Annotated in this window: 46 protein-coding genes and 1 riboswitch (1 of these 47 only partly in view); of the genes, 30 read left to right on the top strand and 16 right to left on the bottom strand. The window is 71.6% G+C overall.

Annotated features, from left to right (window positions below; all coding sequences use genetic code 11):
• Positions 1-21: 21 nt before the first annotated feature.
• The gene (locus AC07GB_RS22420; protein WP_478848062.1) at positions 22-585 is read right to left on the bottom strand and encodes a TetR/AcrR family transcriptional regulator; all 564 of its coding nucleotides are present in this window, start codon (positions 583-585) and stop codon (positions 22-24) included.
• A gap of 457 nt (positions 586-1,042) precedes the next feature.
• On the opposite strand from AC07GB_RS22420, the gene abc-f reads away from it, so the two are divergent.
• From abc-f to AC07GB_RS22435, 3 genes are read left to right on the top strand one after another with little or no spacing between them, the layout of a single operon-like run.
• Positions 1,043-2,653, top strand: coding sequence for a ribosomal protection-like ABC-F family protein (gene abc-f, locus AC07GB_RS22425; protein WP_478848064.1), 1,611 nt, complete (start codon positions 1,043-1,045; stop codon positions 2,651-2,653).
• Positions 2,654-2,687: 34 nt separating this feature from the next.
• Entirely contained in the window at positions 2,688-3,347 is a 660-nt protein-coding gene (locus tag AC07GB_RS22430) for a histidine phosphatase family protein (RefSeq protein WP_478848067.1), read from the top strand.
• A gap of 12 nt (positions 3,348-3,359) precedes the next feature.
• The gene (locus AC07GB_RS22435; protein ID WP_478848069.1) at positions 3,360-4,265 is read left to right on the top strand and encodes an ADP-ribosylglycohydrolase family protein; all 906 of its coding nucleotides are present in this window, start codon (positions 3,360-3,362) and stop codon (positions 4,263-4,265) included.
• Between the two features lie 229 nt (positions 4,266-4,494).
• Here the strand turns inward: AC07GB_RS22435 and AC07GB_RS22440 are convergent, their stop codons facing one another.
• Positions 4,495-6,051 carry an MFS transporter gene (locus AC07GB_RS22440; RefSeq protein ID WP_478848071.1) on the bottom strand — a complete coding sequence of 519 codons (1,557 nt, stop codon included), beginning with the start codon at positions 6,049-6,051 and terminating at the stop codon, positions 4,495-4,497.
• A 126-nt stretch (positions 6,052-6,177) separates the two neighbouring features.
• On the opposite strand from AC07GB_RS22440, the gene AC07GB_RS22445 reads away from it, so the two are divergent.
• The 3 genes from AC07GB_RS22445 to AC07GB_RS22455 all read left to right on the top strand — a co-directional run bounded on the left by AC07GB_RS22445 (position 6,178) and on the right by AC07GB_RS22455 (position 8,512).
• Complete coding sequence (locus AC07GB_RS22445; RefSeq protein WP_478848073.1) at positions 6,178-6,792, top strand: TetR/AcrR family transcriptional regulator; 615 nt, start codon at positions 6,178-6,180, stop codon at positions 6,790-6,792.
• 275 nt (positions 6,793-7,067) lie between these two features.
• Complete coding sequence (locus AC07GB_RS22450; RefSeq protein ID WP_478848075.1) at positions 7,068-7,769, top strand: ribonuclease HII; 702 nt, start codon at positions 7,068-7,070, stop codon at positions 7,767-7,769.
• Between the two features lie 77 nt (positions 7,770-7,846).
• On the top strand, positions 7,847-8,512 hold the full coding sequence (locus tag AC07GB_RS22455; protein ID WP_478848077.1) for a hypothetical protein: 666 nt from the start codon (positions 7,847-7,849) through the stop codon (positions 8,510-8,512).
• Between the two features lie 273 nt (positions 8,513-8,785).
• On the opposite strand, the gene AC07GB_RS22460 is transcribed toward AC07GB_RS22455, so the two are convergent.
• Entirely contained in the window at positions 8,786-9,466 is a 681-nt protein-coding gene (locus tag AC07GB_RS22460) for a hypothetical protein (RefSeq protein ID WP_478848079.1), read from the bottom strand.
• Positions 9,467-9,684: 218 nt separating this feature from the next.
• Positions 9,685-11,874, bottom strand: a complete 2,190-nt coding sequence (locus AC07GB_RS22465) for a RecQ family ATP-dependent DNA helicase (RefSeq protein WP_478848081.1) — start codon at positions 11,872-11,874, stop codon at positions 9,685-9,687.
• Between the two features lie 133 nt (positions 11,875-12,007).
• Here AC07GB_RS22465 and AC07GB_RS22470 point away from each other — a divergent pair, with 133 nt between their 5' ends.
• From AC07GB_RS22470 to AC07GB_RS22500, 7 genes are all read left to right on the top strand, one after another.
• Positions 12,008-13,837, top strand: a complete 1,830-nt coding sequence (locus AC07GB_RS22470; RefSeq protein WP_478848083.1) for a DUF4192 domain-containing protein — start codon at positions 12,008-12,010, stop codon at positions 13,835-13,837.
• Positions 13,838-14,203: 366 nt separating this feature from the next.
• Positions 14,204-16,162: a glycogen debranching N-terminal domain-containing protein gene (locus tag AC07GB_RS22475; protein ID WP_478848213.1), complete on the top strand. Its 1,959-nt coding sequence runs from the start codon at positions 14,204-14,206 to the stop codon at positions 16,160-16,162.
• A 119-nt stretch (positions 16,163-16,281) separates the two neighbouring features.
• Entirely contained in the window at positions 16,282-17,043 is a 762-nt protein-coding gene (locus AC07GB_RS22480; protein WP_138962209.1) for an NUDIX hydrolase, read from the top strand.
• Between the two features lie 204 nt (positions 17,044-17,247).
• Complete coding sequence (locus tag AC07GB_RS22485; RefSeq protein WP_478848085.1) at positions 17,248-19,242, top strand: ABC transporter ATP-binding protein; 1,995 nt, start codon at positions 17,248-17,250, stop codon at positions 19,240-19,242.
• A gap of 242 nt (positions 19,243-19,484) precedes the next feature.
• Positions 19,485-20,372: a FadR/GntR family transcriptional regulator gene (locus tag AC07GB_RS22490; protein WP_478848087.1), complete on the top strand. Its 888-nt coding sequence runs from the start codon at positions 19,485-19,487 to the stop codon at positions 20,370-20,372.
• Positions 20,373-20,926: 554 nt separating this feature from the next.
• Positions 20,927-22,474: an RNA polymerase sigma factor gene (locus AC07GB_RS22495; RefSeq protein ID WP_478848089.1), complete on the top strand. Its 1,548-nt coding sequence runs from the start codon at positions 20,927-20,929 to the stop codon at positions 22,472-22,474.
• Between the two features lie 199 nt (positions 22,475-22,673).
• Entirely contained in the window at positions 22,674-23,504 is an 831-nt protein-coding gene (locus AC07GB_RS22500; RefSeq protein WP_478848091.1) for a S1 family peptidase, read from the top strand.
• A 346-nt stretch (positions 23,505-23,850) separates the two neighbouring features.
• Here the strand turns inward: AC07GB_RS22500 and AC07GB_RS22505 are convergent, their stop codons facing one another.
• A complete protein-coding gene (locus AC07GB_RS22505; protein ID WP_144321333.1) occupies positions 23,851-24,081 on the bottom strand; it encodes a DUF7455 domain-containing protein in 231 nt (76 codons plus the stop codon).
• Between the two features lie 452 nt (positions 24,082-24,533).
• Here AC07GB_RS22505 and AC07GB_RS22510 point away from each other — a divergent pair, with 452 nt between their 5' ends.
• From AC07GB_RS22510 to AC07GB_RS22535, 6 genes are all read left to right on the top strand, one after another.
• Positions 24,534-26,657, top strand: coding sequence for a DNA gyrase/topoisomerase IV subunit B (locus tag AC07GB_RS22510; protein ID WP_478848093.1), 2,124 nt, complete (start codon positions 24,534-24,536; stop codon positions 26,655-26,657).
• Between the two features lie 347 nt (positions 26,658-27,004).
• Positions 27,005-27,493 (top strand): DUF1453 domain-containing protein, encoded by a 489-nt coding sequence (locus AC07GB_RS22515; RefSeq protein ID WP_478848095.1) that lies wholly within the window; start codon positions 27,005-27,007, stop codon positions 27,491-27,493.
• A gap of 32 nt (positions 27,494-27,525) precedes the next feature.
• The gene (locus tag AC07GB_RS22520; RefSeq protein ID WP_478848097.1) at positions 27,526-28,674 is read left to right on the top strand and encodes a sensor histidine kinase; all 1,149 of its coding nucleotides are present in this window, start codon (positions 27,526-27,528) and stop codon (positions 28,672-28,674) included.
• A 191-nt stretch (positions 28,675-28,865) separates the two neighbouring features.
• On the top strand, positions 28,866-29,522 hold the full coding sequence (locus tag AC07GB_RS22525) for a response regulator transcription factor (protein WP_478848099.1): 657 nt from the start codon (positions 28,866-28,868) through the stop codon (positions 29,520-29,522).
• 112 nt (positions 29,523-29,634) lie between these two features.
• A complete protein-coding gene (locus AC07GB_RS22530; RefSeq protein WP_478848101.1) occupies positions 29,635-30,132 on the top strand; it encodes a DUF485 domain-containing protein in 498 nt (165 codons plus the stop codon).
• Entirely contained in the window at positions 30,129-31,718 is a 1,590-nt protein-coding gene (locus tag AC07GB_RS22535; protein ID WP_478848103.1) for a solute symporter family protein, read from the top strand. Before AC07GB_RS22530 ends, AC07GB_RS22535 begins: the two co-directional genes overlap by 4 nt.
• Positions 31,719-31,752: 34 nt before the next feature.
• On the opposite strand, the gene AC07GB_RS22540 is transcribed toward AC07GB_RS22535, so the two are convergent.
• The 4 genes from AC07GB_RS22540 to AC07GB_RS22555 all read right to left on the bottom strand — a co-directional run bounded on the left by AC07GB_RS22540 (position 31,753) and on the right by AC07GB_RS22555 (position 36,654).
• Entirely contained in the window at positions 31,753-32,430 is a 678-nt protein-coding gene (locus tag AC07GB_RS22540; RefSeq protein ID WP_478848105.1) for a response regulator, read from the bottom strand.
• Positions 32,427-34,151, bottom strand: coding sequence for a sensor histidine kinase (locus AC07GB_RS22545; RefSeq protein ID WP_478848107.1), 1,725 nt, complete (start codon positions 34,149-34,151; stop codon positions 32,427-32,429). The genes AC07GB_RS22540 and AC07GB_RS22545 overlap by 4 nt, the downstream gene beginning before the upstream one ends.
• 148 nt (positions 34,152-34,299) lie before the next feature.
• Positions 34,300-35,340 (bottom strand): sucrase ferredoxin, encoded by a 1,041-nt coding sequence (locus tag AC07GB_RS22550; protein WP_478848109.1) that lies wholly within the window; start codon positions 35,338-35,340, stop codon positions 34,300-34,302.
• 33 nt (positions 35,341-35,373) lie between these two features.
• Positions 35,374-36,654, bottom strand: coding sequence for a citrate synthase (locus AC07GB_RS22555; RefSeq protein WP_478848111.1), 1,281 nt, complete (start codon positions 36,652-36,654; stop codon positions 35,374-35,376).
• Positions 36,655-36,774: 120 nt separating this feature from the next.
• On the opposite strand from AC07GB_RS22555, the gene AC07GB_RS22560 reads away from it, so the two are divergent.
• Positions 36,775-37,950, top strand: a complete 1,176-nt coding sequence (locus AC07GB_RS22560; RefSeq protein WP_478848113.1) for a citrate synthase/methylcitrate synthase — start codon at positions 36,775-36,777, stop codon at positions 37,948-37,950.
• A gap of 311 nt (positions 37,951-38,261) precedes the next feature.
• On the opposite strand, the gene AC07GB_RS22565 is transcribed toward AC07GB_RS22560, so the two are convergent.
• The 4 genes from AC07GB_RS22565 to AC07GB_RS22580 all read right to left on the bottom strand — a co-directional run bounded on the left by AC07GB_RS22565 (position 38,262) and on the right by AC07GB_RS22580 (position 40,298).
• Entirely contained in the window at positions 38,262-38,960 is a 699-nt protein-coding gene (locus AC07GB_RS22565; RefSeq protein ID WP_478848115.1) for a DUF6082 family protein, read from the bottom strand.
• Between the two features lie 94 nt (positions 38,961-39,054).
• Positions 39,055-39,297 (bottom strand): hypothetical protein, encoded by a 243-nt coding sequence (locus AC07GB_RS22570; RefSeq protein ID WP_478848117.1) that lies wholly within the window; start codon positions 39,295-39,297, stop codon positions 39,055-39,057.
• Between the two features lie 145 nt (positions 39,298-39,442).
• On the bottom strand, positions 39,443-39,679 hold the full coding sequence (locus AC07GB_RS22575; protein WP_478848119.1) for a hypothetical protein: 237 nt from the start codon (positions 39,677-39,679) through the stop codon (positions 39,443-39,445).
• Between the two features lie 97 nt (positions 39,680-39,776).
• Positions 39,777-40,298: a DUF6082 family protein gene (locus tag AC07GB_RS22580; protein WP_478848121.1), complete on the bottom strand. Its 522-nt coding sequence runs from the start codon at positions 40,296-40,298 to the stop codon at positions 39,777-39,779.
• Positions 40,299-40,668: 370 nt separating this feature from the next.
• On the opposite strand from AC07GB_RS22580, the gene AC07GB_RS22585 reads away from it, so the two are divergent.
• Positions 40,669-42,030 carry a CobW family GTP-binding protein gene (locus AC07GB_RS22585; protein WP_478848123.1) on the top strand — a complete coding sequence of 454 codons (1,362 nt, stop codon included), beginning with the start codon at positions 40,669-40,671 and terminating at the stop codon, positions 42,028-42,030.
• Here the strand turns inward: AC07GB_RS22585 and AC07GB_RS22590 are convergent, their stop codons facing one another.
• Positions 42,031-44,484: a DNA gyrase/topoisomerase IV subunit A gene (locus AC07GB_RS22590; protein WP_478848125.1), complete on the bottom strand. Its 2,454-nt coding sequence runs from the start codon at positions 44,482-44,484 to the stop codon at positions 42,031-42,033.
• Positions 44,485-44,949: 465 nt separating this feature from the next.
• Here AC07GB_RS22590 and AC07GB_RS22595 point away from each other — a divergent pair, with 465 nt between their 5' ends.
• The 4 genes from AC07GB_RS22595 to AC07GB_RS22610 all read left to right on the top strand — a co-directional run bounded on the left by AC07GB_RS22595 (position 44,950) and on the right by AC07GB_RS22610 (position 49,982).
• Complete coding sequence (locus AC07GB_RS22595) at positions 44,950-46,347, top strand: M16 family metallopeptidase (protein ID WP_478848214.1); 1,398 nt, start codon at positions 44,950-44,952, stop codon at positions 46,345-46,347.
• A 23-nt stretch (positions 46,348-46,370) separates the two neighbouring features.
• Entirely contained in the window at positions 46,371-47,753 is a 1,383-nt protein-coding gene (locus tag AC07GB_RS22600; RefSeq protein WP_478848216.1) for a M16 family metallopeptidase, read from the top strand.
• Positions 47,754-47,993: 240 nt separating this feature from the next.
• Positions 47,994-48,155: riboswitch (cyclic di-AMP (ydaO/yuaA leader) on the top strand.
• Positions 48,156-48,167: 12 nt separating this feature from the next.
• A complete protein-coding gene (locus AC07GB_RS22605) occupies positions 48,168-49,013 on the top strand; it encodes a M23 family metallopeptidase (RefSeq protein ID WP_478848127.1) in 846 nt (281 codons plus the stop codon).
• A 294-nt stretch (positions 49,014-49,307) separates the two neighbouring features.
• The gene (locus AC07GB_RS22610; RefSeq protein WP_478848129.1) at positions 49,308-49,982 is read left to right on the top strand and encodes a GntR family transcriptional regulator; all 675 of its coding nucleotides are present in this window, start codon (positions 49,308-49,310) and stop codon (positions 49,980-49,982) included.
• Between the two features lie 298 nt (positions 49,983-50,280).
• On the opposite strand, the gene AC07GB_RS22615 is transcribed toward AC07GB_RS22610, so the two are convergent.
• Complete coding sequence (locus AC07GB_RS22615) at positions 50,281-50,562, bottom strand: HPr family phosphocarrier protein (RefSeq protein ID WP_138962230.1); 282 nt, start codon at positions 50,560-50,562, stop codon at positions 50,281-50,283.
• Between the two features lie 179 nt (positions 50,563-50,741).
• Between AC07GB_RS22615 and AC07GB_RS22620 the strand changes: the two genes are divergently transcribed.
• The 4 genes from AC07GB_RS22620 (at position 50,742) to AC07GB_RS22635 (ending at position 56,259) form a co-directional block, all read left to right on the top strand.
• A complete protein-coding gene (locus AC07GB_RS22620; RefSeq protein WP_478848131.1) occupies positions 50,742-53,612 on the top strand; it encodes a bifunctional acetate--CoA ligase family protein/GNAT family N-acetyltransferase in 2,871 nt (956 codons plus the stop codon).
• A gap of 71 nt (positions 53,613-53,683) precedes the next feature.
• Positions 53,684-54,289 carry a DUF5998 family protein gene (locus AC07GB_RS22625; RefSeq protein WP_478848133.1) on the top strand — a complete coding sequence of 202 codons (606 nt, stop codon included), beginning with the start codon at positions 53,684-53,686 and terminating at the stop codon, positions 54,287-54,289.
• Positions 54,289-55,488, top strand: a complete 1,200-nt coding sequence (locus tag AC07GB_RS22630; RefSeq protein ID WP_478848135.1) for an alkaline phosphatase family protein — start codon at positions 54,289-54,291, stop codon at positions 55,486-55,488. The genes AC07GB_RS22625 and AC07GB_RS22630 overlap by 1 nt, the downstream gene beginning before the upstream one ends.
• Positions 55,489-55,551: 63 nt before the next feature.
• The gene (locus AC07GB_RS22635; RefSeq protein WP_478848137.1) at positions 55,552-56,259 is read left to right on the top strand and encodes a thymidine kinase; all 708 of its coding nucleotides are present in this window, start codon (positions 55,552-55,554) and stop codon (positions 56,257-56,259) included.
• A gap of 19 nt (positions 56,260-56,278) precedes the next feature.
• On the opposite strand, the gene AC07GB_RS22640 is transcribed toward AC07GB_RS22635, so the two are convergent.
• The gene (locus AC07GB_RS22640) at positions 56,279-57,106 is read right to left on the bottom strand and encodes a VOC family protein (RefSeq protein WP_478848139.1); all 828 of its coding nucleotides are present in this window, start codon (positions 57,104-57,106) and stop codon (positions 56,279-56,281) included.
• A gap of 450 nt (positions 57,107-57,556) precedes the next feature.
• On the opposite strand from AC07GB_RS22640, the gene AC07GB_RS22645 reads away from it, so the two are divergent.
• Positions 57,557-57,671: the beginning of a sulfurtransferase gene (locus AC07GB_RS22645; protein ID WP_478848141.1), read on the top strand. The gene runs 716 nt beyond the window's last position; only the first 115 of its 831 coding nucleotides appear in the window; the start codon lies at positions 57,557-57,559; its stop codon lies beyond the right edge, outside the window.

Below are 57,671 nucleotides of genomic sequence, written 5' to 3' on the forward strand. Positions count from 1 at the left end.
CGCGCGTGTGGCGGCCATGCGTCAGCGGTTTTGCGCGGTGCTGGGCCGCTCGAAAGCTCCCGCGCGCGTGGCGGCCAGGGCGACGGCCGCCGACTGATCGGCCAGGGCGGCGTCGATGGGCTCCCGGGTGACGAAGAGCCGCAGCATGAGTGGCGCCGACACGGCCCGGACGAGCGCCGCGGCATCGGTATCCGCAGACGCCTCACCTCGCGCCACCGCACGCGCGACCACGGCCTCGCAGCGCGTGAACCGTTCGGCGTAGAAGGCGCGCAGGGCATCGGCCGCGCGCGGGGACTGGAACGCGGCGGCGATGAACGCGGTCGGCGCGGCGGCCTTCGCCGGGTCGTCGAACGCGTCCACGACCTCGTGCGCGAGCGCGCGCAGGTCACCCTCCAGCGTGCCGGTGTCCGGCGGCGTCCAGGCGTCCTCGCCCGCCATGTCCAGGGCGTCGGCCACGAGCCCCTCCAGGCCGCCCCAGCGCCGGTAGAGCGTCGTCTTGTGGACGCCGGAGTGCTCGGCCACGTACTCGATGGTGAGGCCGGGATAGCCATGGTCGCCCAGGCCGCTCAGCACCGCGTCGCGCACGGCCGCGCGGGTACGGGCGGTGCGTCCGCCGGGGCGGCTGGTGCCTGGGGCGGGGCGCGGGTTCGCGGGGGGTGCGGGCGCGGTGACGTCCGGGCCGACGGCGTCTGTGCCGGTCCCCCCCGGCTGGGGAGCAGGGGCGTCTGCCGGGGTCCGGCCCGCGTGCCGTCCTGCGCGTGGCGGGCGCGCGGCGCCTCGGCTTTCCTGCCCGGTGGCTGAGTCGGCTCGACCGACCTCGCCGGACCGCCCGGACTTGTTCGTGCGGTCGGCCTCGCGGCCCTGAACTGCGGGAACGCCCTCGTCCGTCATCGCTCTCCCCCTACTCGGCTCCACGGATGCACATCCAATCACTACTCCTGTTGCATTAGCGAGTCGGCCGTGCCACACTCATCGTAATGCGACAAGGGTTGCGTTTGCTTGTCGGCGGGTGGATGCAAGGTGTGCGAAAGCGGGGGTGCTTATGCCTACTCAGATCTCGATGCGTGGCGTGACCAAGGCCAGGGGTGACCGGCTGCTGTTCGACGATGTCTCCTTCACCGTGCGCCCCGGGGAGCGCGTGGGGGTCGTCGGGGAGAACGGCGCGGGCAAGTCCACCCTCCTGCACCTCCTCGCGGGGCGCACGCGTCCCGACGACGGCGAGGTGGTGACAGTCGCCGAGGGAGGCGCCGGGCTTCTGACGCAGACGCCCCAGCTGCCCGCCGACCACAGCGTCGCCGACGCGATCGACGCCGCTCTGGCCGACCTGCGCTCCGTGGAGCGGCGCCTGCGCGACCTCGAAGCGGACCTCGCAGCGGCATCCGACACGGCCCTCGAGGAGTACGGCGACCTGCTCACCACCTTCGAACTGCGCGGTGGCTATGAGGCCGACGCACGTGTCGACAAGGCGATGCACGGGCTCGGGCTCGCCCACATCGACCGCGACCGTCCTCTGAGCAGCCTCTCCGGTGGTGAGCAGGCGAGGCTCGGCCTGGCCTGCTTGATCGCGGCGGCCCCCGAGGTGATGTTCCTGGACGAGCCCACCAACCACCTCGACGAAGGCGCCCTTGACTGGTTGGAGACAGCCCTGCTCGCGCACCGAGGCACGGTCGTCGCGGTCTCGCACGACCGCACGTTCCTGGAGCGCGTCGCCACCGCGATCCTCGAAGTGGACGAGGCCCGCCACGCCGTCGTGCGCTATGGGGACGGCTATCGAGGCCTGCTCGCCGAGCGCGCGGCCGCCCGGCAGCGCTGGGAGCAGGCGTACGCCGAGTGGTGCGAGGAAGCACGGCGCCTCGAAGAGTTCACGGCGACCACGGCACACGCCGTGGGCGGCGGCCGCGCCATGAAGGACAACAACAAAATGGCGTACGACCGGGCCGGAGGCCGGGTACAAGCATCTGTCGCGGGCCGCGTCCGCAACGCCCAGGAGCGGCTCCGGCGTCTGCGCGAGCACCCCGTGCCCAAGCCGCCGGAGCCCTTGCGGTTCACCGCGCGTCCCACGGCCGGAGCGGTCGAAGGGCCTCTGGTGACGCTGCGGGACGTGCGCGTCGGAAACCGCCTCCACGTGCCGCAGCTCACGATCCCCGCAGGCGAGCGCCTGCTCATCCACGGGGGCAACGGCGCGGGGAAATCCACGCTCCTGCGCACCATGGCAGGCGTACTCGAACCGGACGAGGGCACGGTCGTCCGCCGAGGCCGCGTCGGCTACCTCGCGCAGGAGATCCCGGTACGCCGCCCCGCCGAGCGCGTGCTCGAGACGTTCGGCAGAGGCCTGCCGCTCACCGAGGAGGAGCAAGCCGAACTGCTGCTCTCCTACGGCCTGTTCCGGTCCCGCGACCTCCACGTCCCTGTGGGATCGCTCTCCGCCGGACAGCGCCGCAGGCTCGCCCTCGCGCGGCTGCTCGCCCGCCCCGCCGACCTCCTCCTGCTCGACGAACCGGCCAACCATCTGGCCCTCACCCTGGTCGAAGAGCTGGAGCAGGCCCTCGACCAGTGGACCGGCGCCCTCGTGGTCGTCTCGCACGACCGCCTCCTCCGACGTCGTTTCACCGGCCGAATACGCCGGATGGAGTCCGGCCGGCTACCCGGCTGACCCATGCCAGGGGCGACCGATCTAGGGTCGACCCATGGCAAGACCGCGGCGCATCGTCCTCGTCCGGCACGGCGAGTCGGCAGGAAACGCCGACGACACCGTGTACGAGCGCGAGCCTGACCACGCGCTCGCCCTGACCGACACGGGGTGGAGCCAGGCGGAGGAGACCGGGAAGGGACTACGGGAGCTCTTCGGCCAGGAGCGGGTCAGCGTGTACGTCTCGCCGTACCGCCGCACCCACGAGACCTTCCGGGCCTTCCACCTCGAGCCACAGCAGGTGCGCGTACGGGAGGAGCCCCGGCTCCGGGAGCAGGACTGGGGAAACTGGCAGGACCGCGACGACGTCCGGCTGCAGAAGGCCTACCGCGACGCCTACGGCCACTTCTTCTACCGCTTCGCCCAAGGAGAGTCGGGAGCCGATGTCTACGACCGGGTCGGATCCTTCCTGGAGAGCCTCTACCGCAGCTTCGAAGCCCCCGACCATCCGCCGAACGTCCTGCTCGTCACCCACGGGCTGACCATGCGCCTGTTCTGCATGCGCTGGTTCCACTGGACGGTGGCCGACTTCGAATCGCTGTCCAACCCGGGCAACGGCGAGACACGGATGCTGCTGCTCGGAGGGAACGGCAAGTACACACTCGACCGACCGTTCGAGCGCTGGCGTGAGCCGGAGCCGTACGGCATCACCGGATAGAGTGACAAGGCGATGACCGCTGACCTCTCTCCCGACCGGCGCCTTGACCGCGCTCTGGCGAGTCTGCGCGGCCTGGCCGTGGGGGACGCGCTGGGCTCCCAGTTCTTCACGCCCGCGCACTACCCCCTGCTCAAGCGGCGCCAGCTGCCGGACGGCCCCTGGCTCTGGACCGACGACACCGAGATGGCGTGCTCCGTGCTGGCCGTCCTCGCCACGCACGGCCGCATCGACCAGGACGCGCTGGCCCGCTCCTTCGCCGAGCACCAGGACGTCGACCGGGGGTACGGCCCGGCCGTCAACCGCCTCCTCGACCAGGTCCGGAGCGGCGGGGACTGGCGTGAGCTGGCCTCCGCCCTGTTCAAGGGACAGGGCTCCTGGGGCAACGGCGCGTCCATGCGGATCGCGCCGCTCGGTGCCTGGTACGCCACCGACCCGGAGCAGGCCACGCACCAGGCGGAGATCTCGGCCTACACGACCCACCAGCACCGGGAGGCCGTCGTCGGGGCCATGGCGGTCGCCGCCGCGGCAGCGCTGGCGGCCGCTCCGGAGGGGCCGCCGACCTCCAAGGCGCTCCTCGACGGCGTCATCGCCCTGGTGCCCCGCAGCGCCGTCGGCGCAGGCCTTCGACGAGCCCGGGACATGCTCGACTACGACGACGCCGGGACGGTCGCCGCCGTCCTCGGCTGCGGGCGCCGGACGACCGCTCATGACACGGTGCCCTTCGCCCTGTGGTCGGCGGCCCGTGCGCTGGACGACTACGAGCGGGCGTTCTGGGCCACCGTGGCCGTGGGCGGCGACATGGACACCACCTGTGCCATCGTCGGTGGAGTCGTGGCAGCCGCCGGTGGGCAGCCGCCGGCGCTGTGGCTTGAGCGGACAGAGGCGCTGCCCGAGTGGGTGCCGACCAAGGCCGAGTGACCGAGGCCGCGCGCGAGGCCGGGGTGGGATGGTGGCCAGGCCTGGAAGGTTCCCTGGCCAGGGCCGTGGGGCGCCGTGTGGCCATCCGTGCGGCTGAGCCGGGTGCAGGGCCCGGCGCGTGACTGCTCCGCCAGTGGAACAGGTGGTTCCTGCGTTGGGCCCGGCCGACCCGGGTCGGCCCGGGCCGTCCGCCTGGCCGTAGCGGAGGGCCCGGTACTTGCGGATGGCTTCAGCCCTCGGAGGGGCCCGCCGCGCTCGCCGTACCCGCGAGCGCGTCCAGGTCGCTCTTGCGTACCCGGATGACCACCAAGGCGGTCACGAGCGCGAGCACGGCCATGGCGACGGCCGGAAGGAAGGCCGTCGAGATGCCCTTGGACAGCACCTCGTGGCCCCACGGCGCCGGAAGCTCGCCGGACTTGGCGAAGGCGGCCTTCTGCTCCGGTGAGGCCTTCGCGAGGAAGTCCGGGATCTGCTCCTTGGCCTCGTCCCTGCTCGCCGTACCGAAGACCGTGGTCAGGATGGAGAGGCCGAGCGAACCGCCCACCTGCTGGGTCGCGTTGAGCAGGCCCGACGCGGCACCCGCCTCGTGCACGGCGACTCCGGAGACCGCTGTCAGCGTCAGTGTCACGAAGTTCAGCCCCATGCCGAAGCCGAACAGCAGCATCGGGCCGAGCACCCCACTGAGGTACGAACTGTCCGGGGTGATGAACGTCTGCCAGCCGAGCCCCAGCGCGACGATCGACGAGCCGGTCACCATGAAGGGCTTGGGTCCGAGCACCGGCAGCAACCGCTGCGAGAGCCCCGCGCCGATCACGATCGCGACCGTGACGGGCAAGAAGGCCAGGCCCGCCTCGATGGGTGTGTAGTCCAGGACGTTCTGGACGAAGAGCACGATGAAAAAGAACATGCCGAACATCGCCGCGGCCAGACTCAGCATGATCACGTAGGTGCCCGACCGGTTGCGGTCGGCGAACATCCTGAGCGGAGTGATCGGTTCCTTGGCGCGGCTCTCGATGAGGACGAACGCGAGGAGCAGAACGACCGCTGCCCCGAACGAGCCGAGCGTGAGGCCGTCGCGCCAGCCGTCCTCGGAGGCCCTGATGAAGCCGTAGACCAAGGAGGCCATGCCGGCGGTGGAGGTCAGGGCGCCGACGAAGTCGAAGCGGCCCGGGTGGCGCTCGGACTCGCTGATGTAGAGGGGGGTCAGGAAGGCGATCAGAACGCCGATGGGGACGTTCACGAACAGCACCCAGCGCCAGTCGAGCCACTCGGTGAGCATGCCGCCCGCCAGCAGTCCGATGGCGCCGCCACCCGCGGAGACGGCGGCGAAGACACCGAACGCGCGGTTCCGCGCCGGGCCTTCGGGGAACGTCGTCGTGATCAGCGCGAGGGAGGTGGGCGACGCGATCGCGCCACCGACGCCTTGCAGGGCGCGTGCCGCAAGGAGCTGCCACGGCTCCTGGGCGAATCCGCCGAGGAGCGAGGCGAGCGTGAACAGCAGGATGCCTGCCATGAAGACCCTGCGGCGACCGAGGATGTCACCGGCGCGACCGCCGAGCAGCAGTAGGCCGCCGAACGTGAGGGTGTACGCACTGACGACCCAGGTGAGGTCCGTCGTCGAGAACTCCAGCGCGTCCTGGATGTGCGGAAGCGCGATGTTCACAATCGTCGCGTCCAGGACCACCATGAGTTGGCAGGCGGCGATGATGGTGAGGGCGACGCCGGGATGCCCCTCCCGGCGGGCGGCCCCGGGCTTTTGATCTTGCCTTAACTGAGAGGTTGTCACGATGAGACCCCCGCAAGTGGGTTAGTGAACGCATCCGTTCACTGCCGCGACCCACGGTAGTGAACCCCGGAGAGTGAACGCAACCGTTCACTGGGGACTGCCTCGAATCTCAATGGAGAGTTGTAGATGCCTACTTCGCGTTGGAAGACCGCTTCCGCTCAGGTGGTCTCCTCGCGCCGCCGGGGGCCTGTGCTGGAGCGCGCGATTCTCGATTCCGCGCTGGAGCAGCTCAGTACGGTCGGCTGGAACGGCCTCACGATGGAAGGCGTGGCCGCGGGCGCCCAGACGGGCAAGGCCGCGGTGTACCGCCGCTGGCCGTCCAAGGAGGACCTCGTCATCCACGCCCTGCAAGCCGGACTGCCCAAGCTCGACGAGGTGCCGGACTGCGGCAGCGTTCGGGAAGACCTGTTGCAGCTGTGCCGCCAGATGCGCGCGACCATGACCTCACGCCCCGGTTACGCCTTGCTTGCGGTCCTTCACGAGTGTGACACGGCAACCGCAGAGCGCTTCCATGGCGTGATCGTCGAGGGTGTGATCGAGCCAAGTGTGGAACTCATCCGGCAGGTCATGCGGCGTGGAATCGAGCGCGGAGAGGTCCGTTCCGGAGCGACGGACAAGAGTGTCTGCGATGTGGTTCCGGCGATGATGATGTACCGATCAAAGGTGTGCGGGAGCGAATGGCCCGATGAGGAATTCACGGAGCTCATCGACCAGGTCATGATCCCGTTGCTCCGCCCGTAGGGCTCCCCGTGAGCGGCGCCAGCGCCCCGCGCCGCGGCAGCGGCGAAGCGCGCCGAGGCCGCAGCGAAGCGCGCCGGGGTCGTTCCGTAAGGCGCGAAGAATGCGGAATGCGACCGCCCGGAAAGGGCGGCCGTACGGCACCTCGCACGGTGGGACGCCGGCACCCCCGCACGGTATGACGCGAGTGCTCGCGCACGGTGTGGCGCGAACCGGCCGGAGGTACGGCAGACCGGGGTGTCGCGAGTGGTCATCGGCGGCGTACGCTGTCAGGCGCCATGCCGTACGAAGCACCCACCCACACCGTCGAGCGCTCCCTGCGCGCCACCACCGGAGCGAAGATCGTCGCCGGTGTCGACGAGGTCGGACGCGGAGCGTGGGCGGGCCCGGTCACCGTCTGTGCGGCGGTCACGGGACTGCGCAGGCCACCCGCGGGGCTCACCGACTCCAAGTTGATCAGCCCCAAGCGGCGGGCCGAACTCGCTCAGGAACTGACGGGCTGGGTCACCGCACACGCTCTGGGGCATTCCTCGCCCGAGGAGATCGACGACCTGGGCATGACGGCAGCGCTGCGGCTCGCCGCGGTCCGCGCCCTCGAAGCCCTGCCGGTCCGACCGGACGCGGTCATTCTCGACGGGAAGCACGACTACCTCGGGACTCCGTGGCGGGTCCGTACGGTCATCAAGGGCGACCAGTCCTGCGTGGCCGTCGCGGCGGCGTCGGTGATCGCCAAGGTTCAGCGCGACAAAATGATGGCCGAACTGGGCATCGAACATGCAGACTTCGGTTTTGCGGCCAACGCCGGGTATCCGTCGCCGGTCCACAAGGCCGCGCTGGCGGAACGGGGACCCACCCCGTACCACCGGCTTTCGTGGGCGTATCTTGATGCGCTGCCCCAGTGGCGGCACCTCAAGAAAGCCCGCAGCTGGGCGGAGGGAAACGTTCCGGAAATCCAGGGCCAGCTCGGCTTTGACTTCTGATGTTTTCCGCAGTTCCGGTCGCACTCATGTGCCACCCGCCGACGCGTGTCGCATCGGCGTTTGATAGACAACAACGCATGCCTCTCATTCCCGAGGAGCCTCAGATTCACGAGAGTGCCCAGGGTCCCCGCGCCGCTTCGGCCAACAGCCGCACCGCGCCGACCCCCCGCCCCGTACCCGGTCCGCGTCCCGCGGCTCCGTCGCGTCCCGGCCGCCCCGGCCCCGCGCGGCCGATGCCGCCCGCGCAGCGCGCGACGCGCGAGCCGGCCGTCAAGCCAGGGCCGCAGGCCCCGGCCGTCAAGCCGGAGCCCGTCGCTCCGGCTGTCCCCGAAGCCTCGGCCGACGGCGCCGCGGCTCCGCAGATCCAGCTGATCCCGGCCTCCGCCGACGGCGCCCTCGACGCCGCCGAGGAAGCCGTCGACCTGCTGCTGGACTCGGGTCGCGCCCCCGGTGAGGTCCTGGTGGTCACCACCGGCGAGCCCCACCCGTGGGCCGCGCACGAGCTGTCCTTCGGCGAGGACGCCTACTGGGCCCAGCACGACGCGGGTGACGACGTCTTCTACGCCGATGCCGCCGCCCTGTCCCGCGCTGCGGCCCGCCCCGCGGTCGTCGTCGCGCTGAACGGCGGCAGCGAGGAGAGCGCGGTCGCGGCCCTGCCCGTGGCGCTCAGCCGGACCGGCGCCCTGCTGATCGTCTGTGGTGACCCGCAGCGCATCAACGCCATGCTGGGCGCGAGCGCCTGACGCTCCCGCCCGGCACGCGAGCCGGTGCGCGCGCCGCGGCCCGGGGCCGCCCCAGTCAGGGGCGCCGGGCCGCGCTCGCCCGTGCCCTCCTGGCGGTGTACTGACGCGTACCGACCTCAGGGCCGCGCGACATGGCACTGGAGGCAGGGCATGGTGCGCCAGGACATGGTGTGCGGCTGACTTGCCCAGGGCAGGGCATCGTCGTGCCGCCACGCGCCCGCAGGGCCTATCGCCCTGTGCGTCCCGGGCCCGCCGCGCTGCGCGTCCCCGCGTCTATCGAGCTGCCACGCGCCGTGACATCTCGGACGCCGCTCCTCCGGTCCGCAGCTGACGCGGATCGCCGGCCGCGGTGCCGCCAGCTCCGGCGGCATCCGGGGTACCGGGGGCACCGGCGAGATTCTCAGGCGGCGACTCGGCGCTCGGCCTACGCCCGCCGCGGCCCTCGCCGAGGACCTGCCAACCCTCCCGGGTCAGCGTGATGTACGCCCCGCACCGCAGGCCGTGCAGCGTACAGGCGTCCCGCAGCCCCCACATCCACGCGCCGTCCTCCTGCGTCCAACGCCCCTCTCCGTCACGGCAGTAGAGCAGCACGGCGGTGCGCACCGGGGTGCGGCGGCGCAAGTCGTGGGGGATGACTCGGCGCAACTGGGCGAGCAGCGCGTTACGGAACACCCACCCGTCCACCGCGCTCGCCCGGCGAGCGAACGAGGCGGAAGCTCTGACCCGCTCCTCCGGATCGAGCACGGCCACGATCGCGGTGGCCGGGGTGGGCCGGTGCCGGGCGTGCAGTCCGCTCACGACCTCGCGCGGATTCCGGAGCAGGGGGATCTCGGCGGCTGACCACTCTGACGGCTCGAGCAGCCGGGTCGGTTGCTGACCGGCGTCGATCATCGCGGCAGTGGCCGGGGCGTCCGATGCCGACGCCGCATCGGACGGAGCGAATCCGAAGGTCACGGTCCTCCCTTCGGCTACGCGCCCCTAAGGAGGGCGGGGTCGGACTGGGGGAGCGCACCGCGACACAGCCCTACCGGACCACAGGGAGTCACGCGGGAGCGGTACCAATTCTTCCCGTCGCACTGGCTTGCGGCAACGAGCAATTGAAGCCGCCTGACCAGTATCCGCTAATACGTCTTGCATATCCCTGCCCAGCGCCCCGCACGGTAATGCGGACGTCACCCCTGCACAGCCAGGACCAGCGGCAACACCCCCTTCGCCCCTGCCCGTCGGAGCATCCGCGCGGACACCGCGAGCGTCCAGCCCGTCTCTGTCGCGTCGTCCACGAGGAGGACGGGGCCGTCCGCCTCCTGGAGCGCCGCGGCCAGTGCGGGCGGTACGACCAGGGAGCCGTCCAGGGCGCGTAGTCGCTGGGCGCTGTTGCTCCTCGGCACGCGTACCTCCGCGGCCTCGTCGGCGTACTCCAGCGAACCGATCAGCGGAAGGCGGCCGACCTCCGCGATCCGTGCCCCGAGCGATTGGATCAGTCGCGGTTTCGAGCGGGAGGGCATCGTCACCACGCCCACCGGCCGGGCCCCGGCGTCGGGGGCGCCCGACGCCCAGCCGCCCGGGCCCTTGGCCCAGTCGGCCAGGACGTCCACCACGGCCTTGGCGACGTCGTCCGGCACCGGACCGTCCTGGGCCTGCGGGGCGAGCATCGGCCGGAGGCGGTTGCCCCAGCCGATGTCCGACAGACGTCCCAGGGCTCGGCCCGGAGAGGCCTGTTCACCAGCGGGGATGCGGCCCTTGAGGGTCATGCCCACGGCCGCGAGCCCGGTGGGCCACATCTTGCGGGGCTCGACCTCCACGCCGGGCCGGGCCAGCTCGCCGCGTGCCGAATCCAGGGCCGTGGAAGAGACGGCTTCGTCGAAGCGGCCCCCCGCGCAGTTGTCACAGCGGCCGCACGGCGCGGCCTCCTCGTCGTCCAGCTGGCGGCGCAGGAACTCCATGCGACAGGACGTCGTCGTGGCGTACTCGCGCATGGCCTGCTGCTCGGCCTGCCGCTGCTTCGCGACCCAGGCGTAGCGCTCGGTGTCGTACGTCCAAGGCGTACCCGTGGCGATCCAGCCGCCCTGCACCCGTCGGACCGCGCCGTCGACGTCGAGGACCTTGAGCATCGTCTCCAAGCGTGATCTGCGCAGCTCGACCAGCGGCTCCAAGGCGGGCAGCGACAGTGGGCGGTCGGCTTGCGCGAGGACATCCAGGGTGCGGCGCACCTGCTCCTCGGGCGGGAAGGCCAGGGAAGCGAAGTAGTTCCAGATCGCCGTGTCCTCCTGGCCGGGCAGGAGGAGCACCTCAGCGTGGTCGACACCGCGTCCCGCGCGCCCCGCCTGCTGGTAGTAGGCGATTGGCGAGGAGGGGGAGCCGAGATGGATGACGAAGCCCAGGTCGGGCTTGTCGAAGCCCATCCCGAGCGCGGAGGTGGCGACCAGGGCCTTCACGCGGTTGGCGAGGAGGTCCTCCTCCGCCTGCTGCCGCTCCGCGTTCTCCGTCTTGCCGGTGTACGAGGTGACGACGTGGCCGCGCTGACGGAGGTAGGCGGTGACCTCCTCGGCGGCGGCGACCGTGAGGGTATAGATGATCCCGGAGCCCGGCAGGTCGTCGAGGTGGTCCGCGAGCCAGGCCAGACGGTGCGCCGCGTTCGGCAGTTGGAGCACGCCGAGGCTCAGGCTCTCCCGGTCGAGCGGTCCTCTCAGGACGAGGGCGTCGGAGCCGCCGCCGGTGCCGAGCTGGTCGGCGACGTCCGCGGTCACGCGCGCGTTGGCCGTCGCTGTCGTGGCCAGGACCGGGACGCCGGGCGGGAGGTCGGCCAGCATGGTGCGCAGCCGGCGGTAGTCGGGTCGGAAGTCGTGGCCCCAGTCGGAGATGCAGTGGGCCTCGTCGACGACCAGCAGGCCGGTCGCCGCGGCGAGCTTGGGCAGGACCTGGTCGCGGAACTCCGGGTTGTTGAGCCGCTCCGGGCTCACGAGCAGCACGTCGACATCGCCCGCGGCGACCTCGGCCTGGATGGTCTCCCACTCCTCGGTGTTCGACGAGTTGATCGTGCGGGCGCGGATGCCTGCCCGTGCCGCCGACTCGACCTGGTTCCGCATGAGCGCGAGCAGGGGAGAGACGATCACGGTCGGACCGCTGCCGCGCTCCCGCAGCAGCGCGGTCGCGACGAAGTACACCGCCGACTTGCCCCAGCCGGTGCGCTGCACGACGAGCGCGCGGCGCTTGTCCGCGACCAGTGCCTCGATGGCTCTCCACTGGTCCTCGCGCAGACGCGGGCCGTCCGAGGGCCGTGTCCCGTCGGACGCGGGGGAGGGGCCGCCGACGAGGCGGGCGAGGACGGCGTCGGCTGCCGTGCGCAGGTCTTCGTTGCTCATGCCCCCATGCAACCCGATGGGTCCGACATCCGGCGAACGAGGCCGCCAGACTGTGGATAACTCTTGGCGTGGCCCTGCTCAGGGTTATCCACAGGCATAACCGGAGGAATGTATTCCGGTGCAGAGTCGGCACATGACGAATCACAGCGAACCAGCCGACCCGATCGACGGATCAACCGACGCGATCGACGGACCAACGGACGCGATCGACGGATCAACGGACGCGATCGACGAGTCGGCCGACCTGATCGACGAGACCGTCGTCACCCTCCGCACCCCCGCCGAACTGGCCGACGCCTTGCCGTACTTGCTCGGCTTCCAGCCCGAGAACAGTGTCGTCCTCGTCGCCCTGCACGGACCGCGAGGCCGCTTCGGCGGACGGGTGCGCCTCGGGATCCCGGAACGCCCCGAGGACTGGCCGCCCGTCGCCGAGCAACTGGCCCAGTGCCTCGTGAGCGGATGCGAGCGGCGCGAGGCCAAGCCGGACGGAGTCGTCGCCTTCCTCTGCCAGGAGCCGGAAGCGTTCGCGGGGGACGCTTCCGGCCACCAGGTCATGGAGCGCCTCAGGCCGCTGGCCCAGGCACTCCGGACGGAGTGCGGCGACCTCGACGTCCCCGTCCTCGAAGTCGTGTGCATCTCGGACGGCCGCTTCTGGACGTACTGCTGCCCGGACCAGCGCTGCTGTCCTGCCGAAGGCACCCCCTTGCTCCCGGCGGGCACCTCGGTGATGGCTGCCGCCACCGTGTACGCGGGCTTCCAGATCGGTCCCGCGCAGGGCCGCATCCGGGCTCGGCTCGCCCCCTGGCGGACCGCCGCCGCGAGCGATCAGGCACGCGTGTTGCATGACACGGCCTGCGCATTCGTCCCCAGGCTCCTCGACGAGGGCGGCCACGCCGAAGTCGCCGCCGAAACCCTCGATCTGGCCCGCCGCGTCATGGGGCGACTGGCCGCCGCGCCTCCCATCGCCGACACGCTCGAAGCCGATGTCTACGACGACGAGCTGATCGGCCACGGCGAGGCCGCCACATTGATCCTCGGCCTCCAGGACCGCACGACCCGCGATCGCGCGGCCGAATGGATGGAGGGAGACGAAGCCGCCCCGGCCCTCAGGCTCTGGCGCGCCCTGGCCCGGCGCTGCGTCCGGGAGTACCGAGAACACGCCGCCGCGCCCCTGACCCTCGCAGGCTGGGTGGCCTGGTCCCTCGGCGACCTCGCTGAGGGACAGGAAGCGCTCACCATGGCCTTGACCGCCGACCCGCACTACGCCTTCGCCCTGCTCCTCCACCCGGCGTGCAGCGCGGACGACGACCCCGAGCCGATCCGCCGCATTCTGCGCGGCGAGCGCTCGCAGCGGGACGCGGCGGCACAGGGCCGGAGCCCGGCCCGGCCCGGCGTTCGGGAGCACGCCGGAGCAGCCGCGACGGTTGGCGGAGCCGAGAGTGCTGAGCCCAACGGATCCGGGAGGGCTGAGGTGAACGCAGTCAGGAACCCTGAGGCACACCAGGCAACGGACGCCGTGGCCGAAGGAGACAAGAGCGCTGGAGCGGATGCCCCCGAGCCGACGAGCAATCACGAGGAGATCGGCAACGTAGTGAACATCGGAAGTGTCGAGAAGACCGGTAAGACCGAGAAGGGCGAGAAGAGCGAGAAGGGCGAGAAGAGCAAGAGCGGGAAGAACAAGAAGGCCGAGAAGGCTGACAGGACCGATGGACAGGAGACCCCCGGGACGCCAGAAGCCACGTCGTCCGGCAGCTCACCGGATCTCCCGGATCTCCCAGACGGCCCGGACAGCCCGGACACCCTCGATCCAGCAGGGGCCGGCCTGGGCGTGAGGGCGACTCCCCGCGGGCGCCGGCGCCCACCCCGCACTGCCGGGTCAGGCCCCCGGCCCGTCGGCGGCGCGGGGACTGGGCCGAGGAACCGGCGGGACACGATCCGACGAGGCGCAAGGCACGACCGGTGATCACATCGACGGCCGGGCCTCGCCGGAAGCGCTCGGTCCTGGCGCGTGCGGTGCGGGTCGCCAGGGGAGCGCACCGCCGGATGGGCGGCTTCCTGGAACACATGCGTGACTTGGGGCGGCCCCGTGCCGTTCACCTGAGTGGCGGTATTCGCGTCCTGGTCGTGACGCTGTTCCGTGACCGAGTCTCCGTAGCGCAGAGAACGCAGAAGTGGCTACCCCATGTCCGTTCCCGCCTCGTCTCCTGTCTCCCCCCGGCCCGAGAGAAGCGACAGCCCCGAGCCGCACGCCTTCCGGGCGCCCGCTCCGGCTCCCAGGCGCCCACCCAGTGGCCACGCGGCCGGACCCGGGCCACGACGCCTGGCCGCGCTGCCGCCCGTGCACGACGCGCTGGTCTGTGTCGCTCTCCCCGCCCTCGCCGTCTCCACGGACCAGGGCCAGCTGAACGGGCGGGGACTGGAAGGGTTCTACCGCGCCGGCCGTCGTATGCTGTCCCGCTGCCAGGTACGCGTGGCCGGGCGCGAGCCGATCGCGGTGCAGGCGCGGATGCTCTCGGCGGACAGCGCCCGCTTCGTGGCGGCCCTCCTCCCGTCGGCGGACGGAGGGCCGGACCCGGACGTCGTAGTGGAGCGGACCCGACACGCCGATGGCACCGAGCGGATCACGCTGCACAGCTCGGCCAGCCGCCCCCTGAGGCTGCCGGTCGAGGTGTCGCTGGGCACGGACCTGGCGGAGCTCGGCGCGGTCGCGTCCGGCCGGGCCGGGCCCGAACTGCCCGCCAGCGTCCACGACTCAGGCATGCGCTGGTCCTCCGGAGAGGGCCACTGCGTGGTCACGGCCGTCCCGGCACCCAAGGACTCGCTGGCCTCCGCGGGGCTGCTGCGCTGGGAGGTGCACCTGCCACCGGGAGGCAGCCAGAGCGTGGAGCTGCGCGTACGGCCGCACGGTGCGGGCCCTATGAGGCCGGTTGGGCACGGAGTGACCAGCCCACTGTCCTCGGCCCATGCGACAGGGGACGACCCCACGGTCCAGCGCCTGCTGGACACGTCGGTGGCGGACCTCAGAGCCCTGCTGCTGCGCGACCCGGCCCACCCCGCGGACCTCTACGTGGCCGCCGGAGCCCCGTGGCGGTGCGGCCTCGCGCCCGCCGAGGCCCTCACGGCCGCGAGGATGGTGCTGCCGCTCGGCACCCGGCTCGCGGAGAGTACGCTGCGTGCGCTCGCCCGCGACCAGCTCACCCGCTCGGGGCCGTGCGCGGGCATGATCCCGGGGCCGATGCGAGATACCGGCCCTTACTTGCCACCCGGGTGCACGGGGGTGGAGGCCACCCTGCTGTTCCCTGCCCTTCTCGCCGAGGCGTGGCGGTGGGGGATGCCGGAGGCCGACGTGACGGAGCTGCTGCTCCCCGCGGAGCGCTGCCTGCGCTGGCTCCTCGAAGGCGCCGCGGACGGGGAATTCGTGCGGGACACCCACCCGGGCTCCCCGTCCTCCTCCTCCGGGCCGGTGCGCTGCGAGATCCAAGCGCACGCGCACCGGGCGGCGCTGCTGGGAGCGGACCTGCTCGACGCACTCAGGGGCACGGGGGGCGCGGAGCTGCGGCAGTGGGCGGAGCGGTTGCGGAACCGGTTCCGGGGAGCGTTCTGGGTGGAGGACCGGACGGGCGGCAGGCCTGCTGTGGCCCTCGACGCCAGTGGCAGGCCCGTGCCGCATCTCACCGGCGGCGCGGCCCACCTCCTGGACACGGGACTCCTCGGATCCGGCGAGGTCGCCCCCGGCCTGCTCGACAAGGTACAGACCGAGCAGGTCGCGCGACTGCTGGGCGGGCCTGCCATGGACTCGGGCTGGGGCCTGCGCAGCCTGGGCTCGAAGGAGCCGGCGTACAACCCCTTCGGGCACCGTGGAGGAGCGGTCCGGGTCCACGAGACGGCCACAGCTGTCATGGGCCTGGCGGCGGCCGGCTACGAGAAGGAAGCCGGTGCGCTGCTGCGAGGAGTGCTGGACGCCGCTGCCGCCTTCGGCTTCCGGCTGCCGGAGATGTACGGCGGCGAGCAGCGGATGGCCGGGAGCGTGCCGCTTCCCCACCCCGCGGCCTGCCGCCCGGCAGCCGTCAGTGCCGCGGCCGGGGTGCAGCTCCTGACCGTGCTGGCCGGGATCCGCCCGGACGCTCCGGCGGGCACGGTGACACTCCGGCCGGTCCGCAGCGCGCCCTTGGGAGAGCTGGGCCTGACGGCGCTGCGCGTGTCGGGCGCCCCCTTCTCCGTGCGGGTCAGCAGGCTCGGCCTCGCCCTGGTGGAGGAGGCAGCCGACGGGCTGCAGTTGGGGGTGTGAGATTGCTGAGTGACGGGGTCATGGATGCGGCGGCCCGGGCGGGAGGCTCTCAGGGAGCGGGGCCGGAAGCAGATGGCGTAGGAGGTGTTTATCGTCAGGCAGACGACTATGATCGCGGCATGTCGCCCTACGACCCGTCGGCCTTCCCGCCCTTCGCTGTCACCGTCGATCTGGTCGTGCTGACCGTGCGCCGCCACGCCCTGTGCGCCCTGGCCGTGCGCCGTGGTGAGCCGCCGTTCCAGGGGCGTTGGGCGCTGCCGGGGGGCTTCGTGCGGGCGGACGAGGACCTCTCGGGTGCCGCGGCGCGCGAGCTGGTGGAGGAGACAGGGCTCTGCGCCCACGACCCGGACAGTCCGGTTCAGGCCAATGGTGCGCACCTCGAGCAGTTGGCTACGTACGGCGACCCGAAACGTGATCCGCGGATGCGTGTGGTCAGCGTCGCTCACCTCGCGCTCGCGCCCGACCTGCCGGCGCCCCGGCCCGGCGGTGACGCGCACAGCGCGCGCTGGGCCCCGGTCGAAGCCCTCCTCCACCAGGGCGGGTACGGCAGGGAGGGGGAGCAGGCCGCGCCCCTGGCTTTCGACCATGCGCAGATCCTGTCGGATGGGGTGGAGCGCGCCCGTTCGAAGATCGAATACTCCTCGTTGGCCACGGCTTTCTGTCCACCGGAGTTCACGGTCGGCGAACTGCGACGCGTGTACGAAGCGGTGTGGGGCGTCGCCCTCGATCCACGCAACTTCCACCGGAAGGTGACGGGCACGCCTGGATTCCTCGTGCCCACAGGGGGGACGACGACGCGCCAGGGCGGCCGCCCGGCCCAGCTCTTCCGGGCGGGAGGCGCAACGCTCCTCAACCCCCCGATGTTGAGGCCCGACGTCTGATTTGGCCCGGCCTCGACAGCTGCCCGCTGTCCGGCTCGGTGCGTCGCTGCTCACGGCAGGGCCGGGTGACACCCGCAGGCCATGCCCTGAGCGAAAAGCCGGAAATGTCGCGTTATCTTGCTGCGGTACCCAAGGGGTTCGTCCGTCCCCGACCCGACGGACTCGCCCCGGCCGCGAGCGGTCGCACATCCTGCGAGAGAAGCGATGATCCAGGCCATCGGACTGACCAGCACCCCCCGCAAGGACCTCCCGCCCGCCGTCGACGACGTCTCCTTCCAAGCGAGCACAGGCAGCGTCACCGCGCTTCTGAGCCCCTCGGGCGGAGGTAAGACAACAACTCTCAGGCTGATGCTCGAACTTCAACAGGGGCGCGGCATCACCTACTTCAGAGGGCGACCCCTCCACCGCGTCCCGCACCCCTCGCGTGAGGTGGGCGTCCTGCTCGGTGATGTGCCCGGTCATCCGGCACGCACGGTGAGAGGCCACCTGCGCATGCTGTGTGCCGCGGTGGGCGCGCCTGCCACACGCGCCGACGACGTACTCGAAGTGGTGGGGCTCGTGAGCCTGCGCGAGCAGCGCCTCGGCACGCTCTCCCGCGGGATGGACCGCCGCCTCGGACTGGCCTGCGCGCTCCTCGCGGATCCGCACGCGCTCGTACTGGACGAGCCCACTGACAGCCTTTCCGTCCGAGAGAGCGACTGGCTGCACGGCATCCTGCGGGCGCACGCCACGCGGGGCGGCACCGTCCTGTTCACCACGGGCGATGCCAAGGAGGCCGCCCGGACTGCCGACCGGGTCGTCACGCTGGATGCGGGGAGGCTCGCCGCCGATCAGGATGCGGCGGAGTTCGCCCGCACGCGGCTCAGGCCACGGGTCGCCGTGCGCAGCCCGCATGCTGCGCGTCTCGCCGCCTTGCTGGCCAAGGAGGCTCGTTCGCTGCGCCGGTCCGTCGAGGTGGTGCAGGAGGACGGCAGCCGCTTGTCGGTGTACGGGAGCACGTGTGGGGAGGTGGGGGAGACCGCGTTCCGCCACGGCATCCTCGTGCATCAACTCGCTGATGAAGTCGGGGAGGCGGGGCCCTCGTCCATCGGCACGCGGGGGCGGGCGCCGGTGGAGCAGGGGCGCGGGTCGGCGCGCGAGGCTGACGCGGGCGCGCAAGGAGGCTTTGCGGCGCGGGAGGAATCCGCGTGCTCCGCCCCCGTCTCCGGCGAGCCGCGAGAGTCGCTCAGGGAAGCCGCCTCCACGCCCTCCTATGGCAGGGCGTCCGCGTACGGCATGGCACCCGCGTGCGACAACGCGACCGAGCGCCCGCCCGCCGTCGGCGGCGCTACCCCGGCGACAGGCACAGACGCCACCACCGCCCCGAGTACGGGGAACCCACCACAGTCCCAGCTGTCTCCCTTGCCCCCTCCCATCGCCATCCGTGCCGCACCGAGCCCCCTTCGGCCGTTGCACTACGAGGTGCGCCGCGCTGCCGGTGTCGGCACCGGATATCTCACGGTGTCCGCGGTCATCGCCTTGTCCGCGGTCCTGTGCCTGTTCCTTGCGCGGACCGGGCACACGCCGCAGCCGTACCTGCTCGCCGCCTGGCCCGGCGAACTTCCCCTGCCGCCCGCCGCCCTGGGGGCCGGGCTGCTCGGCGCGCTCGCCTTCGGTGAGGAGTTCCGCCATCCCGCCCTCGCCGCGGATCGCGGTACGGTGCCCCGGCGCCTGGGGCTCCTCGGTGCGAAGCTCGCTGTCGCCGCCGCCACCGCGCTGCTGCTGGCCGGGCTCACTGTGGGGTGCGACGCCGTGCTGCTCCACCTGGTATACGGAGGCGAGCTCACAGAAGTTCCCCCGGACTGGCTTTCGGCGACCGTCAGTTGGATTTCCTTGATGATCGGCTGTGCGTGGGCCGGCGTGCTGGCCGCCGGAGTCTTCCGGTCCACCACCGCCGGGCTCGCCGCGGTGCTCGCCGTGCCGATCGTCGTCGTACCACTCGTACAGAAGGCGTTGGACGGGCCGTCCGTTCGATCGGCCGCTGGATTTCCGGGTCGGCTGCGTGAGCTGATGCTGGTGGAGTGGCCGTTCGGCGCCGAGCGGTACGTCGTGGCAGGGCTGCGGGTAGTGGCTCAACCCGTAGGCAGCGCACTGGCGTTGTCGCTCGTCGCGCTGCTCGGGGCGTACCTGCTGACGGCGGTGCGCGGGCAGGCGCGCTGACGGCCCACGTCGCCCTCGAGGCGCACACCAGGCGACCTGGCTACCGAGGGCTTTCCGGAGCCCGTGAACGGGCTTCTGGCGGGCGTCTGCCGCGTTTCGGGCCCGCGTTGCGCGCAAGTCTTCGCGGGGCAGCGACTTCTTTCCGATAAGGCGTCAATTGCAGCGAGGTAAGCGATCACCCTTTCGTGTGCTTTTCACCAAAGACCTCAAGGGACTTGGGGGCCAGGCCGACAACTGAATCCGTGAGTACCCTTGCGCACACCATGATGACCACCGCCCGCTCCGCAGACACCGGCCTCGCCGGCCCGGGCGAACTCGACCGCTACCCCTACGCCGAGGCCCACGGCGCCGACCGCGTGGTCGCGCCCGCCTGGGAGAGCGCCGACCAGGACCTGGCCCGTGTGGGCCGCCGGGCAGCCGGAAACCGCGGCCGCGGACTGCACGGCCAACTGGTCCAGCAACTGGGCCAGATGATCGTCTCCGGAGACCTGGGCGCCGACCGGCCCCTCGTCCCGGAGGAGATCGGTCAGCGGTTCGAGGTCTCCCGCACCGTCGTCCGCGAATCCCTGCGCGTCCTGGAGGCCAAGGGCCTCGTCAGCGCCCGCCCCAACGTCGGCACGCGCGTGCGCCCGGTCAGCGACTGGAACCTGCTCGACCCGGACATCATCGAGTGGCGGGCGTTCGGCCCGCAGCGCGACGACCAGCGCCGCGAGCTCAGCGAACTCCGCTGGACGATCGAGCCCCTCGCGGCCCGGCTCGCCGCCGGGCACGGCCGGGAAGAGATCCAGCAGCGCCTCGCCGACATGGTCGAGATCATGCGGCACGCGCTCGGTCAGGGCGACTCGATCACCTTCGCCCGCGCCGACGCCGAGTTCCACTCGCTGCTCATCCAGGTCGCGGGCAACCGCATGCTGGAGCACCTGTCCGGCATCGTCTCGGCGGCCCTCCAGGTCTCCGGCGGCCCCGTCACCGGCTGTGACCGCCCCACCGAGGCCTCGCTGGCCCACCACGCCCGGATCGTCGACGCCCTCGCCTCGGGCGACGGAGCCGCCGCCGAGGCTGCCATGCGCCAGCTCCTGACCGTCCACCCGGAGGTGGAGCGGGTCGTACCCGCTCCCCGGGAGCACTGACCGCGCGCCCGCCACGGCACCGCCGTCGTGCGCGCCGCGCAGCATCGTTTCGCTGCTTGCCCTTCCGTTGACCGCTCCCGTGTCGCCGGACTCCCGGGGCCCTGCCAGGGGCCGGGGGCCCGGTGACACGGGCGCAGCAGGCGCGGAGCCGCAAGGCGAGCGCTCGTCCCGCTGGGGGACGCGTGAGCCGAGCATGAGGAAACGTGTCGGCAGCCCTGAAGAAGCGGGCGTAGTCAAGGGGTAAGGGTGAGAGGTGAGGGGCAGATGGTTGAAGGTGTGACCAGTCTCCGCCGGATGCTCGTCGACTCTGACCATATCTGGACGTTTTTGGACCCATACGGGGTGTGACTCGGGCCACGTAGATTGGGCGTAACGCTCCTAGAGACAGCGCGATGACCTAAGAGGTGATGGCCGAGGAAGGAATACAGACGTCGTTCACGGCGCTGTGCAGCTCCACGGTCCGCCCGCGCCGTCGGCACAATCCCCAGCCGTCGGTCGTCGGCTCCGATCCATGGTGGACGGGGCCGGAAGCCGTTTTCCAACGTTCCGAGAGGTTGTTCGTGTCGGCCAGCACATCCCGTACGCTCCCGCCGGAGATCGCCGAATCCGTCTCTGTGATGGCGCTCATTGAGCGGGGAAAGGCTGATGGGCAGATCGCCGGCGACGACGTTCGTCGTGCCTTCGAAGCTGACCAGATCCCGGCCACTCAGTGGAAGAACGTTCTGCGCAGCCTCAACCAGATCCTCGAGGAAGAGGGTGTGACGCTGATGGTCAGTGCCGCGGAGCCGAAGCGCCCCCGCAAGAGCGTCGCAGCGAAGAGCCCGGCCAAGCGCACCGCGACCAGGACGGTCGCGGCCAAGACCACTACTGCGAAGCCGGCCACTGCCACGGCTTCCGCGAAGCCCACCGCCGACGGTGTGGCCGAGGACGGCACGGCCGCCAAGAAGGCCGCTGCCAAGAAGACGACGGCTAAGAAGACCGTCACGAAGAAGACCGCCGCCAAGAAGACGACGGCCAAGAAGACCGCCTCCAAGAAGGACGCCGGTGAGTTCCTCGAAGAGGAGGTCACCGAGGAGACGCCCGCCGTCGGCAAGCCCGGCGAGGGCGAGCCCGCGGAGGAGGGCGCCCAGGGCTTCGTCCTCTCCGACGAGGACGAGGACGACGCGCCCGCGCAGCAGGTTGCCGCGGCCGGCGCCACCGCCGACCCGGTCAAGGACTACCTGAAGCAGATCGGCAAGGTCCCCCTGCTCAACGCCGAGCAGGAGGTCGAGCTCGCCAAGCGCATCGAGGCGGGACTGTTCGCCGAGGACAAGCTCGCCAACGCCGACAAGCTCGCTCCGAAGCTCAAGCGCGAGCTGGAGATCATCGCCGAGGACGGCCGCCGCGCCAAGAACCACCTCCTGGAGGCCAACCTCCGCCTGGTGGTCTCCCTGGCCAAGCGTTACACGGGCCGCGGCATGCTCTTCCTGGACCTCATCCAGGAGGGCAACCTCGGTCTGATCCGCGCGGTCGAGAAGTTCGACTACACCAAGGGCTACAAGTTCTCCACGTACGCCACCTGGTGGATCCGTCAGGCCATCACCCGCGCCATGGCCGACCAGGCCCGCACCATCCGCATCCCGGTGCACATGGTCGAGGTCATCAACAAGCTCGCGCGCGTGCAGCGTCAGATGCTTCAGGACCTGGGCCGCGAGCCCACCCCGGAGGAGCTGGCCAAGGAACTCGACATGACCCCGGAGAAGGTCATCGAGGTCCAGAAGTACGGCCGTGAGCCCATCTCCCTGCACACCCCGCTGGGCGAGGACGGCGACAGCGAGTTCGGTGACCTCATCGAGGACTCCGAGGCCGTCGTCCCGGCCGACGCCGTCAGTTTCACGCTCCTCCAGGAGCAGCTGCACTCCGTCCTCGACACCCTGTCCGAGCGCGAGGCGGGCGTCGTCTCGATGCGCTTCGGTCTCACCGACGGTCAGCCGAAGACCCTCGACGAGATCGGCAAGGTCTACGGGGTGACGCGTGAGCGCATCCGTCAGATCGAGTCGAAGACGATGTCGAAGCTGCGCCACCCGTCGCGCTCGCAGGTGCTGCGCGACTACCTGGACTAGGTCCCGGCTCCTCCGCTCAGGCCCTGCTCGGACCGGTTCCGTCGCCGGGCCCTGGCCTCGGCGTCGCCGGAAGGCCCGGAGTCCCTCCCGTACGGGAAGGGCTCCGGGCCTTTCGTCTGTCCGCGTGGCAAGAGTGTGCGCCACGCGCAACGGTAGTTGACTCTGGGTACGCGATGGCAACCCAGAGTGAGGAGAACGCATGCGTCGTCCCTTCGCCCGAGCGCTGGTGGGAACGCTGAGCCTGGGGGCCGCGGTGACCGCCCTGCCGCTGGCCTCCCCGCCTCCTGTGGCGGCCGACAGCGTGGTCGTCGGAGGCACCCCGGCGCGGGTGGCGGACAGCCCGTGGGCGGTGGCGCTCGCCAGCCGTGACCAGTTCGGGGGTACGCGCTCCGGCCAGTTCTGCGGCGGCGTCGTGATCGGTCCTTCGACAGTCCTGACCGCGGCCCACTGCATGGACGAAGAGGTGCTGGGGGTACCCCTACGTGAAATGCGGGACCTCAGGGTCATCGCCGACCGTGAGGACCTGGACACCAGCGCGGGGCGTGAGATTTCCGTACGGGGCGTACGGGTCAACCCCGAGCACGACCCCCACACGAACGCCGGTGACGTCGCGGTCCTCACCCTGTCCGAGCCTCTGCCCAAGACCCAGGTGATCTCCATGGCGCGAGCTGGGGACACCGCGTACGAGCCGGGCACGGGCGCCGCTGTGTACGGCTGGGGCGATGCGACGGGGATGGGGCACTACGCGCGCACGCTGCGTTCCGCGCGCGTGACGGTGCTGCGGGACGCGGTGTGTGAGCAGGCCTATCGGGGGAGTGTCGACGGCACGTACACGCGGGCGTCGATGCTGTGCGCGGGCGAACTGGGAGGTGGCCCCGACGCCTGCCAGGGGGACAGCGGCGGGCCGCTGGTCGCTCGCGGGCGGCTCATCGGCCTGGTGTCGTGGGGCAGCGGATGCGGCCAGGCGGGCAGTCCCGGCGTCTACACGCGCGTCTCGGACGTCGCCCGGGTGATGGAGCGGTACGCATAGGCGCTGCGGTGGGCCGAGGGGCCGATGGGGCGCCCAGGGGCTGGCGGGGCGCCAAGGCGCCTGTGCGGCCTGCTGGCGTCCTGGAGGGCGTCTGGAGAGGCTCCTGAGGGCTCGGGGCCGGGAACCGCTGTAGGTCGGCCCCTGGGGCCCGCAGCGGGTGTGCGGTGTCGCTCCTGGAGGCCTTGTCTTCGGCCCCGCAAGGGGCTGGAGGTCCCAAGCCGAGGCGGGGTGATCGCCCGCCTGGCAAGACGCCAGGAACGAGAGCGGGCGGCTGCCCCTGGGTCACAGGGGTAGCCGCCCGTGCCGGTCTGGTGGTCCGGCGCTCGCTCGTCGTAGGTGCGAGGCGTCAGCGTTCCTCTTCGGTCGAGCTGGCCGGCACGGCCGTCAGGCGCTCCGTCTCGTCCTGTATCTCGGCGGCGATCTTCTTGAGTTCCGGCTCGAACTTGCGACCGTGGTGGGCGCAGAAGAGCAGTTCACCGCCACTCAGCAAGACGACGCGCAGGTATGCCTGGGCGCCGCAGCGGTCGCAGCGGTCAGCGGCCGTCAGGGGGCTCGCGGGGGTCAGAACAGTAGTCACGTCGCCTCTTCTCTAGCTCGACGAGCTGTCGTACCAGGGTCAACATCCAACCAGCCCGAAAACGTTCCCGCTCGTGGCTTTTCCTCGAATTTTTCTTTCGAGGAGGCTGTCTGCTGCCGGTTGGCGGCGAATGAGCCGTATTGCGTGTCTTACGTGTCGTACGGTTTCGCGCTGTCTGTCAGGTCGGGTCCTGGCCGGCTGGCTTGCCGGTTGTTCATGAGGACGTGCCCGGAGCCTAAATGGTTCATGCCTGGAAGGGAACGTGACGTGCGCTTCACTCCATCGAGGTATCGAACGCGTGTACGTTTCTGGACTAGTCTGGACCTGGTGCGGGTTGACTTGAGGGTGGCGTGACAACGGCTCTACCAGGCCTCGGTACCCTCTCACCGGCAGCAGAAGCCGAGCCCTTACCCCCGAGGGCCCCCTTTGAAATTCAGCGAGGAGCGAACCGCGTGACCGCCGAGACGTCCGTGCCGTCCACAGCGTTGCTGACCGGAGCCGACCGGGACGGTTCCAACTACACCGCGCGGCACCTGCTCGTCCTGGAAGGACTCGAGGCCGTCCGCAAGCGTCCGGGCATGTACATCGGCTCGACGGACAGTCGCGGCCTGATGCACTGCCTCTGGGAGATCATCGACAACTCCGTTGACGAGGCCCTGGGCGGGTACTGCGACCACATCGAGGTCATCCTGCACGACGACGCCTCCGTAGAGGTCCGGGACAACGGCCGAGGCATCCCCGTGGACGTCGAGCCGAAAACCGGACTCTCCGGAGTCGAGGTCGTCATGACCAAGCTCCACGCGGGCGGCAAGTTCGGCGGCGGCTCGTACGCGGCCTCCGGCGGTCTGCACGGCGTGGGCGCCTCCGTGGTGAACGCCCTGTCGGCCCGCCTGGATGTCGAGGTGGACCGCGCCGGGCACACCCATGCCATCAGTTTCCGGCGCGGCGTACCCGGTGCGTTCGCGAAGTCAGGCCCTGACGCCGCCTTCGACTCAGCGGCGCGGCTCACCAAGGTCAAGAAGGTCCCCAAGGCCCGCACCGGCACCCGCGTGCGGTACTGGGCCGACCGCCAGATCTTCCTGAAGGACGCCAAGCTCAACCTGGAGACGCTGCACCAGCGCGCGCGTCAGACCGCCTTCCTGGTGCCGGGCCTGACCCTCGTCGTCCGCGACGAGTACGGCCTCGGCGAAGGTGGCACGAAGGGCGAGGAGTCTTTCCGCTTCGACGGTGGCATCAGCGAATTCTGCGAATACCTGGCACAGGACAAGGCGGTCTGCGACGTCCTGCGCTTCTCCGGACAGGGCACCTTCAAGGAGACCGTTCCGGTACTGGACGACCGCGGCCAGATGACGCCGACTGAGGTCACCCGCGAGCTGGGCGTGGACGTCGCCCTGCGCTGGGGCACCGGGTACGACACGACGATCCGGTCCTTCGTCAACATCATCGCCACCCCCAAGGGCGGCACGCACGTCACCGGCTTCGAGCGCTCGCTCACCAAGACGGTGAACGAGGTACTGCGGTCCCAGAAGCTGCTGCGCGTCGCCGAAGACGACGTGGTCAAGGACGACGCCCTGGAGGGGCTGACGGCCGTCGTCACGGTCCGCCTGGCGGAGCCGCAGTTCGAAGGCCAGACCAAGGAAGTCCTCGGCACGTCGGCCGCCAACCGCATCGTCGCCAACGTCATCGCCAAGGAACTCAAGGCGTTCCTGACCTCCACCAAGCGTGACGCCAAGGCGCAGGCCCGCGCGGTCATGGAGAAGGTCGTCGCCGCCGCGCGGACGCGCATCGCCGCCCGGCAGCACAAGGACGCCCAGCGCCGCAAGACCGCTCTCGAGTCCTCCTCGCTCCCGGCGAAGCTCGCCGACTGCCGCAGCGACGACGTCGACCGCAGCGAGCTTTTCATCGTCGAGGGCGACTCCGCGCTCGGCACGGCCAAGCTGGCCCGGAACTCCGAGTTCCAGGCCCTGTTGCCGATCCGCGGCAAGATCCTCAACGTCCAGAAGTCGTCCGTGTCGGACATGCTCAAGAACGCCGAGTGCGGCGCGATCATCCAGGTCATAGGAGCGGGGTCCGGCCGGACCTTCGACATCGACGCCGCCCGCTACGGCAAGATCATTCTGCTCGTGGACGCCGATGTCGACGGCGCGCACATCCGCTGCCTGCTCCTGACCCTCTTCCAGCGCTACATGCGGCCGATGGTCGAGGCGGGCCGCGTCTTCGCCGCTGTGCCGCCACTGCACCGCATCGAGCTGACCCAGCCCAAGAAGGGCCAGGACAAGTACGTCTACACGTACTCGGACCGCGAGCTGCGCGACACCCTGCTCGAGTTCGAGCGCAAGGGCGTGCGCTACAAGGACTCCATCCAGCGCTACAAGGGCCTCGGCGAGATGGACGCCGACCAGCTGGCCGAGACCACGATGGATCCGCGCCACCGCACGCTGCGCCGCATCAACATCGCCGACCTCGAATCGTCCGAGCAGGTCTTCGACCTGCTCATGGGCAATGAGGTGGCTCCCCGCAAGGAGTTCATCACGAGTTCCGCGGCGACGCTGGACCGGTCGCGGATCGACGCGTAGGCACGTGCCGTGGGCCGTGGGCCGTGGGCCGTGGGCCGTGGGCCGTGGGCCGTGGGCCGTGGGCCGTGGGCCGTGGGCCGTGGGCCGTGGGCCCTGGCTGGCCGCGGGGCGCACTCGCCGTCAGCCAAGCAGCTCCGTGCCGGCACATTTCCGCTTGGCTTGGCACGCGGGCAACTCCCCGACTGGTTGGTCGCCCGCCCGCCAGCCACGACGCCAGGTGCCTCCACCCTCGGGTGGAGGCACCTGATCCACCCGTGATCCACCCCTGCTCCGATCCCCCGGCCGCGCCGAATCCGTAACTTCGATGGCGTCGTACTTCTCGTTCGCGCACGTCATCGGAGGCCGTGATGCCCGGGTTCGCCCAAGCGCTGCTGATCCCCGAAGCCATAGCGCTCGTCGTCATACGCCAGATGAAGCCGCAGCGACTGACAGACGCCCGGCGCTGGTGGCTGGTGCCCGCCGTGCTCGCATACTGCGGCCTGCGGGGATCGGGACTCATAGACCCGGGCCACCAGGTCGAGTCGCTCGTGCTACTCAGCGGTGAGCTGCTCATAGGCCTTCTGATGGGCGCCGCCTGGGCCCGCACCAGCCACGTCTGGGCCGAGCAGGACGGATCCGTCTGGAGCCGCGGCACCAAGGCCACGGCCGTGGTGTGGGTCGGCGGCATAGCCTCGCGGCTCGGCCTCATGGGCATAGGCCTGCTCATCGGCATCCACCAGGGCACTGGAGCGCTGCTCCTCGCCCTCGCGGCATCCCTGCTGGTACGCGCGGGCCTCCTGGAGCTGCGGGCCCACGCCCTCCGCACGGGCCCGGCACTCACCGGCGCCGTACGGTGACGGGATGGCCGCGCCGACAGGAAGGAGCGGGCGTGACGCGTGACATCTGGACGCGTTGGCCCGCGCGGGAGGCACTCACTCAGGAGGAGCTGACACGACCTCGCCAGGTGCTCACCTGGGTCGTGCGCGCGGTGTTCCTCGGCATGCTGCTGCGGAGCGCCTTCGCGCGGCGGGACATGCCCGGCTGGGGCCTGGCCCTCGCGGTGTTCGTGATCATTCTTTGCGCGGGGGCGGCGGTGTGGTTCATCCACGCCACGCTGGAGCGGCGCATAGGGCCGTCCCTGATGTCGTGGGGTGTGCTGCTGATCGCGGGTGCGGCGGCGCAGGGGACCGGGTTCGACACGCCCGCGGCCGTGCTGTGGTGCGCCTGCGCGATGATGGCGCTGGAGCGACTGCCCTTGGCCGTGGCCGTAGTCGGCGCGCTCATGTCCCTGGGGGCCTTCGCCGTGGTGAATGAGGATCCTTGGCCCACCACAGCGGCCGTCACCGTGGGGCTCGGTCTCGCCGGGTACGTTCTGCGGCTCGACGCCGAGGCGCGGGGCAATGCGCAGCGGCTGCTCGCGCAGGAGCGGGCCGCGCGGGCCGCTGAAGCGGAGTCGGCGGCTCTGGGGGAACGCGCCCGTATCGCCCGGGAGATCCACGATGTGCTGGCGCACAGCCTCTCCGCTCAGCTGGTCCACCTGGAGGCGGCCCGGCTGCTGATCGAGCGGGACGCGGCCCGGGATCAGATATTGGGGCGGGTCGTGGCGGCGCGGGCGATGGCCGCCGAAGGGCTTGCCGAGACGCGTCAGGCACTGTCGGCGCTGCGCGGTGAGATGACTCCGGTCGAGGACTTCCTGCGGGAGCTGGCCCGGTCGGACGGTGCGTCGGTCGCGGTCTCCGGGGAGCGGCGGGCCCTCCCCGCGGAGGCCTCGCAGGCGGTGCGAAGGGTGGCGCAGGAAGCGATGACGAACGTACGGAAGCACGCGCCGGGAGCCAAGGTCACCGTGTGCTTCGAGTACGGAAAGGAGGAAGTCACGCTGGACGTGACCGATTCGGGGGGAGCGCCGGGAGAATTCGCGGCCTCGGGAGCCGGGTACGGTCTGCTGGGAATGCGTGAGCGTGCCGAGTTGCTCGGTGGCTCGCTGGAGGCGGGGCCGGAGGACGAGGGCTTCGCCGTGAGGCTGAGGGTGCCGGGATGACAGGGGACGACGGGCGCCACGACGGTGCTTCCGTGGCTGGTGCTGGTGCTGGTGCTGGTGCTGAGCCAGGCGCAGGGGGCGGAGTCGGGGCGCGGGCAAGCGGCGCTGCCGGGGCAGGTGTTGGCGTTGAGGTCGGGGCGGCGAGGCCAGCGGGCCAAGGGGCCGTAGGAGGGGGCAAGGCGCCGGCGCGGGTGGTCGTCGTCGATGACCAGACCGTGGTGCGCGAGGGCATCGTGATGCTCCTGGGGTTGCTGCCGGGGGTCGAAGTCGTCGGGGCAGGGGGCGACGGCGAGGAAGCGGTGCGGCTCGTGGGTGAACTCTCGCCGGACGTCGTGCTGATGGACCTGCGCATGCCGCGCTGCGACGGGGCCGAGGCCACCCGTCGGATCCGCGCCGAGTATCCGGGTACGCAGGTCGTGGTGCTCACCACGTACGCGGACGACGAGTCGCTGTTCCCCGCGCTCAAGGCCGGGGCGCGGGGATATCTCACCAAGGACGCGGGGGGTGACGAGATCGTGCGGGCCATCGAGGACGTGCTCTCCGGTCAGGCCGGCCTCTCGCCGCAGATCCAGCGGCGGCTCCTGGAGCGGCTCTCGGAGCCGGAGCTGCCCGCGCCGCCGGTGGAGCCGCCGGACGGCCTGACGCTCAGGGAGGCGGAGGTGATCGCTCTGATCGCCGAGGGACTGACGAACCAGGAGATCGCGCGGGCGTTGCACGTCTCCACGGCCACGGTGAAGACCCACATCAACAACCTCTTCGCCAAGGCGGGCCTCAAAGACCGTGCACAGGCGGTGCGTTATGCCTATCGGCACGGTCTCGCGCAGGTGCCGGGGAGTACCCGCAGGTGAGGATCCCCGTCACCTGATGGAGTGAAGAGCGGGGAGAGAGGAGGGACGGATCTTTCTGTTCTGCCCATCCTTGGGCTCGCGGCCGAACATGGCTGCGGACAAGGAGAGTTCGGTGGAGAAGGACGACGGCCGCGATGCCGGGCGGGGCCGGCCCGGTGACCTGAAGGATCCGTGGTACGACGAACTCGCCGCGGGCTGGGGCGAGCTGGACGGCACAGGTACACCGACGCCGACGGAACCAGCCGCCGCGCCGCGTCGGCACGGGAGCGCGACCGACATCTATCTGGAGGTGCAGGCGAGCGCGGCGTTCCAGGAAGTGCGCCGCCGCTACCGCAGGTTCGTCGTCCCGGCGGTGATCGGCTTCTTCACCTGGTACGTGGCGTATGTCGTGGCGGCGACGACGGCGCCGGGGCTGATGGCGCGGCCCGTCGCCGGAGCGGTGAACGTGGCGATGCTGGCGGGGCTCGGGCAGTTCCTCACCACCTTCCTGCTGACCTGGGCGTATGCCCGGCATGCTCGGTTGCGGCGGGATCGGGCGGCGCTTGATCTGCGCTGGGCCGTGTTCGAGCAGAACAGAGAGCGGGAGCTGAGGCAGGGGGCCGAGCGGTGACCGGTGACCATCAAATGCTGGCGCTTGTGCTGTTCGGCGTGTTCGTGGCGATCACGCTCGCGATCACGACGTATGTGAGCCGTCACAGGCGTGGCTCGGCGGAGGAGTTCTACGCGGGCGGACGGTTGTTCTCGCCCATGGAGAATGGTTTTGCCATCGCGGGCGACTACATGTCGGCTGCCTCCTTCCTCGGCATCTCCGGGCTGATCGCGCTGTACGGCTATGACGGGCTGCTCTACTCGGTGGGCTTTCTCGTCGCGTGGCTGGTCGTGCTGTTCCTCGTGGCGGAACTGGTGCGTAACTGCGGCAGGTTCACGCTGGCTGATGTCGTCGCGGCGCGGATGCGGGAGCGGCCGGTGCGTATCGCAGCGGGCACGTCTTCGGTGACGGTGTCCGTGCTGTATCTGGTGGCGCAGATGGTGGGTGCGGGCTCGTTGGTCGCGCTGTTGCTCGGGGAGACGAGTGAGGCCGCCCGGACGTGGGCGGTGATCGGAGTCGGCGCGCTCATGGTGATCTATGTGTCGCTGGGCGGGATGCGAGCCACCACGTGGATCCAGATCGTCAAGGCGGTGCTGCTGATGGGTGGGGCGATCGCGCTGACGGTGCTCGTCCTGATGCGGTTCCACGGCGACTTCGACCAGTTGTTGCGTACGGCGGCTGATCGTAGTGGGCATGGGCGTGAGTTCCTGGCGCCCGGGCTGAAGTACGGCGGGGATTGGACGGCGCGGCTGGACTTCATCAGCTTGGGGCTGGCTCTCGTGCTCGGCACGGCCGGGCTTCCGCACATCCTCTCCCGCTTCTACACCGTGCCGACCGCGCGGGCGGCGCGTCGTTCGGTCGTCTGGTCCATCGGTCTGATCGGCAGTTTCTACCTGATGACGATCGTGCTGGGCTTCGGGGCGGCGGCGATCGTCGGCTCCGACGTGGTGCGCGGGTCGAACGCGGCGGGCAACACGGCGGTGCCCTTGTTGGCGCTCGATCTGGGCGGGGGCGCGGATTCCACGGGAGGAACGGTTCTCTTCGCGGTGGTCGCCGCCGTGGCGTTCGCGACGATCCTCGCGGTGGTCGCGGGGATCACGCTGGCTTCCTCGGCGTCCGTGGCCCATGACCTGTACGCGTCCCTCCGGCGGCGGACCAAGCAGCGCAGCGAGGTGGCGGTGGCGCGGCTCGCCGCGGCCGGGATCGGGGTCGTCGCGATCGGGCTCGGTCTGCTCGCCCGTGATCTCAACGTCGCGTTCCTGGTGGGGCTCGCGTTCGCGGTCGCCGCTTCGGCGAACTTGCCGGTGTTGCTGTACTCGCTGTTCTGGCGGGAGTTCACCACGCGGGGCGCTGTGTGGTCGGTGTATGGCGGGCTGCTGCCCGCGCTGATGCTCGTCGTGCTGTCGCCGGTGGTGTCGGGGAGCCCGGACGCGCTGTTCCCCGGGGTGGACTTCCAGTACTTCCCGCTGGACAACCCCGGCCTTGTGTCGATCCCCTTGGGCTTCTTGGCTGGCTGGCTCGGTACGGTCACGTCGGCAGACCGGGCGGACGAGGCCAAGCACGCGGAGACGGAGGTGCGTTCGCTGACCGGGGCGGGCGCTGTTTAGCCAGCCTGACCTGCGGGGCGCCGTGCCGGGTGGGTCAGTGGCTGGACGCCCATGCGTAGCGGTGTTCGGGGCGTCCGGTGTCGCCGTACTTCAGGCTCAACCGCACCCGGCCGGTGCGCTCCAGGAGTTTCAGGTAGCGCTGTGCGGTCTGGCGGCTGAGCCGGGTGCGGTCCCCCAGCTCCTGGGCCGAGAGCGGCCCCTCGGCGGCCATCAGCGCCCGGCGGACCAGCTCCGCGGTCGTCGGGGAGTGCCCCTTGGGCAACTCGGGCGCAGGGGTCGCCGAGAGCGCGCCGAAGATCCGGTCGACCTCGGCCTGTTCCGCCTCGCCGCCGCCGTCCAGGGTGCGGCGCAGCGTGGCGTACGCGTCGAGCTTCGTACGGAGTCCCGCGTACGAGAAGGGCTTCACCAGGTACTGGAGCGCGCCGTGGCGCATCGCGGCCTGCACGGTGGTGACGTCGCGGGCCGCCGTCACCATGATCACGTCGGTCTGGTGACCGCGTTCGCGCAGCGTGCGGACCACGGTGAGGCCGGTCTCGTCCGGCAGGTAGTGGTCGAGAAGGACCAGGTCGACGGGGACCTCCTCGACCAGGCGCAGGGCCTCGGCCGCGTTGTGGGCCCGTCCGGCGACGCGGAAGCCCGGCACCTTCTCCACGTAGGCGGCGTTGACGTCCGCGACCCGGGCGTCGTCGTCCACGACCAGTACCTCGATCATCGAGCCTCCTCCGTGGTGACGGGTGGGGTGACCGACCGTGCGTCGGTGGCGGCGGGGTGCGGCTCCAGGCCGACGGGCTGGCGCTGCCTGTCCACGGGCTGCGGTTCCGCGAGCCCTTCGGGCAGGACCACGGTGAATTCGGCGCCCCCGTCCGGGCCCGCGTCGACCCGCGCACTGCCGCCCTGGCGCTCGGCGAGCCTGCGCACCAGCGCGAGGCCGATGCCCCGCTGCCCGTGCGCGGGCGGCTCCTTCGTGGTCCAACCTTCCGTGAACACCGCCTCGCGCTGATCCCGCGGCACACCAGGGCCGGTATCGCGGACCTGAAGGACAACCGTGCGTCCCTGTAGACCCTCGGTACGCAAAACGACCTCCACGCGTGCGTGCCGTGTGCCCGCCGCCGCGTCCAACGCGTTGTCCACGAGGTTGCCGACGACGGTCACGAGACCGCCCGGGTCGACGAGCCGGTCGGGCAACGCGGTGTCCCCGGAGACGGCGAGTGTCACACCGCGCTCCGTGGCCACGGTCGCCTTGCCGACGAGCAGGGCCGAGAGGAGCGGATCGTGGATCTTCTCGGTGATCTGCTCGGCCGTCACCCGGTGGGCGCCCGCCACCTCGCCGACGAACTCCGCGGCCTCCTCGTACATCTCCAGCTCCAGCAGGCCGAGCAGCGTGTGCATGCGGTTCGCGTGCTCGTGGTCCTGGGCGCGCAGGGCATCGATGAGGCCGCGCGTGGAGTCCAGTTCGCGGCCGAGCTGCTCCAGCTCGGTGCGGTCACGCAGGGTCGCGACGGCACCCCCGTCGTCCGTGGGCATGCGGTTGGCGACCAGGACACGCTGGCCCCGTACGGTCAGCAGGTCGGTGCCCGTGACCCGCCCCGCGAGCACGTCCGTCGTACGCCCCGGTCCGAGGGCCTCGTCCAGGGGGCGGCCGACGGCTTCCGTGCCGAGCCCGAGGAGCCGCTGCGCCTCGTCGTTCAGCAGCCGGACGCGTCCGCCGCGGTCCAGGGCGACGACGCCCTCGCGGATGCCGTGCAGCATGGCCTCGCGCTCCGCGAGCAGCGCCGAGATGTCGGAGAAGGCGAGGTCCCTGGTCTGGCGCTGCACGCGCCGCGAGATCAGATAGGCGGCGAGCGCGCCCGCGGCGAGCGCTCCGCCCGCGTAGGCGAAGAGACTCGGGATCGTATGGATCAGACGGTCGCGAACGCTGTCGTATTCGATGCCTACGGAGACAGCGCCCACGATCTCGCCGCCCGCGACCCGCAGCGGCACCTTCCCGCGCGCGGAGCGCCCCAGCGTGCCGTTGTCGATCTGCATGACGTCACGGCCGGCGAGCGCGTCGCTGGGGTCGGTCGAGACGACCTTGCCGATCTCGCCGGGGTCGGTGTGCGACCAGCGGACGCCCAGCTTGTTCATGATTACGACGTACTCGGCCCCGCTGGCCTCGCGGATACGTTCGGCCGCCGCTTGGACGGGCCCGTCGGCCGCCGGACGGGTCGAGGTGAGGTCCCGGACGATCTGCGGCTGTGCCGCCGTGGTCTGCGCGATGGCGAGCGCGCGACGCATGGCCTGGTCGTCGAGCTGCTTGCTGAGCGGCGCGAGGAACAGACCGGTGGCGAGCACCGTGACTCCGGCGGCGATCGCCAGCTGCATCAGCAGGACCTGCGAGAAGACACGCCGCGGCAGGCCGAGGCGCAGTCGTCGGGCAGGAGGAGTCGGGCTCATGTGTCGAACGGTACGGCCGCGGACGGTCTCCCCTTAAGGGAGTGTGGCGTGGATCTCGTAGGCCTGCGGGTGCCTTCGCCGGCGACGTCGGGTGCTGTCTCCGGAGCCTGCCGGGATGCCCGTGCGCCTCCGTGCGCCCCTTGTGCGCCTAAGCGAGCGCTCCGCGCGCGGACGCGCCCCCGCTCTCGGCGCCACTGCGCTCACCGCGATCGGTCTCGCTGCCGTGGCCGTCCCCGGTCTCGACACCGGGCCCGGCCCCGCCCCCGGCCCCGGCCGGCTCGGCCTCCGTGATCTCGCGGACCGCCATCACGTCCATCCGTGCCGGCGATCCCAGAGCCGCGCCGCAGCTCTCCGGCCGGGGCGGGAGCGAGGTGCCCTGGGCGACGGTGACCCGCCAGCGCCGTCCGTCGGTGTGAGCCACGGTGACCTCCCAGCGCGGGGCGTCGCCCGTGGTCCGTACGACGTCCAGGGCGCCCGCGCGGTCCTCACGCGCCGCGGCGCGCACCGCCAGCTCGGCGGCCTGGCCGGGGCGCTCCCAGGCGGAGTTGCCCCGGCAGCCCTCCGTGACGACGCGCCCTTGGCGCACCGCTTGCAGGACGCTCTTCACCGCGTGTGCCGCCGTCCGCCCGTACGCGTATCCGTACGGGAGCACCAGCAGCGTGGGGGAGAAGCGATGACCACCTAGATGAGTGATTTCCCAGACGCCTTCCTCACCGGAGGCGGCGAGTTCCGCGGCGAGCGGACGGCCGAGCAGGGCGCAGCAGCGGTCCCGTTTGCCGTTCGTGCACACGAGCGCGAGCGGGGCGCCGGAGTACGGGTGCCCGAAGCCGCCGTGGTCGCCCGCGCCGAGCGCCGCGAAGTCCAGGTCGAGCAACTTCCGCGGATCGTCGATCACATGGGCGCGCAGCCAGGTGGCTCCCGGGGAGGTGTGGGCGATGAACACCCGGTGCCGTGCGGGGGTGTGACAGTCCGCGTGCCGTCCGGGGCGCCGGATGAGCGCGACCCGGACACCCGTCGACTCGGCCGCCCGCTCCAGCGCGCGGCCGACCTCCGGGTCCAAGTGGCTTGAGGTGAGCGCTTTGGCACCCCAGGGGCCGGGCTGCTCCAGGAGCAGCCACGTCTTGGCCGTGGCCGCGGTGCCCGCGAGGGGTTCGCTCAGGTGCCGCGATGCGGTCGCGCACGTACTCACAGAGGTGAGCCTAACCCGCGGTCCCGGCCGGACTCACGCGTCCTGCTTGGCGGGCGACGGCGCGGGCAACGGCTGCGGCGGGCGCTGCCCGACGTACTGGCCGACAGGACGCATGCGCATCGGCCGCTCCTCGTACTCCTCCAGGGCGTGCGCGATCCAACCGGCCGTGCGCGCCACCGCGAAGACCGTCTCGCCGGCCTCCGCGGGCATGCCCGACGACACCGTGAGGACCGCGAGCGCGAGGTCGACGTTGGCGTGCAGATCGGTGTGGCGGGCGGTGGTGGCCACCACGTCGCGTGCCGCGGCGAGGGCGGGCCCGGCCTTGGGCATCGCTTCGAGCAGGCCGAACAGCGCCCGGGCGCGCGGGTCCTCACCCGCGTACAGGCGATGGCCGAGGCCGGGAACGCGGCGGCCCGCGCGCAGTTCGTCCGCGACGACCGGTACCGCGGTGCCCCGGTCGAGCACCTCAAGGAGCATGCGGTGGGCGAGGCCGCTCGCCGCTCCGTGCAGGGGCCCCTCCAGGACGCCGAGGCCCGCGGACACCGCCGCGTACGGGTGGGCGCGCGCGGACGCGGCCACACGGACCGCCAGAGTGGACGCCGCGAGGTCGTGGTCGACGAGCAGCGCGAGGGCCGTGTCCAGGACGTGGAGCGAGGCCTCGTCAGGCTTGCGGCCGCTCAGGCGCCCCCACAGCCGCCCGGCGAGCGGGCCGCCGTCGCGGTGCGTGGGCAGCACGGGCGGCAGCGCCGCGACCAGGGTGGGGATCAACGTACGGGCCGTGCCGACGACCGCCTCCTCGGTGAGGTCGAAGCGGAGCGGGTCGGCGGCCGCCGCCGAGATGGCCGCCACGCGCAGACGGTCCGTGGGGGCGCAGTGCGCGGGCAGGGCGCGCACGGCGAGCCGCGCGGCACCGGCGGGCTCCGGCGGTGCCGTGAAGTGGATGCCCGGGCGCAGGGCGCCGGTCCACAGCCACTCGGCGACCTCTTCGTAGGAGTGGCGCAGGGCCAGCTCCGTGGCGTCGACGCCACGGAAGTAGTAGCGATCCTTGTCGATCAGTGTGATGCGGGTGCGGACGGAGAGTTCGTTGGCCGAGGTCGCGACGGCGGGCTCACGGCGGTTTCTGCGCGCGAGGGCCCGCACCTCCTTGGGGTCGAAGGTGCTGCCCCGTCCGCCGGGGCCGCGGCGGCTGTCGAGCTGGCCCCGACTCACGTACGCGTACACGGTCTCGGGCTTCACGCCGAGCAACTCCGCGGCCTCCTTGGTGCTGATCCGCCGACCTTCGTGGGCGATCGCACCCGCTTCTTGATCCGTCATGGGCGTCACCGTATCTGCGTCCGGACAGCTGTACTCATACATTGATTCAATCAATATTGACAGTGACTGAGTCAAGCATGGACAGTCGCATCAAGTCCAGGGAGGAAGTCGAGGAACACCATGCCGATCAATGGCTCCGCCGCCACCCCTACCGCCCCTGTCGAGGCCCTCCGCGGCCTCGCGGGCGTCGTCGTCACCGAGACCCGGCTCGGCGACGTCAGGGGACACGAGGGCTTCTACCACTACCGCCAGTACTCCGCCGTCGAACTCGCGCAGAGCCGCGGCTTCGAGGACGTCTGGCACCTGATGTTCCACGGCACGCTGCCCGATGCCGCGCGGCGGGCCGCCTTCGCCGAGCAGACCGTGGCCCTGCGGCACCTGCCGGACGAGGTCCGCGCCGCCCTGCCCGCCATCGCCCGGGCCGGCACGCTCTCCGGCCCGCTCTCGGGGCTGCGTACCGCGCTCTCGCTCTTCGGCGCCTCGCAGGGCTTCCGGCCGGTGTACGACATCGACGGCGACCGGCGCCGCGCCGACGCGCTCGCCGCCTCCGCCGTCGTACCGACCCTGCTCACCGCCCTGTACCGGTTGGGCCAGGGCCTCGACCCCGTGGAGCCGCGTGACGACCTGTCGTACGCCGCCAACTACCTCTACATGCTCACCGGTTCGGAACCGGACGCCGATCGGGCCCGGGCGGTCGAGCAATACTTGATCTCGACCATTGACCACGGTTTCAACGCGTCAACATTCACGGCTCGCGTCATCGCGTCGACGGGGGCGGACGTCGCAGCCTGCCTTGCCGGTGCCGTCGGAGCGCTGTCCGGACCCCTGCACGGCGGGGCCCCCAGCCGCGCCCTGGACACGCTCGACGCGATCGGCACGCCCGACCGTATCGACTCCTGGATCCGGGAGCGCGTGCACGCGGGCGAGCGCATCATGGGCTTCGGGCACCCCGTCTACCGCACGGAGGACCCGCGCTCGCGGATGCTCCGTGGCATCGCGCAGCAGTTCGGCGGCGAACTCGTGGAGTTCGCGGTGGAGGTGGAACGGCAGGTCGAGGCCATCCTGGCGGAGCTCAAGCCGGGGCGTGAACTCCACACGAACGTGGAGTTCTACGCGGGCGTGGTCATGGAGCTGTGCGAGCTGCCGCGCGAGATGTTCACGCCGACGTTCGCGTCCGCGCGGGTGGTGGGGTGGAGCGCCAACATCCTGGAACAGGCGGAGGACTCGAAAATCATCCGGCCCGCGGCCCGGTACGTGGGGGAGGAGTCGCCGGTGGCGGTGCCGCCGCTCGCCTGAGTGGCGCTCGGCCTCGCCGCGGTCGGTCGGTCCCCTGCGCTGCCTGGCCGCGTGGCGCCTGGCCTCGCCGCGCCCGGCCTCGTGCGGTGCCTGACCTCGTGTGGCGCGTGGCCTCGCCGCGGTCGGCCTCGTGCGGTGCCTGACCTCGTGTGGCGCCTGGCCTCGCCGCGCCCGGCCCCCTGCGACGCCCAGCCTCGTCCCCCCCCCGGGCCCTGGGGCACCCCGGCCCCGCGGCGCCCCCGCCCCGCCGCGAGCCCCCCGCAGCAGCCCGCCGACCAGCAAACCGAGCACGCCCGGCGGAGCGCCCTCGTTCACCCCGCGGGCGGCCCCGTGCCGCCACGCTGCTCGGCCAGGGCGCGCTCGAAGACCTGGAACATGCGGCCTTCCGCGCTGTCGGGAGGCAACTGGCTCTTGTGTGCGCGGGTGGCGTTCCAGTAGCGCAGGAAGGCGGGGCTGGACAGCAGGTTCGACGCGTAGATGACGAGGTCTTCCTCGGAGAAGGTGCCCCAGCTCAACGCCAGGACGAAGTGGTTGAAGGTGAGGTTGGAGAACAGGTCCTGGCGCAGCTCGGTGGTCGACTCCCGGGGGAGGTCGTCCCACACCTTGGCCAGGTCGGGGTCGTTCATGACCATCTCGGTCAGTTGGACGTGCAGGGAGCGCATGTCCGCTTCGGCGCTGCGGCGTAACTCCGCCCGCGATGCCGACAGTTCCTCGCGTTGGTGGGCCAGCTCCTGTCGTTGCATGCGCAGCTCACGCTGTTGCAGGAGCAGTGTGGCGATGAGCATCAGGAGAGCGAGGCCTGAGAAGACGGCGCTCACGCCGCCGAAGTAGTCCCCGATCTGGCTTCGCTTCTCCGCCGTCCGGCTGTCGCCGTTGACCGTCTCCACGCCCCGTATCAACAGGCCGCTCACGACGATGGACGCCAGGCCCACGAGGGCGATGCCGGCGGTGACGGCGGTGCTCCACAAGAAGACGATGCGTGCCGACCGCCATGCTTGTCGACCTGCCATCAGTCACCCCTGGGCGAGTCTTTCCCAGGGGCGAGTGCAGGAAACGGCGCCCGAGGGGTGGCGGGCGCCGCGGAATACTGGATCCACCGACAGGCTATGTGCCGGGGATGTCGGCCTTGGCCCGGATGAGGGTTTCCCGGCTGATGACGACGATGCGTTCGTAGTCGGCGCGCGCCGCGTCGGCAGGCAGACCGCTGTCGAGAAGCGCGGTCATCTCGGTACCGATCACAGCGAAATCACCACTGGACAGTTCGAAGATGTCCGGGCAGTTGTGACCGGAGAGGCTGCCTCGCTCGCGCGGCGCGGCGCCTATTCGGCGGACGATCTTTTCGGGCACAGGAGAACTCCATCGGTGCGTGAGGAGGGAAGAGCACAGGGCGAACGGAGAGAAAGGAGGCGCCGATGGTGAGGGGTCGCTCACATGGAGGCGGCTCGGAAGCGGAGCGCCGGAGTCGGGCGTCGCGTCCTGCTCCGCGTGCCGATCAGGCGTCGGGGATGTCGGCCTTGGCCCGGATGAGGGTCTCTCGGCTGATGACGACGATGCGTTCGTAGTCGGCGCGTGCCGCGTCGGCGGGCAGACCGCTGTCGAGCACCGCGGTCATCTCGGTTCCGATCACAGCGAAATCACCATTGGCGAGTTCGAAGATGTCGGGGCATGTCTGGCCAGAAGCGCTGCCCCGCTCGCGGGGAGAGGCGCCGATGCGGCGCAGGATGTACAAGGGAATCCTGGTCCTTGAGTGATCGGGGACAAGTGCGGAGACAGATTAGCCCCAAATGTCTGTCTCCGGGAGATATCGCGCTCCAACTGAATCCGCCTCAAGGGCGGTTGCGCTCCCGCTGCTCCCCCGGCGGATGCCCCACCACCCACCATTCGTCCGTGTCGGCCTCCGCGAGGTCCCGTGCCAGGCCGTCCATGATGCGGCCCACCTCCGCTTCCTCGGACGAACGGCGCAGGCTGGCGCGGTGGTGGCGGGTGATCTCCCAGTACTCGCGGAAGATCGGGTTCTGGCATATCACCCGAAGGTGTCCGTATAGCTCCCCCAGGCTCATGGCGCCGGTCCGGTAGGCGTGGAGAGCGTTGGTGTAGAGGGCGTTGGCGAACAAGAACTGGCGGTGCCTGTCCGCCGGTACCTCGCTGTCGTAGGTGTCCAGGACCGCGGCCAGGGCCTCGTCCTCCATGGCCTTGCAGAGCAGGGCGAAGTGCAGGCGGTGCTGCTCGCTCAGGGCCATGTTCCTGCGCAGCCGCGCGGCCACGAGGGTCAGTGCTCCGGTCGTGATCGCGAGCCCCGCCATCGTGGCCGGGCCGATCCCTCGTATCCAGTGCTTCTGTGTGGCCATGTCAACCCCCGAATCAGGCGACCGTCCGCCGGTCATCGGGCGCGGGGCGGCAGGGCGGACCGGCGAGCGATGGGCGGCGCTTGCCGTCTCCCAGGGTGCCCGAGCGGCTCTGATCGGCCGGGAGGCGGAGAGGAGGCGCACGGAAGCACGGCAGAAATCCGGGCTCTGGCATCCCTGCGCCGTGCCCAGTGTCTGCCCCGTCGGCGTCGCACGGAATCGTTCGCCTACCGGCACGTCTACGCGCACATATCCTGGAGTGGTGTTCAAATGCCGTACGCGCTCGTCGCTGCGAGGTGTACGCGTATTGAGCGACTTGATCCACCTTGATGACTTGATCCACCTTGATGTGTGTTGATGCGAGGGGCCACACGTGCGTGAGCAGCAGATTCCAGTCGTCGTCCTCACGGGATTCCTGGGGTCGGGCAAGACGACACTGTTGAATCACCTGCTGCACCGCAGCGGAGGCAGTCGCATCGGTGCGATCGTCAACGACTTCGGTTCCATCGAGATCGACGCCATGGCCGTCGCGGGGCAGCTCGGCGACTCCACCGTGTCCCTCGGCAACGGCTGTCTGTGCTGTGCCGTGGACGCCAGTGAACTCGATGTGTATCTGGAGCGGCTGGCCCGGCCCTCCGCCCGTATCGACGTCATCGTCATCGAGGCGAGCGGTCTCGCCGAGCCGCAGGAACTCGTGCGCATGGTGCTCGCCAGCGAGAACCCGCACATCGTGTACGGCGGTCTGGTGCAGGTCGTGGACGCCGCCGAGTTCGACGCCACCAGGCAGCGGCACCCCGAGGTCGACCGGCATCTGAAGATCGCCGACCTCGTCGTGGTCAACAAGGCCGACCGCGTACCCGCGGGGGAGCGTGACCGCGTCCTCGACGAGGTGCGCCGTCACACCGACCGGGCCGCCGTCGTCCCCGCCACGTACGGGCGCGTGGACGTGGAGCTTCTCCTGGACCGCAAGCCGGTGGGGGAGCGCGTGGGCCAGCTCTCCTTCGACGACCTGCATGACCACGGCGAGGCAGAGCACGCGGGCGACACCGAACACCACGGCGACCCCGGCCCTACCGCCCCGCACGGAACCGATCCGCACGGAACCGATCCGCACGGAACCGATCCGCACGGCACCGCCCCGGACGGCGGCGGCTGCGGGCACACCCATCTGCACAGCGGCTACGAGAGCCTCGCCTTCACCTCCGAGGCACCCATGAACCCCCGCCGCCTCATGGGCTTTCTCGACAGCAGGCCGGAGGGGCTCTACCGCATCAAGGGGTACGTCGACTTCGGCGCCGCCGACGCGCGCAACCGGTACGCGGTGCACTCCGTGGGGCGGTTCCTGCGCTTCTACCCCGAGCCGTGGGAGCCCGGCGAGAAGCGGCTCACGCAGCTCGTCCTCATCGGCTCCGGCATCGACGTACCGGAGCTGCACACCCAGCTGACGCTGTGCCGCGAGAACGACGAGGACGCCCCGCACGCGGATGAGTTCGGCATGTGGGGCGTCCTGCGGTACGTACAGGAGCCGGAGGCGGAGGAGACGCCGGGGCTTGACGGCGAGGGCGGGGCCGGGCCCGCAGCAGACCCTGTCGCGGACGCCACCCCCGACGTCGAGCCGGAGGCCGGACTCGACCCGTACCCCGACCTCGACTACGGCTCCGAGGCTGACCTTGACCCCGATCACGACCCCGAGGCCGAGGACGACCTCGCCCCCGGCCCGGGGCCGCGCGGCTGACTACACCGGGCCCGCCACCGCCGTCACCGGCTTCGCCAGGGAGACCCCGGAGCCGTCCCGGCGCGGGTCGGGCTCCGGCAGCTCGGCCGGCGCGCCCGTGCGCTGCGCCGCGCGCGGAGGCGTCGGGCCCGCCCAGGCGAAGCTCAGGCAGTCCTCGCCCTTCAGCAAGCGCTGGCAGCGCACGCCGCCCGTCGCACGCCCCTTGCGCGGGTACTGGTCGAACGGCGTCAGCTTCGCCGTCGTCTGCACCGAGTCGTCGAGCGTGCCCCGCGAGCCCGCGACCGTGAACACCACGGCGTCCACCGCGGGATCGACCGCCGTGAAGGAGATGACCTTCGCGCCCTGCGCGAGCTTGACGCCTGCCATGCCGCCCGCCGGTCGGCCCTGCGGCCGCACCTGCCCGGCCGGATAGCGCAGCAGCTGGGCGTCGTCCGTGATGAAGACCAGGTCCTCCTCGCCCGTACGCAGCTCCATCGCGCCGACGATGCGGTCACCGTCCTTGAGGGTGATGACCTCCAGCTCTTCCTTGTTCGCCGGATAGTCGGGCACCACGCGCTTGACCACACCCTGCTCCGTGCCGAGCGCCAGGCCCGGGGAGGACTCGTCGAGCGTCATCAGACAGATCAGCTTCTCGTCCGCCTCCAGGGAGAGAAGCTCGGCGACCGGGGCGCCTCCCGAGAGGTTGGGCGCGGACGCCGTGTCCGGGAGCTGGGGCAGGTCCACCACGGGCAGCCGGAGGAGGCGCCCCCCGGACGTCACCGCGCCCACCTCGCCGCGCGCGGTCGACGGCACCGCCGAGACGATCACGTCGTGCTTGACGCGCTTGCCGTCGCCGTCGGAGAAGGGCTCGCCGTTGGCCGTGCGGGCCAGGAGGCCCGTCGACGACAGCAGGACTCGGCACGGGTCGTCCGCGACCTGGAGGGACACGGTCGGGGCCGGGGCGCCGGCGGACTCCAGGAGGACCGTGCGCCGGTCCGTGCCGAACTTCTTGGACACCGCGGCCAGTTCGGACGAGACCAGCTTGCGCAGCTCCGCGTCCGACTCCAGGATGCGGGTCAGCTCGTCGATCTCCGCGTTCAGCTTGTCGCGCTCGGACTCCAGCTCGATCCGGTCGTACTTGGTGAGGCGGCGCAGCGGGGTGTCCAGGATGTACTGCGTCTGGACCTCGGTCAGGGAGAAGCGCTCCATCAGGCGCTCCTTGGCCTGCGCGCTGTTCTCGCTGGAGCGGATGAGGCGGATGACCTCGTCGATGTCCAGGAGGGCGATGAGCAGGCCCTGCACCAGGTGCAGCCGGTCGCGCTTCTTGCCGCGGCGGAACTCGCTGCGGCGGCGCACCACGTTGAAACGGTGGTCGAGATAGACCTCCAGGAGTTCCTTGAGGCCGAGGGTGAGGGGCTGGCCGTCCACCAGCGCCACGTTGTTGATACCGAAGGACTCCTCCATCGGCGTCAGCTTGTACAGCTGCTCCAGGACGGCCTCCGGGACGAAGCCGTTCTTGATCTCGATGACCAGGCGCAGGCCGTGCGCGCGGTCGGTGAGGTCCTTGACGTCGGCGATGCCCTGGAGCTTCTTGGACCCCACCAGGTCCTTGATCTTGGAGATGACCTTCTCCGGGCCGACGCTGAACGGCAGCTCCGTGACGACCAGGCCCTTGCGGCGCGCGGTCACCGCCTCCACGGCCACCGTGGCGCGCATCTTGAAGGTGCCGCGCCCCGTTTCGTACGCGTCCCTGATGCCGGACAGGCCGACGATGCGGCCGCCCGTGGGCAGGTCGGGGCCCGGGATGTGCTTCATGAGCGTCTCGAGGTCGGCGCCCGGGTGCTTGATCAGGTGCCGGGCGGCGGCGATGACCTCGCTCAGATTGTGCGGCGGCATGTTCGTCGCCATGCCTACGGCGATGCCCGACGAGCCGTTCACCAGGAGGTTCGGATAGGCCGCCGGGAGGGCTACCGGCTCCTTCTCCTGGCCGTCGTAGTTCGGCGTGAAGTCGACCGTGTCCTCTTCGATCGACTCCGTCATCAGGGACGTGGCGTCCGCCATGCGGCATTCGGTGTACCGCATCGCGGCGGGCGGGTCGTCGTTCCCCAGCGAGCCGAAGTTCCCATGGCCGTCGACCATGGGCAGGCGCATGGAGAACGGCTGCGCCATGCGGACGAGCGCGTCATAGATGGACGCGTCGCCGTGCGGGTGCAGCTTGCCCATGACCTCGCCGACGACGCGGGCGCACTTCACATAGCCGCGCTCCGGGCGCAGGCCCATCTCGTTCATCTGATAGACGATGCGGCGCTGCACCGGCTTCATGCCGTCGCGGGCGTCGGGCAGGGCGCGGGAGTAGATGACCGAGTAGGCGTACTCGAGGAAGGAGCCCTGCATCTCGTCGACGACGTCGATGTCGAGGATCTTCTCCTCGAACGAGTCGTCGGGCGGTGGGGTCTTCGTGCTGCGGCGGGCCATCGCTGCTGCGGCTCCTTCACCAACAAGTGTGCGGGATCTGACGCCGACCATTGTGGACCGTCCCACTGACAACCCCGACCACGACCCGGGCCCGGCCGCCCGGCAACCAGGCGGTCGGCGGCACGCCGGGCCACGCGGCGCCCCCTTCCCCAGCCCCCGTTCCGGCGCGCAGCCGGGCCCGCGCGAGCCCCTCCCCAGCCCCCGTGCCGACGCGCAGCCGACCCCGCGCGAACCCCGCCGCACGCTCCCGCGCCCCCGCGGAGCCGCCCCCGCGCGAGCGCCGCCGCACGCCCCCGGAACACGTACCGCACCACCGAAACCCCACCCCCGCGATCACGCCCACGGCGAACACCGACCACCCGCAGCGCGGAGCGGGAACTTCGCCAGGGGTCCGCGGGCTTGCATACAGTGGCAGGACCGGCAACAGCTATTGAGAATTCAGCGATCGAAGGGACGTACATGCCCATGGGTCACACGGCCACAGCCGCGGCAGGCTCCGGCGGTCTGAAAGCGACCGAGCACCGGCTGGCCAACGGCCTGCGCGTGGTGCTCTCCGAGGACCACCTGACCCCGGTCGCCGCGGTGTGCCTCTGGTACGACGTGGGCTCGCGCCACGAAGTCAAGGGACGTACCGGTCTGGCTCACCTCTTCGAGCACCTGATGTTCCAGGGCTCGCAGCAGGTGCACGGCAACGGCCACTTCGAACTGGTGCAGGGCGCCGGCGGCTCGCTGAACGGCACCACCAGCTTCGAGCGGACGAACTACTTCGAGACCATGCCCGCGCACCAGCTGGAGCTGGCCCTGTGGCTGGAGGCGGACCGCATGGGCTCGCTCCTGGCGGCACTCGACGAGGAGTCCATGGAGAACCAGCGCGACGTGGTGAAGAACGAACGCCGCCAGCGCTACGACAACGTCCCCTACGGCACGGCCTTCGAGAAGCTCACCGCCCTGTCGTACCCGGAGGGACACCCTTACCACCACACCCCGATCGGCTCCATGGCCGACCTGGACGCGGCCACCCTCGACGACGCCCGGAATTTCTTCCGCACCTACTACGCGCCGAACAACGCGGTGCTGTCCGTGGTCGGCGACATCGACCCGGAGCAGACGCTCGCCTGGGTCGAGAAGTACTTCGGCTCCATCCCCGGGCACGACGGCAAGCAGCCGCCGCGCGACGGCTCGCTGCCCGAGCGCATCGGCAAGGAGCTGCGCGAAGTCGTCGAGGAGGACGTGCCGGCCCGCGCCCTGATGGCCGCCTACCGCCTGCCCGAGGACGGCACGCGCGCGTGCGACGCGGCCGACCTGGCCCTGACAGTGCTCGGCAGCGGCGAGTCCTCGCGGCTCTACAACCGCCTGGTGCGCCGCGACCGCACCGCCGTGACCGCCGGCTTCGGCCTGCTGCGGCTCGCCGGAGCGCCCTCGCTCGGCTGGCTCGACGTGAAGACCTCCGGCGACGTCGAGGTCCCCGTCATCGAGGCCGCCGTCGACGAGGAGCTGGCCCGGTTCGCCGAGGAGGGCCCCACCCCGGAGGAAATGGAGCGGGCCCAGGCGCAGTTGGAGCGCGAGTGGCTCGACCGCCTCGGCACGGTCGCCGGCCGCGCGGACGAACTGTGCCGGTTCGCCGTCCTGTTCGGTGACCCGCAGCTCGCCCTCACCGCCGTCCAGCGGGTCCTCGACATCACCGCGGCCGAGGTCCAGGAGGTCGCCAAGGCGCGCCTGCGCCCGGACAACCGCGCCGTCCTGGTCTACGAGCCCGTGACCGCCGACGACCCCCGCCAGGACGCCGACGGCACCCCCCAGGACGCCGCCGACACCCACCAGGCAGCCGCCGAGACCCAGCAGGAAGAGGAGGCGGCGAAGTGACCGAGGCTGAGACGTCTGTGACGATGCAGTTCCACCCGCAGCCCCAGGCCGGCACGGCCAAGCCCTGGGCCTTCCCGGCCCCCGAGCGCGGCGCCCTGGCCAACGGCCTGACGGTGCTGCGCTGCCACCGCCCCGGCCAGCAGCTCGTCGCCGTCGAGGTCCACCTCGACGCCCCCCTGGACGCCGAGCCGCAGGGCCTGGACGGCGTGGCCACGATCATGGCGCGGGCCTTCTCCGAAGGCACCGACAAGCACTCCGCCGAGGAGTTCGCCGCCGAGCTGGACCGCTGCGGCGCCACCCTTGACGCGCACGCCGACCACCCCGGTGTCCGGCTGTCCCTCGAAGTGCCCGTCTCCCGCCTGCCGAAGGCCCTCGGCCTGCTGGCCGACGCGCTGCGCGCGCCCGCCTTCGAGGACGGCGAGATCGAGCGCCTCGTCCGCAACCGCCTGGACGAGATCCCGCACGAGACCGCCAACCCCGCGCGCCGCGCCGCCAAGGAGCTGGCCAAGCAGCTCTTCCCGGCCACCTCGCGCATGTCGCGCCCGCGCCAGGGCACCGAGGAGACGGTCGCCGCCATCGACTCCGCGGCCGTACGCGCCTTCTACGAGAAGCACGTGCGCCCCGCCACGGCCACCGCCGTCGTGGTGGGCGACCTCACCGGCACGGACCTCGACGCCGTCCTCACCGACACCCTCGGCGCCTGGACGGGCGGGTCGGCCGAGCCGCACGTGATGCCCCAGGTGACCGCCGACGACACCGGGCGCGTCGTCATCGTGGACCGCCCCGGCGCCGTCCAGACGCAGCTCCTCATCGGCCGCGTGGGCGCGGACCGGCACGACATCGTCTGGCCGGCGCAGGTCCTCGGCACGTACTGCCTGGGCGGCACCCTCACCTCGCGCCTGGACCGCGTCCTGCGCGAGGAGAAGGGATACACGTACGGCGTGCGCGCCTTCAGCCAGGTGCTGCGCTCCGCGGCGCCGCGGTCCCCGGAGGGCGCCCCGGGCGTCGCCATGCTGGCCATCAGCGGCTCCGTGGACACGCCGAACACGGGCCCGGCCCTCGACGACCTGTGGAAGGTCCTTCGCACCCTCGCCGCCGAGGGCCTCACGGACGCCGAGCGCGACGTCGCCGTGCAGAACCTGGTGGGCGTGGCCCCGCTGAAGTACGAGACGGCCGCCGCCGTCGCCGCGACGCTCGCCGACCAGGTCGAGCAGGAGCTGCCGGACGACTTCCAGGCGAGCCTGTACCGGCAGTTGGCCGGGACCGGCACCGTGGAGGCCACCGCGGCCGTCGTGAGCGCGTTCCCGAGCGACCGCCTGGTGACGGTGCTCGTCGGTGACGCCGCGCAGATCGAGGAGCCCGTGCGAGCCCTCGGCATCGGTGAAGTGACGGTCGTCACCGGCTGATTGCCGCGCACCCGCCCCGGCGGGCATATCGGCACGAACGCCTCGTAACTCAAGGGACCCCGGAGGCTCAGGAAGCCTCCGGGGTCCCTGCATGCTGCCATATGTCCGAATTGACATGGAGGTTGGGTGTCTGCCGTGTGGCGTGCGCTACAAAAGGCAGGATCCGTTTGTCGATTGAAAGATGAGGCGTTTAGCGTCAGTGCGGCTGTCCGTCAGGCACTACGCCGCGTCCGTGGCACCGGACAGTCATCGCCGAGTCCCCGTACGGCGTGAGCCAGGGGAGCCGGGGACCCACACGTCCCTGGGGTGAATCGGTCCCCTTGCCGCGAGGCGAGGAGTCCGTAGGAGACCTTCCTGCTCCGAACCCGTCAGCTAACCCGGTAGGCGAGAAGGAAGGAAAGGACCAGCCGCTTCATGGCGCTCATCCGCCCGACCGGCAAGCACCGCCGCCCGAGCCGCATCTCGCGCACGACCGCGAGCGCCGCGGGCGTCGCCGCCCTCACCACCACGGGTGTCATCTCGGGCCTCGCCGCTCCCGCGCTCGCCGCCGACGCCTCCGCGGACCAGGCGAGCACCGGCCTCACGCAGGCCATCGCCATCAACGACACGCTGGCCGACGAGATCGACGCCCAGGCCGCCGCCCAGAAGCAGGCCGCCAACGACGCCGCCGCCCAGAAGAAGGCGGAAGAGGCCGCGCGCCAGAAGGCCGCCGAGCAGAAGCGCAAGGCCGAGGCCGCCGCCAAGGAGAAGGCGAAGAAGGAGGCCGAGGCCAAGGCCAGGGTCAAGGCGGCGAAGGAGGCCAAGGAGCGGGCCCGCGAGCGCGCCGCCCGCGACGCCGAGCGCAAGCGCCTGAACGCCTACGTCGCCCCGGTCGCCGGCTCGTACGTCTCCACCTCCTACAAGGCCGGCGGCGGCATGTGGTCCTCCGGCAGCCACACCGGCATCGACTTCCACGCCGCGTCCGGCACCTCGGTGCAGGCGGTCGGCGCGGGCACCGTCGTCGAGGCGGGCTGGGGCGGCGCCTACGGCAACAACGTCGTGATCAAGATGAACGACGGCACGTACACCCAGTATGGCCACCTGTCGTCCCTCGGCGTCACCGTCGGCCAGACCGTCACCCCGGGCCAGCAGATCGGCCTCTCCGGGTCCACCGGCAACTCCTCCGGTCCGCACCTGCACTTCGAGGCCCGCACCGGCGCCGACTACGGCTCGGACATCGACCCGATCGCGTACCTGCGCTCCCACGGCGTGAGCGTCTGACGCTCCGCCCGCGGCGCGAGCGTCCGCCGCGCCCCGCGCACTTCCCGAAAGCCCCGGCTCACCGAGCCGGGGCTTTCGCTGTCGGCGGGCCGCGGCGCACACCTTTGGCCAAAAGATATCCATGGATTCCGACGCCCCATCGGAAAACGCGGCCATCTGCAATAGAGTCCGTAGTGACCACGTCCATACGGCGGCCATACAGCGGCCGTCCATGCACCGACCAAAGAGTCGCCGCACCAGCGTCGTCAACGCGTCGCGCGACGCGTTTCCCGGGCATTAAAGCGGAGGTCCGTCATGCGCGTTCCCGCGCACTCGGTCTGCACGGCCATCCGGGACGACATCGTCTCCGGTGTCTACGAACGCGGCACGCGGCTCACCGAAGAACTCCTCGCCCGCCGCTACGGCGTCTCGCGCGTCCCCGTGCGCGAGGCCCTGCGTACCCTGGAGGCCGAGGGCTTCGTGGTCACCCGCAGGCACGCGGGCGCCTGCGTCGCCGAGCCGACCGAGCAGGACGCCGCCGACCTCCTGGAGGTCCGCACGCTCCTGGAGCCACTGGCGGCCGCCCGCGCGGCGCAGCGCCGCACCGACGCCCATCTGAAGGTCCTGCGCGGCCTCGTGCGGCTCGGCCAGGAGCGGGCCCGGCGCGGCGGCGGCGAGGACCTGCGCTCGCTCGACGGCTGGTTCCACGAGACGCTCACCCAGGCCTCCGCGAGCCCCGGCCTCATCGCCCTGCTCACGCAGCTGCGCCACAAGGTCGCCTGGATGTACGTGGCGGACGCCCCGGTCGCGGCCACGGAGCTGTGGGCGGGGCACGGCGCGGTCGTCGACGCGGTCGCCCGCCAGGACGCGGACCGGGCCCGCGCGCTCACGCTTCTGCACGCCGAGCGCGCGGCGTCCGCGTACCGGCCGCGCGCCGGGCGTGTGAGGGGTTCGCAACACGCCGTCAACAAAGTGGGCGTACGGAATTAACAGGGACCCCGTACACAGGACTCGTACCCCGTACACAGGACTCGTATACGGGACGTGCGTACCAACGCGTACCGGACGTCATACGCGGTGTCTGTGAAAGCCCGGCACACCGGAGTGGGAATTCCCCGCCCGGCTTTCCCGCGAGGCCGACGCGTTTGTTCCACCGGCGGTACGCCACCGGCTCATGAATTCCCGCCGCGCTTTTGCCGGCGGGCGCTCTTCAGGAACGCCACCACACGACGAAGCCGCGCGGCCACCGAGTGGTCCGCGCGGCTCCGGCACGCTGTGTCCGACAGTGTCAGACGGTCTCCGGAAGCTCCTCAAGGCCCTCCGAGACGAGCTTCGCCAGCCGGTCCAGGGCGGCGTCCGCGCCCTCGGCGTCCGAAGCGAGCACGATCTCCTCACCGCCCTGCGCGCCCAGGCCGAGCACCGCGAGCATCGAGGCCGCGTTGACGGGGTTGCCGTCGGCCTTGGCGATCGTCACGGGGACGCCCGAGGCCGTGGCCGCACGGACGAAGATGGAGGCGGGCCGGGCGTGGAGGCCCTCGGCCCAGCCGACGTTGACGCGGCGCTCAGCCATGTGTTGCTGCCCTTCCAGGTGTCTCACACTTGTCTAGACCAGTGTCTCATGCCGACCCGGGTGCTCCCGCAGGGCCGCGGCCGCGCTGCCCCACGACCCGCCGCCCGCCACCCGACCGCCTTTCGACCCCTCCTACATTGCCCCGGCCCAGGCGGCCGCGCGACCCGTACCCTGGCCCCATGCAGACCCCGGCGGACGGCCCAGCGCACCCCTCGTCGGACAGTGCCGCGCCCGCCCCCGCCCCGGCGGAGCAGCACCCCTACCCCTCCCACTGGGAGGCCGACGTGGTGCTGCGCGACGGCGGCACCGCGCGCATCCGGCCCATCACGGCCGCCGACGCGGACCGCCTGGTCAGCTTCTTCGAGCAGGTCTCGGACGAGTCGAAGTACTACCGCTTCTTCGCGCCCTACCCCCGCCTGTCCGCCAAGGACGTGCACCGCTTCACGCACCACGACCACGTGGACCGCGTCGGACTCGCGGCCACCATCGGCGGCGAGTTCATCGCCACCGTCCGGTACGACCGCATCGACGCCCAGGGCCGCCCGGCCTCTGCGCCCGCTGACGAGGCAGAAGTCGCCTTCCTGGTCCAGGACGCCCACCAGGGCCGCGGCGTCGCCTCCGCGCTGCTCGAACACATCGCCGCCGTCGCCCGCGAGCGCGGCATCCGCCGCTTCGCCGCCGAGGTCCTGCCCTCGAACACCAAGATGGTGAAGGTCTTCACGGACGCCGGATACCAGCAGCAGCGCAGCTTCGAGGACGGCGTCGTCCGCCTCGAACTCGACCTGGAGCCCACCGACCGCTCCGTCGCCGTCCAGCGCGCCCGCGAACAACGCGCCGAGGCCCGCTCCGTCCAGCGCCTGCTCGCACCCGGCTCCGTCGCGGTCATCGGCGTCGGCCGCGCCGAGGACAGCGTCGGCCGCGGCGTCCTGCGCAACCTGCTGCGCGGCGGCTTCACCGGCCGCCTCCACGCCGTCAACCGCGCCTTCGGCGACCACGAGACCGCCGAGGGCGCCGAAGGGGCCCCCGCCCACCGCTCCGTACGCGACATCGCCGAGCCCGTCGACCTCGCCGTCGTCGCCGTCCCCGCCGAGCACGTGCCACAAGCGGTCGCCGAGTGCGGCGAACACGGCGTGCAGGGGCTCGTCGTACTCTCCGCCGGTTACGCCGAGAGCGGCCCCGAAGGGCGCGAGCGCCAGCGCGAACTCGTCCGCCAGGCCCGCTCCTACGGCATGCGCCTCATCGGCCCGAACGCCTTCGGCGTCATCAACACCGCGGCCGACGTACGCCTGAACGCCTCGCTGGCTCCCGAACCGGCCACCGCCGGACGCATCGGCCTGTTCACCCAGTCCGGCGCCATCGGCATCGCCCTGCTGTCCCGGCTGCACCGGCGCGGCGCGGGCCTGACGGGCATCTCGACGTTCGTCAGCGCGGGCAACCGCGCCGACGTCTCCGGCAACGACGTCCTCCAGTACTGGTACGAGGACCCGGACACCGACGTCGCGCTCATGTATCTGGAGTCCATCGGCAACCCGCGCAAGTTCACCCGCCTCGCCCGCCGTGCCGCCGCCGCGAAGCCCCTCGTCGTCGTCCAGGGCGCGCGCCACAGCGGCATCGCCCCCGCGGGGCACGCCGGGGCCGCGACCCGGCTCCCGCACGCCACCGTCTCCGCGCTGCTGCGCCAGGCCGGGGTCATCCGCGTCGACACCGTCACCGAACTCGTCGACGCCGGGCTTCTGCTCGCGGGCCAGCCGCTGCCCGCCGGGCCCCGCGTCGCCATCCTCGGCAACTCCGAGTCCCTCGGCCTGCTCACGTACGACGCGTGCGTCGCCGAGGGCCTGCGCCCGCTGCCCCCGCGCGACCTGACCACGGCCGCGACGCCCGAGGACTTCCGGGCCGCGCTGGGCGCCGCGCTCGCCGCCGACACCTGTGACGCGGCCGTCGTCACCGTCATCCCCTCGCTCGGCGAGTCAAGCCGCAAGGGCCAGGGGGAGACCCTGGCCACCGCCCTGCGGGCCGCCGCGGCCTCCTGCCCCACCAAACCCGTCGCCGTCGTCCACGTGGAGCTGGGCGAACTCGCCGAGGCACTCTCCGCCGCCGCCAGCACCAAGCCCCAGGCCGCCACGCGCCCCGCCGACCGGCCGCCCGCCGCGCCGCCCGCCGCCGACACCCCGCCGCCGCACGCCCGCATCCCCGCCTACCCCGCCGCGGAGCGGGCCGTGCGCGCCCTCGCCGAAGCCGTCACCTACGCCCAGTGGCGGCACGACGTCGCCGACCCCGGCAAGGTGCCTGAGTACGACGACATCGACGAACAGGGCGCCGCCGACCTGATCGCGGGCCTCCTCGCCAAGGGCGACGACGCCCACGGCCTGACCCTCGGCCCCGACGACGCCCGCGACCTGCTCGGCCGCTACGGCATCGCCGTCCACCCCGTCCTGCCCGCGCCCGACGCCGACGCGGCCGCCGACGCCGCCCACAGGCTCGGCTACCCCGTCGCCCTCAAGACCACCGCCCCGCACCTGCGCCACCGCCCCGACCTCGGCGGCGTCCGCCTCGACCTCGCCGACGAGGAGCAGCTGCGCCGCGCCTACCGCGAGCTGACCCACGCCCTCGGCCGCCCCGCCGAGCTGCGGCCCGTCGTCCAGGCCATGGTCGCGCGCGGCGTCGACACCGTCGTGCGGGCGGGGCACGACCCGGCCGCCGGAGCGGTGCTGTCCTTCGGGCTCGCGGGCGCGGCCTCCGAACTCCTCGGGGACACCGCCCACCGGCTGATTCCCGTCACCGACCGCGACGCCCGCACCCTCGTACGGTCGATCAGGACCGCCCCCCTCCTCTTCGGCTGGCGCGGTTCGGCCCCGGTGGACACCGCCGCCCTCGAAGAGCTGCTCCAGCGCGTCTCGCGCCTGGTCGACGACCACCCCGAAGTGGTCACCGTCTCACTGGAACCGGTGGTCGTCGCCCAGGACGGCCTGTCCGTCCTCAGCGGCACCGTCCGCCTCGCCCCGCCCCCGGCCCGCGACGACCTGGGGCCGCGCACCCTGCCCGCCTACTGACGAGCCCCGCGCCGCCCGCCGAGGCGGCCACCGCGCACCTCGGGGCGGGCGCCGGGTCGTAGGATGGGCGCATGGCAAAGACCGGTACCACGACCCAGGGGCTGCGCGCGGCGATCGAGCGCAGCGGCTACTACCCGGCCCTCGTGGCCGAGGCGGTGGAGGCCGCGGTCGGCGGCGAGACCATCGGGTCGTACCTGGTCCACCAGGAGACCACCTTCGACGCCAACGAAGTACGCCGTCACGTGACGGTGCTCGTCCTCACCGACACCCGCTTCATCGTCAGCCACACCGACGAGCAGGCGGCCGACAGCACCTCGCCGACCCCGTACGCCACGACCTCCACCGAGTCCGTGAAGATCGGCCGGATCTCGTCGGTCGTCGTCAGCCGCGTCGTCGCCAACCCCGAGAAGTACGTTCCCGGCTCCCTGCCCCGCGAGGTCGTCCTCACCATCGGCTGGGGCGCGGTGTCCCGCATCGACCTCGAACCGGCCGCCTGCGGCGACCCCAACTGCGAGGCCGACCACGGCTACACGGGCAGCTCCACCGCCGACGACCTCAGCCTGCGCGTCAGCGAGGCCGGCGACGGCCCCGACACGGTCCGCCAGACCCTCGCCTTCGCCCAGGCCCTCTCCGAGGCCACGGCGGCCACCGCCGGCGGCTCGGGCGCCGCCCGCTGATGGTCACAGCCGACTGGACCGGCGGCTGGGACGACGTACAGCCCCTGGATCTCGCCACCGCGCCGCTGCCCGAGTACGGCACCGGGTCGCTCGCCGACCTGCTGCCCACGCTCGTCGCCCACCAGGGGGTCGACGGCTTCGCGCCCGCCATCGGCGAGCTGGGCCCCGCCGACCGGAACTGCGTCTTCCTCATCGACGGCCTCGGCTGGGAGCAGCTGCGCGCCCACCCCGCCGAAGCGCCCTTCCTGACCTCGCTCATCGGCTCCTCGCGCGGCGGCACCGGACGCCCCATCACCGCGGGCTTCCCCGCCACCACGGCGACCTCCCTCGCCTCCGTCGGCACGGGCCTGCCCCCGGGCGCCCACGGCCTGCCCGGGTACTCCGCCCGCAACCCCGAGACCGGCGAGCTGATGAACCAGCTGCGCTGGAAGCCCTGGACCGACCCGCACGCCTGGCAGCCGTACCCCACGATCTTCCAGCGCGCCCACGAGGCGGGCGTCCACACCGCCCAGGTCTCCTCGCCGACCTTCGAGCACACGCCGCTCACCAAGGTCGCCCTGAGCGGCGGCACCTTCCGCGGCCGCCTCTCCGGCGAGGACCGCATGGACCTCGCCGCCGAGCAGCTCGCCGCGGGCGACCGCTCCCTGGTCTACACCTACTACGCGGAAGTCGACGGCAAGGGCCACCGCTTCGGCCTCGACTCCGACGCCTGGCGCGGCCAGCTCATGTACGTCGACCGGCTCGTCCAGCGCCTGGCCGAGCAGCTCCCGCCGCGCAGCGCCCTGTACGTCACGGCCGACCACGGCATGGTCGACATCCCCTTCGACGACGAGTCCCGGATCGACTTCGACGAGGACTGGGAGCTGCGCGCGGGCGTCGCCCTGCTCGGCGGCGAGGGCCGCGCCCGCCACGTCTACGCCGTCCCCGGGGCCGAGGCCGACGTCCTCGCCGTCTGGCGGGAGGTCCTCGGGGACCGCTTCTGGGTGGCCGGACGCGAGGAGGCCATAGCCGCGGGGTGGTTCGGCCCGCGCGTCGACGAGCGCGTCCACGGCCGCATCGGCGACGTGGTGGCCGCCGCCCACGACGACGCCCTGATCATCGCCTCCCGCACCGAGCCCCACGAGTCCGCGATGGTCGGCAACCACGGTTCCATGACCCCTGCCGAACAGCTCGTACCGCTGCTCGAAGTACGCTCCTAGCCGCCACGCGCCCCCGTGCTTGCCCCCGCACGCCCCCACACGATGAAAGGCCCGCAACTCCCCATGCCTGAGCTGGTGTTCTTCTCCGGAACGATGGACTGCGGGAAGAGCACCCTCGCGTTGCAGATCGAGCACAACCGCTCGGCTCGCGGCCTCGCAGGGATGATCTTCGCGCGCAACGACCGCGCGGGCGCGGGCAAGCTCTCCTCCCGCCTCGGCCTCGTCACCCAGGCCCTCGAAGTCACCGACGACCTCGATTTCTACGCCCACCTCGTCGACCGCCTCTCCCAGGGCGGCCGCGCCGACTACGTCATCGTCGACGAGGCGCAGTTCCTCACCCCGGAGCAGGTCGACCAGCTCGCGCGCGTGGTCGACGACCTCGGCCTCGACGTCTTCGCCTTCGGCATCACCACCGACTTCCGCACCCGGCTCTTCCCGGGCTCCCAGCGGCTCGTCGAGCTGGCCGACCGCATAGAGGTCCTCCAGGTCGAGGCCCTGTGCTGGTGCGGTGCCCGCGCCACCCACAACGCCCGCACGGTCGGCGGCCACATGGTCGTCGAGGGCGCCCAGGTCGTCGTCGGAGACGTCAACCAGGCCGCCGACGAGGTGGGCTACGAAGTCGTGTGCCGCCGTCACCACCGCCGCCGCATGACCGCCGCGTCCGCCCACGCGGGCGCCCTGTCGCCGGACGTCCTGCCGCTCGACACCGATCACAGCGAGCACGCCGAGCCCGGCGCCCGCGCGGCCGACGGCGCCCTGGAGCACTCCTAGGCCACCCGGGGCGCCGCCGTCAGGCCGTCTCCGGAGGCTCCTGGCACGGCCGCTCGGTGTGCACGAGCGTGAACTCCGCGCCCTCCGGGTCGGCGACCGTCACGATCCGGCCATGCGTGCCCTCGCGCGCGGGACGCACGACACGGCCGCCGAGTTCGGTCACCCGCTCCGCCGCCGCGTCCACGTCCGCGGTCTCGAAGTACGTCATCCAGTACGCGCCCCGGTCGCGCGGCAGCGCGTTCCCGACGCCGTGCACCGACGCCACCGCCCTGCCCTCCAGGAAGAACGTCAGGAAGTCCGTGTCGGGCGCGTCGGACGCCTCCTCGGTGTAGCCGAAGAGGGTCCGGTAGAACTTGGCGACCTCCGCCGTCTCCCGGGTCACCAGCTCGTTCCAGGCGGGCGCGCCGGGCACCCCGGCCACCGCGGTGCCCAGGTGCTCCGCGGGCTGCCAGATGCCGAACACCGCGCCCGCGGGGTCGGAGCCGATCGCCAGGCGCCCGGCCTCGGCCGCGTCCAGCGGGCCGACGCCGACGGTCCCGCCGCAGTGCCGCGCCATCTCCGCCGTCTCGTCGGCGTCGTCCGTCGCCAGGTACGGGGTCCAGGCGATGGGCAGGCGCCGGTCGGCCGGCAGCTCGCCGATCCCGGCGACCTCGCTGTCGCCCAGGAAGGCGCGTACGTAGGGGCCCAGCTGCTGCGGCCCGGGCTGGTACGTCCAGCCGAAGAGCCGCGCGTAGAACTCCTGGGTCGCGGCCAGGTCGTGCGCCATCAGGCTCACCCAGCAGGGCGTGCCGGGTGCGGGCCGCGCGGTCCGTTCGCGTCGGCTGTCCGGCCACCGTGCCTCGGTCATCGTCACTCTCTCCTCGGGCCCTCGTGGCGTCCCCGGCTCACGGACATCACGGACGGCTGACGTCAGGGGACAGGCTTCGCGATCCGTCATGCGCTCTGCATGACGTCGCTCGTCCGCCCGCTGCCGTCCGTCGCCCGCTGTCGGTCAGCCGTCGCCACTCCGCTTCGATTCGCCTTTCGAACGCGCGTACCCTGGCCGCGCGCATGCCCGTCCGTGCAGATGCTCGCACCACCCGCCGCCCGGCGCCCCCCGGCCGCGCCGCCTTTTCCATTTCCTGGCGGAGGATGCCCGGTCTGCCGTTTCCCATCCGTGAACGTGCGATTGCCGAGCCGTGTCCACCTTCGGTACGGGGCGTGCCCGGATCCGTACGCCACGTGTTCGGGCGGGTCCGGCCGAGCAGGTTAGCCGGAGCTGGACGCGGCGGCCACCCCGTGGGCAAGGATGGGGCTCATGAAAGCCATCATCTCCGCATCCGAACTCGCGAGCGACCTGGCGGGCGGGAACCCGCCGATACTGCTCGATGTCCGCTGGCAGCTGGGCGGCCCGCAGCAGCGCCCCGCCTACG

Source organism: Streptomyces sp. NPDC045778, from assembly GCF_056431945.1.

Excerpts from the sequence above, each read along its gene's own strand:
- AC07GB_RS22540 (WP_478848105.1), bottom strand. The coding sequence starts at position 32,430 with ATGATCGAGGTACTGGTCGTGGACGACGACGCCCGGGTCGCGGACGTC.
- AC07GB_RS22480 (WP_138962209.1), top strand. The coding sequence starts at position 16,282 with ATGTCGCCCTACGACCCGTCGGCCTTCCCGCCCTTCGCTGTCACCGTC.
- AC07GB_RS22635 (WP_478848137.1), top strand. The coding sequence starts at position 55,552 with ATGCCTGAGCTGGTGTTCTTCTCCGGAACGATGGACTGCGGGAAGAGC.
- AC07GB_RS22500 (WP_478848091.1), top strand. The coding sequence starts at position 22,674 with ATGCGTCGTCCCTTCGCCCGAGCGCTGGTGGGAACGCTGAGCCTGGGG.
- AC07GB_RS22445 (WP_478848073.1), top strand. The coding sequence starts at position 6,178 with ATGCCTACTTCGCGTTGGAAGACCGCTTCCGCTCAGGTGGTCTCCTCG.
- AC07GB_RS22640 (WP_478848139.1), bottom strand. The coding sequence starts at position 57,106 with ATGACCGAGGCACGGTGGCCGGACAGCCGACGCGAACGGACCGCGCGG.
- AC07GB_RS22485 (WP_478848085.1), top strand. The coding sequence starts at position 17,248 with ATGATCCAGGCCATCGGACTGACCAGCACCCCCCGCAAGGACCTCCCG.
- AC07GB_RS22580 (WP_478848121.1), bottom strand. The coding sequence starts at position 40,298 with ATGGCCACACAGAAGCACTGGATACGAGGGATCGGCCCGGCCACGATG.
- AC07GB_RS22605 (WP_478848127.1), top strand. The coding sequence starts at position 48,168 with ATGGCGCTCATCCGCCCGACCGGCAAGCACCGCCGCCCGAGCCGCATC.
- AC07GB_RS22430 (WP_478848067.1), top strand. The coding sequence starts at position 2,688 with ATGGCAAGACCGCGGCGCATCGTCCTCGTCCGGCACGGCGAGTCGGCA.
- AC07GB_RS22555 (WP_478848111.1), bottom strand. The coding sequence starts at position 36,654 with ATGACGGATCAAGAAGCGGGTGCGATCGCCCACGAAGGTCGGCGGATC.
- AC07GB_RS22625 (WP_478848133.1), top strand. The coding sequence starts at position 53,684 with ATGGCAAAGACCGGTACCACGACCCAGGGGCTGCGCGCGGCGATCGAG.
- AC07GB_RS22560 (WP_478848113.1), top strand. The coding sequence starts at position 36,775 with ATGCCGATCAATGGCTCCGCCGCCACCCCTACCGCCCCTGTCGAGGCC.
- AC07GB_RS22515 (WP_478848095.1), top strand. The coding sequence starts at position 27,005 with ATGCCCGGGTTCGCCCAAGCGCTGCTGATCCCCGAAGCCATAGCGCTC.
- AC07GB_RS22435 (WP_478848069.1), top strand. The coding sequence starts at position 3,360 with ATGACCGCTGACCTCTCTCCCGACCGGCGCCTTGACCGCGCTCTGGCG.
- AC07GB_RS22620 (WP_478848131.1), top strand. The coding sequence starts at position 50,742 with ATGCAGACCCCGGCGGACGGCCCAGCGCACCCCTCGTCGGACAGTGCC.
- abc-f (WP_478848064.1), top strand. The coding sequence starts at position 1,043 with ATGCCTACTCAGATCTCGATGCGTGGCGTGACCAAGGCCAGGGGTGAC.
- AC07GB_RS22590 (WP_478848125.1), bottom strand. The coding sequence starts at position 44,484 with ATGGCCCGCCGCAGCACGAAGACCCCACCGCCCGACGACTCGTTCGAG.
- AC07GB_RS22595 (WP_478848214.1), top strand. The coding sequence starts at position 44,950 with ATGGGTCACACGGCCACAGCCGCGGCAGGCTCCGGCGGTCTGAAAGCG.
- AC07GB_RS22450 (WP_478848075.1), top strand. The coding sequence starts at position 7,068 with ATGCCGTACGAAGCACCCACCCACACCGTCGAGCGCTCCCTGCGCGCC.
- AC07GB_RS22465 (WP_478848081.1), bottom strand. The coding sequence starts at position 11,874 with ATGAGCAACGAAGACCTGCGCACGGCAGCCGACGCCGTCCTCGCCCGC.
- AC07GB_RS22455 (WP_478848077.1), top strand. The coding sequence starts at position 7,847 with ATGCCTCTCATTCCCGAGGAGCCTCAGATTCACGAGAGTGCCCAGGGT.
- AC07GB_RS22600 (WP_478848216.1), top strand. The coding sequence starts at position 46,371 with ATGCAGTTCCACCCGCAGCCCCAGGCCGGCACGGCCAAGCCCTGGGCC.
- AC07GB_RS22565 (WP_478848115.1), bottom strand. The coding sequence starts at position 38,960 with ATGGCAGGTCGACAAGCATGGCGGTCGGCACGCATCGTCTTCTTGTGG.
- AC07GB_RS22615 (WP_138962230.1), bottom strand. The coding sequence starts at position 50,562 with ATGGCTGAGCGCCGCGTCAACGTCGGCTGGGCCGAGGGCCTCCACGCC.
- AC07GB_RS22545 (WP_478848107.1), bottom strand. The coding sequence starts at position 34,151 with ATGAGCCCGACTCCTCCTGCCCGACGACTGCGCCTCGGCCTGCCGCGG.
- AC07GB_RS22610 (WP_478848129.1), top strand. The coding sequence starts at position 49,308 with ATGCGCGTTCCCGCGCACTCGGTCTGCACGGCCATCCGGGACGACATC.
- AC07GB_RS22470 (WP_478848083.1), top strand. The coding sequence starts at position 12,008 with ATGACGAATCACAGCGAACCAGCCGACCCGATCGACGGATCAACCGAC.
- AC07GB_RS22630 (WP_478848135.1), top strand. The coding sequence starts at position 54,289 with ATGGTCACAGCCGACTGGACCGGCGGCTGGGACGACGTACAGCCCCTG.